63 protein-coding genes (2 of these 63 only partly in view) are annotated in these 54,323 nt (G+C 58.6%); 39 read left to right on the top strand and 24 right to left on the bottom strand.

The window, feature by feature from the left end; genetic code table 11:
* From ACR0MV_RS14170 to smpB, 8 genes are all read left to right on the top strand, one after another.
* On the top strand, positions 1-303 hold the end of the coding sequence (locus ACR0MV_RS14170) for an esterase-like activity of phytase family protein (RefSeq protein ID WP_480702509.1). Its footprint begins 582 nt before the window's first position; 303 of the gene's 885 nt are visible here — the last part of the coding sequence; the start codon falls outside the window, past its left edge; its stop codon occupies positions 301-303.
* Between the two features lie 91 nt (positions 304-394).
* Entirely contained in the window at positions 395-1,039 is a 645-nt protein-coding gene (locus tag ACR0MV_RS14165; protein ID WP_170425923.1) for a queuosine precursor transporter, read from the top strand.
* Between the two features lie 262 nt (positions 1,040-1,301).
* Positions 1,302-1,721: an alternative ribosome rescue aminoacyl-tRNA hydrolase ArfB gene (gene arfB, locus ACR0MV_RS14160; RefSeq protein WP_480702508.1), complete on the top strand. Its 420-nt coding sequence runs from the start codon at positions 1,302-1,304 to the stop codon at positions 1,719-1,721.
* Positions 1,722-1,781: 60 nt separating this feature from the next.
* Positions 1,782-2,528 (top strand): SDR family oxidoreductase, encoded by a 747-nt coding sequence (locus ACR0MV_RS14155; protein ID WP_480702507.1) that lies wholly within the window; start codon positions 1,782-1,784, stop codon positions 2,526-2,528.
* 81 nt (positions 2,529-2,609) lie between these two features.
* Complete coding sequence (locus ACR0MV_RS14150) at positions 2,610-3,626, top strand: P1 family peptidase (RefSeq protein WP_170425917.1); 1,017 nt, start codon at positions 2,610-2,612, stop codon at positions 3,624-3,626.
* 111 nt (positions 3,627-3,737) lie between these two features.
* The gene (locus ACR0MV_RS14145; protein ID WP_170425915.1) at positions 3,738-4,151 is read left to right on the top strand and encodes a c-type cytochrome; all 414 of its coding nucleotides are present in this window, start codon (positions 3,738-3,740) and stop codon (positions 4,149-4,151) included.
* A gap of 208 nt (positions 4,152-4,359) precedes the next feature.
* Positions 4,360-4,902 carry an isopentenyl-diphosphate Delta-isomerase gene (gene idi / locus ACR0MV_RS14140; RefSeq protein ID WP_170425913.1) on the top strand — a complete coding sequence of 181 codons (543 nt, stop codon included), beginning with the start codon at positions 4,360-4,362 and terminating at the stop codon, positions 4,900-4,902.
* 46 nt (positions 4,903-4,948) lie between these two features.
* The gene (gene smpB, locus ACR0MV_RS14135) at positions 4,949-5,431 is read left to right on the top strand and encodes an SsrA-binding protein SmpB (RefSeq protein ID WP_170382128.1); all 483 of its coding nucleotides are present in this window, start codon (positions 4,949-4,951) and stop codon (positions 5,429-5,431) included.
* A gap of 13 nt (positions 5,432-5,444) precedes the next feature.
* On the opposite strand, the gene glpK is transcribed toward smpB, so the two are convergent.
* The 3 genes from glpK to panB form a co-directional block, all read right to left on the bottom strand.
* On the bottom strand, positions 5,445-6,923 hold the full coding sequence (gene glpK, locus ACR0MV_RS14130) for a glycerol kinase GlpK (RefSeq protein WP_480702506.1): 1,479 nt from the start codon (positions 6,921-6,923) through the stop codon (positions 5,445-5,447).
* A 67-nt stretch (positions 6,924-6,990) separates the two neighbouring features.
* Positions 6,991-7,833: a pantoate--beta-alanine ligase gene (gene panC, locus ACR0MV_RS14125; protein WP_480702505.1), complete on the bottom strand. Its 843-nt coding sequence runs from the start codon at positions 7,831-7,833 to the stop codon at positions 6,991-6,993.
* Positions 7,830-8,669, bottom strand: coding sequence for a 3-methyl-2-oxobutanoate hydroxymethyltransferase (gene panB / locus ACR0MV_RS14120; RefSeq protein WP_170425907.1), 840 nt, complete (start codon positions 8,667-8,669; stop codon positions 7,830-7,832). Before panB ends, panC begins: the two co-directional genes overlap by 4 nt.
* A 170-nt stretch (positions 8,670-8,839) precedes the next feature.
* Here panB and ACR0MV_RS14115 point away from each other — a divergent pair, with 170 nt between their 5' ends.
* The 6 genes from ACR0MV_RS14115 (at position 8,840) to ACR0MV_RS14090 (ending at position 16,340) form a co-directional block, all read left to right on the top strand.
* Positions 8,840-10,327 (top strand): ABC transporter substrate-binding protein, encoded by a 1,488-nt coding sequence (locus ACR0MV_RS14115; protein WP_480702504.1) that lies wholly within the window; start codon positions 8,840-8,842, stop codon positions 10,325-10,327.
* Positions 10,328-10,389: 62 nt separating this feature from the next.
* Positions 10,390-11,460, top strand: coding sequence for a ligand-gated ion channel (locus ACR0MV_RS14110; RefSeq protein WP_480702503.1), 1,071 nt, complete (start codon positions 10,390-10,392; stop codon positions 11,458-11,460).
* Positions 11,461-11,500: 40 nt separating this feature from the next.
* On the top strand, positions 11,501-12,448 hold the full coding sequence (locus ACR0MV_RS14105; protein WP_480702502.1) for an ABC transporter permease: 948 nt from the start codon (positions 11,501-11,503) through the stop codon (positions 12,446-12,448).
* On the top strand, positions 12,445-13,260 hold the full coding sequence (locus ACR0MV_RS14100) for an ABC transporter permease (RefSeq protein ID WP_480702501.1): 816 nt from the start codon (positions 12,445-12,447) through the stop codon (positions 13,258-13,260). The genes ACR0MV_RS14105 and ACR0MV_RS14100 overlap by 4 nt, the downstream gene beginning before the upstream one ends.
* A complete protein-coding gene (locus ACR0MV_RS14095) occupies positions 13,257-14,855 on the top strand; it encodes an ABC transporter ATP-binding protein (protein WP_480702500.1) in 1,599 nt (532 codons plus the stop codon). Before ACR0MV_RS14100 ends, ACR0MV_RS14095 begins: the two co-directional genes overlap by 4 nt.
* A gap of 33 nt (positions 14,856-14,888) precedes the next feature.
* Complete coding sequence (locus ACR0MV_RS14090) at positions 14,889-16,340, top strand: aldehyde dehydrogenase family protein (RefSeq protein WP_480702499.1); 1,452 nt, start codon at positions 14,889-14,891, stop codon at positions 16,338-16,340.
* A 3-nt stretch (positions 16,341-16,343) separates the two neighbouring features.
* Here ACR0MV_RS14090 and pncB read toward each other — a convergent pair whose 3' ends face one another.
* Complete coding sequence (pncB, locus tag ACR0MV_RS14085; RefSeq protein WP_480702498.1) at positions 16,344-17,636, bottom strand: nicotinate phosphoribosyltransferase; 1,293 nt, start codon at positions 17,634-17,636, stop codon at positions 16,344-16,346.
* A 165-nt stretch (positions 17,637-17,801) separates the two neighbouring features.
* Between pncB and ACR0MV_RS14080 the strand changes: the two genes are divergently transcribed.
* A complete protein-coding gene (locus tag ACR0MV_RS14080; RefSeq protein ID WP_170425893.1) occupies positions 17,802-18,335 on the top strand; it encodes a hypothetical protein in 534 nt (177 codons plus the stop codon).
* Here ACR0MV_RS14080 and pncA read toward each other — a convergent pair.
* The gene (gene pncA, locus ACR0MV_RS14075; protein ID WP_480702497.1) at positions 18,332-18,925 is read right to left on the bottom strand and encodes a bifunctional nicotinamidase/pyrazinamidase; all 594 of its coding nucleotides are present in this window, start codon (positions 18,923-18,925) and stop codon (positions 18,332-18,334) included. The genes ACR0MV_RS14080 and pncA overlap by 4 nt on opposite strands.
* A 98-nt stretch (positions 18,926-19,023) precedes the next feature.
* Here pncA and trhO point away from each other — a divergent pair, with 98 nt between their 5' ends.
* Entirely contained in the window at positions 19,024-19,929 is a 906-nt protein-coding gene (trhO, locus tag ACR0MV_RS14070; RefSeq protein WP_480702496.1) for an oxygen-dependent tRNA uridine(34) hydroxylase TrhO, read from the top strand.
* 76 nt (positions 19,930-20,005) lie between these two features.
* Positions 20,006-20,506: a potassium channel family protein gene (locus ACR0MV_RS14065; RefSeq protein WP_170425886.1), complete on the top strand. Its 501-nt coding sequence runs from the start codon at positions 20,006-20,008 to the stop codon at positions 20,504-20,506.
* Positions 20,507-20,520: 14 nt separating this feature from the next.
* Here ACR0MV_RS14065 and ACR0MV_RS14060 read toward each other — a convergent pair whose 3' ends face one another.
* Positions 20,521-20,850 (bottom strand): hypothetical protein, encoded by a 330-nt coding sequence (locus tag ACR0MV_RS14060; protein WP_170425884.1) that lies wholly within the window; start codon positions 20,848-20,850, stop codon positions 20,521-20,523.
* 164 nt (positions 20,851-21,014) lie between these two features.
* On the opposite strand from ACR0MV_RS14060, the gene betB reads away from it, so the two are divergent.
* From betB to ACR0MV_RS14045, 3 genes are all read left to right on the top strand, one after another.
* Positions 21,015-22,469 (top strand): betaine-aldehyde dehydrogenase, encoded by a 1,455-nt coding sequence (betB, locus tag ACR0MV_RS14055; RefSeq protein WP_480702495.1) that lies wholly within the window; start codon positions 21,015-21,017, stop codon positions 22,467-22,469.
* A 129-nt stretch (positions 22,470-22,598) separates the two neighbouring features.
* A complete protein-coding gene (locus ACR0MV_RS14050; protein WP_170425880.1) occupies positions 22,599-25,043 on the top strand; it encodes a GcvT family protein in 2,445 nt (814 codons plus the stop codon).
* Positions 25,040-26,383, top strand: coding sequence for an MmgE/PrpD family protein (locus ACR0MV_RS14045; protein ID WP_170425879.1), 1,344 nt, complete (start codon positions 25,040-25,042; stop codon positions 26,381-26,383). The genes ACR0MV_RS14050 and ACR0MV_RS14045 overlap by 4 nt, the downstream gene beginning before the upstream one ends.
* A 34-nt stretch (positions 26,384-26,417) precedes the next feature.
* On the opposite strand, the gene ACR0MV_RS14040 is transcribed toward ACR0MV_RS14045, so the two are convergent.
* Genes ACR0MV_RS14040 through ACR0MV_RS14020 form a run of 5 tightly spaced genes read right to left on the bottom strand, consistent with a single transcriptional unit; the run spans position 26,418 to position 30,991 of the window.
* Positions 26,418-28,550 carry a tetratricopeptide repeat protein gene (locus tag ACR0MV_RS14040; protein ID WP_170425877.1) on the bottom strand — a complete coding sequence of 711 codons (2,133 nt, stop codon included), beginning with the start codon at positions 28,548-28,550 and terminating at the stop codon, positions 26,418-26,420.
* Positions 28,547-29,416, bottom strand: a complete 870-nt coding sequence (motA, locus tag ACR0MV_RS14035) for a flagellar motor stator protein MotA (protein ID WP_170425875.1) — start codon at positions 29,414-29,416, stop codon at positions 28,547-28,549. The genes ACR0MV_RS14040 and motA overlap by 4 nt, the downstream gene beginning before the upstream one ends.
* Before the next feature lie 46 nt (positions 29,417-29,462).
* Positions 29,463-30,023, bottom strand: coding sequence for a MotE family protein (locus ACR0MV_RS14030; protein WP_480702494.1), 561 nt, complete (start codon positions 30,021-30,023; stop codon positions 29,463-29,465).
* The gene (locus ACR0MV_RS14025; RefSeq protein WP_480702493.1) at positions 30,020-30,484 is read right to left on the bottom strand and encodes a hypothetical protein; all 465 of its coding nucleotides are present in this window, start codon (positions 30,482-30,484) and stop codon (positions 30,020-30,022) included. Before ACR0MV_RS14025 ends, ACR0MV_RS14030 begins: the two co-directional genes overlap by 4 nt.
* 9 nt (positions 30,485-30,493) lie before the next feature.
* A complete protein-coding gene (locus ACR0MV_RS14020; RefSeq protein WP_480702492.1) occupies positions 30,494-30,991 on the bottom strand; it encodes a flagellar basal body-associated FliL family protein in 498 nt (165 codons plus the stop codon).
* Between the two features lie 119 nt (positions 30,992-31,110).
* Between ACR0MV_RS14020 and fliF the strand changes: the two genes are divergently transcribed.
* The 4 genes from fliF to fliP are packed head-to-tail and all read left to right on the top strand — an operon-like array spanning position 31,111 to position 34,307.
* Positions 31,111-32,700: a flagellar basal-body MS-ring/collar protein FliF gene (fliF, locus tag ACR0MV_RS14015; RefSeq protein WP_480702491.1), complete on the top strand. Its 1,590-nt coding sequence runs from the start codon at positions 31,111-31,113 to the stop codon at positions 32,698-32,700.
* The gene (locus tag ACR0MV_RS14010) at positions 32,700-33,296 is read left to right on the top strand and encodes a FliH/SctL family protein (protein ID WP_480702490.1); all 597 of its coding nucleotides are present in this window, start codon (positions 32,700-32,702) and stop codon (positions 33,294-33,296) included. The genes fliF and ACR0MV_RS14010 overlap by 1 nt, the downstream gene beginning before the upstream one ends.
* The gene (locus tag ACR0MV_RS14005) at positions 33,289-33,576 is read left to right on the top strand and encodes a FliM/FliN family flagellar motor switch protein (protein WP_170425863.1); all 288 of its coding nucleotides are present in this window, start codon (positions 33,289-33,291) and stop codon (positions 33,574-33,576) included. The genes ACR0MV_RS14010 and ACR0MV_RS14005 overlap by 8 nt, the downstream gene beginning before the upstream one ends.
* Entirely contained in the window at positions 33,576-34,307 is a 732-nt protein-coding gene (fliP, locus tag ACR0MV_RS14000) for a flagellar type III secretion system pore protein FliP (RefSeq protein ID WP_170425861.1), read from the top strand. Before ACR0MV_RS14005 ends, fliP begins: the two co-directional genes overlap by 1 nt.
* 3 nt (positions 34,308-34,310) lie before the next feature.
* Here fliP and ACR0MV_RS13995 read toward each other — a convergent pair whose 3' ends face one another.
* Genes ACR0MV_RS13995 through ACR0MV_RS13985 form a run of 3 tightly spaced genes read right to left on the bottom strand, consistent with a single transcriptional unit; the run spans position 34,311 to position 36,673 of the window.
* Positions 34,311-35,753: a sensor histidine kinase gene (locus tag ACR0MV_RS13995; protein ID WP_170425859.1), complete on the bottom strand. Its 1,443-nt coding sequence runs from the start codon at positions 35,751-35,753 to the stop codon at positions 34,311-34,313.
* Positions 35,750-36,481, bottom strand: a complete 732-nt coding sequence (locus ACR0MV_RS13990; protein WP_170425857.1) for a response regulator transcription factor — start codon at positions 36,479-36,481, stop codon at positions 35,750-35,752. Before ACR0MV_RS13990 ends, ACR0MV_RS13995 begins: the two co-directional genes overlap by 4 nt.
* 36 nt (positions 36,482-36,517) lie before the next feature.
* A complete protein-coding gene (locus tag ACR0MV_RS13985; RefSeq protein WP_170425854.1) occupies positions 36,518-36,673 on the bottom strand; it encodes a hypothetical protein in 156 nt (51 codons plus the stop codon).
* A gap of 25 nt (positions 36,674-36,698) precedes the next feature.
* Here ACR0MV_RS13985 and ACR0MV_RS13980 point away from each other — a divergent pair, with 25 nt between their 5' ends.
* From ACR0MV_RS13980 to ACR0MV_RS13965, 4 genes are read left to right on the top strand one after another with little or no spacing between them, the layout of a single operon-like run.
* Complete coding sequence (locus tag ACR0MV_RS13980; protein WP_170425853.1) at positions 36,699-37,943, top strand: ABC transporter substrate-binding protein; 1,245 nt, start codon at positions 36,699-36,701, stop codon at positions 37,941-37,943.
* Positions 37,944-38,000: 57 nt separating this feature from the next.
* Positions 38,001-38,873, top strand: coding sequence for a carbohydrate ABC transporter permease (locus ACR0MV_RS13975; protein WP_170425851.1), 873 nt, complete (start codon positions 38,001-38,003; stop codon positions 38,871-38,873).
* Complete coding sequence (locus tag ACR0MV_RS13970) at positions 38,866-39,765, top strand: carbohydrate ABC transporter permease (RefSeq protein WP_170425849.1); 900 nt, start codon at positions 38,866-38,868, stop codon at positions 39,763-39,765. The genes ACR0MV_RS13975 and ACR0MV_RS13970 overlap by 8 nt, the downstream gene beginning before the upstream one ends.
* A gap of 3 nt (positions 39,766-39,768) precedes the next feature.
* Positions 39,769-40,866 (top strand): ABC transporter ATP-binding protein, encoded by a 1,098-nt coding sequence (locus tag ACR0MV_RS13965; RefSeq protein ID WP_170425847.1) that lies wholly within the window; start codon positions 39,769-39,771, stop codon positions 40,864-40,866.
* 54 nt (positions 40,867-40,920) lie between these two features.
* On the opposite strand, the gene ACR0MV_RS13960 is transcribed toward ACR0MV_RS13965, so the two are convergent.
* Together ACR0MV_RS13960 and ACR0MV_RS13955 are read right to left on the bottom strand one after the other, a co-directional pair.
* Positions 40,921-41,535, bottom strand: coding sequence for an MlaC/ttg2D family ABC transporter substrate-binding protein (locus ACR0MV_RS13960; RefSeq protein WP_170425845.1), 615 nt, complete (start codon positions 41,533-41,535; stop codon positions 40,921-40,923).
* Positions 41,525-42,307 carry an MlaA family lipoprotein gene (locus ACR0MV_RS13955; RefSeq protein ID WP_170426447.1) on the bottom strand — a complete coding sequence of 261 codons (783 nt, stop codon included), beginning with the start codon at positions 42,305-42,307 and terminating at the stop codon, positions 41,525-41,527. The genes ACR0MV_RS13960 and ACR0MV_RS13955 overlap by 11 nt, the downstream gene beginning before the upstream one ends.
* 337 nt (positions 42,308-42,644) lie before the next feature.
* Here ACR0MV_RS13955 and ACR0MV_RS13950 point away from each other — a divergent pair, with 337 nt between their 5' ends.
* Genes ACR0MV_RS13950 through ACR0MV_RS13935 form a run of 4 tightly spaced genes read left to right on the top strand, consistent with a single transcriptional unit; the run spans position 42,645 to position 45,387 of the window.
* The gene (locus ACR0MV_RS13950; protein ID WP_170425843.1) at positions 42,645-43,100 is read left to right on the top strand and encodes a RidA family protein; all 456 of its coding nucleotides are present in this window, start codon (positions 42,645-42,647) and stop codon (positions 43,098-43,100) included.
* Positions 43,097-43,864 (top strand): glycerophosphodiester phosphodiesterase family protein, encoded by a 768-nt coding sequence (locus tag ACR0MV_RS13945; RefSeq protein ID WP_170425841.1) that lies wholly within the window; start codon positions 43,097-43,099, stop codon positions 43,862-43,864. Before ACR0MV_RS13950 ends, ACR0MV_RS13945 begins: the two co-directional genes overlap by 4 nt.
* Positions 43,865-43,909: 45 nt before the next feature.
* Positions 43,910-45,097 (top strand): GNAT family N-acetyltransferase, encoded by a 1,188-nt coding sequence (locus tag ACR0MV_RS13940; protein WP_480702489.1) that lies wholly within the window; start codon positions 43,910-43,912, stop codon positions 45,095-45,097.
* Positions 45,094-45,387, top strand: coding sequence for a 4a-hydroxytetrahydrobiopterin dehydratase (locus ACR0MV_RS13935; RefSeq protein ID WP_170425837.1), 294 nt, complete (start codon positions 45,094-45,096; stop codon positions 45,385-45,387). Before ACR0MV_RS13940 ends, ACR0MV_RS13935 begins: the two co-directional genes overlap by 4 nt.
* Here the strand turns inward: ACR0MV_RS13935 and ACR0MV_RS13930 are convergent.
* The 4 genes from ACR0MV_RS13930 to ACR0MV_RS13915 all read right to left on the bottom strand — a co-directional run bounded on the left by ACR0MV_RS13930 (position 45,384) and on the right by ACR0MV_RS13915 (position 46,919).
* A complete protein-coding gene (locus ACR0MV_RS13930) occupies positions 45,384-45,692 on the bottom strand; it encodes a hypothetical protein (RefSeq protein WP_480702488.1) in 309 nt (102 codons plus the stop codon). The genes ACR0MV_RS13935 and ACR0MV_RS13930 overlap by 4 nt on opposite strands.
* A 33-nt stretch (positions 45,693-45,725) precedes the next feature.
* Positions 45,726-46,073, bottom strand: a complete 348-nt coding sequence (locus ACR0MV_RS13925) for an EF-hand domain-containing protein (RefSeq protein ID WP_170467301.1) — start codon at positions 46,071-46,073, stop codon at positions 45,726-45,728.
* A gap of 12 nt (positions 46,074-46,085) precedes the next feature.
* Positions 46,086-46,331 (bottom strand): glycine zipper 2TM domain-containing protein, encoded by a 246-nt coding sequence (locus ACR0MV_RS13920; RefSeq protein ID WP_480702487.1) that lies wholly within the window; start codon positions 46,329-46,331, stop codon positions 46,086-46,088.
* A 102-nt stretch (positions 46,332-46,433) separates the two neighbouring features.
* Positions 46,434-46,919, bottom strand: a complete 486-nt coding sequence (locus ACR0MV_RS13915; protein WP_480702486.1) for a redoxin family protein — start codon at positions 46,917-46,919, stop codon at positions 46,434-46,436.
* Between the two features lie 99 nt (positions 46,920-47,018).
* On the opposite strand from ACR0MV_RS13915, the gene ACR0MV_RS13910 reads away from it, so the two are divergent.
* From ACR0MV_RS13910 to ACR0MV_RS13890, 5 genes are all read left to right on the top strand, one after another.
* Positions 47,019-48,230 (top strand): NAD(P)/FAD-dependent oxidoreductase, encoded by a 1,212-nt coding sequence (locus tag ACR0MV_RS13910; protein WP_480702485.1) that lies wholly within the window; start codon positions 47,019-47,021, stop codon positions 48,228-48,230.
* Positions 48,227-48,784, top strand: a complete 558-nt coding sequence (gene rsmD / locus ACR0MV_RS13905; protein WP_480702484.1) for a 16S rRNA (guanine(966)-N(2))-methyltransferase RsmD — start codon at positions 48,227-48,229, stop codon at positions 48,782-48,784. The genes ACR0MV_RS13910 and rsmD overlap by 4 nt, the downstream gene beginning before the upstream one ends.
* 54 nt (positions 48,785-48,838) lie before the next feature.
* The gene (locus ACR0MV_RS13900; RefSeq protein WP_480702483.1) at positions 48,839-49,156 is read left to right on the top strand and encodes a hypothetical protein; all 318 of its coding nucleotides are present in this window, start codon (positions 48,839-48,841) and stop codon (positions 49,154-49,156) included.
* A 121-nt stretch (positions 49,157-49,277) separates the two neighbouring features.
* A complete protein-coding gene (locus tag ACR0MV_RS13895; protein ID WP_480702482.1) occupies positions 49,278-49,913 on the top strand; it encodes an HAD family hydrolase in 636 nt (211 codons plus the stop codon).
* A 35-nt stretch (positions 49,914-49,948) separates the two neighbouring features.
* Positions 49,949-50,116, top strand: a complete 168-nt coding sequence (locus tag ACR0MV_RS13890) for a hypothetical protein (RefSeq protein ID WP_480702481.1) — start codon at positions 49,949-49,951, stop codon at positions 50,114-50,116.
* Here the strand turns inward: ACR0MV_RS13890 and map are convergent.
* The 4 genes from map to ACR0MV_RS13870 form a co-directional block, all read right to left on the bottom strand.
* Positions 50,104-50,916, bottom strand: coding sequence for a type I methionyl aminopeptidase (gene map / locus ACR0MV_RS13885; RefSeq protein ID WP_480702480.1), 813 nt, complete (start codon positions 50,914-50,916; stop codon positions 50,104-50,106). The genes ACR0MV_RS13890 and map overlap by 13 nt on opposite strands.
* A 203-nt stretch (positions 50,917-51,119) precedes the next feature.
* Entirely contained in the window at positions 51,120-51,590 is a 471-nt protein-coding gene (locus ACR0MV_RS13880; protein ID WP_480702479.1) for an ester cyclase, read from the bottom strand.
* Entirely contained in the window at positions 51,559-52,269 is a 711-nt protein-coding gene (gene sfsA / locus ACR0MV_RS13875; protein ID WP_480702478.1) for a DNA/RNA nuclease SfsA, read from the bottom strand. Before sfsA ends, ACR0MV_RS13880 begins: the two co-directional genes overlap by 32 nt.
* 39 nt (positions 52,270-52,308) lie before the next feature.
* Positions 52,309-53,064, bottom strand: a complete 756-nt coding sequence (locus ACR0MV_RS13870) for an SDR family NAD(P)-dependent oxidoreductase (RefSeq protein WP_480702477.1) — start codon at positions 53,062-53,064, stop codon at positions 52,309-52,311.
* A gap of 99 nt (positions 53,065-53,163) precedes the next feature.
* Between ACR0MV_RS13870 and ACR0MV_RS13865 the strand changes: the two genes are divergently transcribed.
* Both ACR0MV_RS13865 and ACR0MV_RS13860 read left to right on the top strand, forming a co-directional pair.
* The gene (locus tag ACR0MV_RS13865; protein ID WP_170467282.1) at positions 53,164-53,727 is read left to right on the top strand and encodes a TetR/AcrR family transcriptional regulator; all 564 of its coding nucleotides are present in this window, start codon (positions 53,164-53,166) and stop codon (positions 53,725-53,727) included.
* Between the two features lie 70 nt (positions 53,728-53,797).
* A protein-coding gene (locus ACR0MV_RS13860; RefSeq protein WP_480702476.1) for a competence/damage-inducible protein A crosses the window boundary here: on the top strand, positions 53,798-54,323 show its 5' portion. It continues 197 nt past the right edge of the window; only the first 526 of its 723 coding nucleotides appear in the window; the start codon lies at positions 53,798-53,800; the stop codon falls past the right edge of the window.

The raw sequence follows: 54,323 nt of genomic DNA, 5'->3' as shown, positions 1-54,323 counted from the left end.
CCGCAACAGGGCGAGTTTCTGCCGGTCAGCGCAGATTTCGGGCCCGATGGCAGGTTGTACGTTCTGGAACGTGACGTGGGTTGGACCGGGTTCCGCTCTCGCCTGCGGCGGTGGCAGATCATTGATGATGTTCCGCAGGAAGAAGAGACCCTGTTCCAGACTGGCACAGGTGCGCATGACAATCTCGAAGGTTTGTCCGTCTGGCGCGACGATCAGGGCAGGTTGCGCGCGACCATGGTGTCCGATGACAACTTTCTGGCCCTTCAACGGACCGAGTTGGTCGAATATCTGCTGCCCGATTGACAGCGGTCAGCCAAAGGTCTAAACGCACGGCTTGCCTTGGGATGACCCCTTGGCCAAGTCGCCGCTACCTTGTCAAAACGGGCATCTGAAAATGCAACGCAGCTTTATTCCCGGCATCCTTGCCATGGCCGCCATTGTTGTGGCCTCAAACATTCTGGTTCAGTTCCTGGTCTTTGACGGGCTCCTGACCTGGGGTGCATTCACCTATCCGCTGGCCTTCCTGGTCACCGACATCATGAACCGCGTCTATGGCGTTGGTCCGGCCCGCAAGGTCGTGTTCGCCGGATTTATCACCGGTATCATCTGTTCGCTGATCGGCACACAGATTATGCTGCAGGGCGACGGCTTTACCTATGCCGCTGTTCCGCTGCGGGTCGCGGTTGCCTCGGGCACCGCGTTTCTGATTGCGCAGCTGACCGATGTCACAGTGTTCAATGCAATGCGCGGTGGCCGTTGGTGGCGCGCGCCTCTGGTTTCGACGCTGGTCGGATCGGCCCTGGACACCACGCTGTTCTTCACCATCGCCTTTTCGGCGTCGATTACCATCTTCGGCGCGGACGCAGACGCAGCCATAAGCTGGGCGTGGGAGCCTGTGCCCTTCATGCTATCCGGCCCCGAAACCCCTTTGTGGGTGAGCCTCGCCTTTGCCGATTGGCTGGTGAAACTGTCGCTGGCCCTGATCGCGCTGATCCCGTTCAAGGTTATCGTTGCGCGGTTGACCGCTCAGCCTGTGTAAAAAAGTGCTTTGAGAATGGCGCATCTTGTGTCAGGCTCAAAGTTAACCGCAACAGATAGAAAAGGAGGTGATCCAGTGTCGAGAAAGAGATTGGAGAGAGGTGTTGGAACAACCGGGGGGAAAGCCTGCTAAGGCAGCCCTTGGCGGAGCGGTCGCTCCGGCTGGTCGATTGATCTAACCGACCCAACCTCCTGTACTTTCGAAGGGCTGTCCCACCGGGGCGGCCCTTTTTGTTTGCGGATCAGGCCTGTAAGGTCGCGCCATGTTGCGTATCACCGACGATATCATCCTGCAGGACTGGGAAATGACAGAAAGCTTCGTGCGGTCATCCGGTCCGGGCGGGCAGAACGTGAACAAGGTCTCGACCGCGGTCGAGCTTCGGTTCGAGGCTGCGCGCTCTCCCTCCTTGCCCGATCCGGTCAAAGCGCGCCTGAAGCGGTTGGCCGGGCGGCGCTGGACCAAAGAGGGCGCGATCATCATCCAGTGCGATGAAACCCGCAGTCAGGCCCGCAACCGTGATATTGCCCGTGACCGTCTGGCCGAGCTGATCCGGCGCGCCCTGGTCAAACCCAAGCGCCGTATCGCCACCAAACCCACCTATGGTTCGGTCAAGCGGCGGTTGGCGGCCAAAAAGGCCAGGGCGGATGTCAAAGCGTTGCGTGGTAAAGTGTCCGAAGATTGATCTGGCATCTTCGCGGCGCATCGCTACTCTGATTTTGCACAGCTGCAAAAGGACAAAGCCATGAGGTTAGAGGGAAAAACCGCAATCGTGACGGGCGGCGCTTCGGGCTTTGGTGCCGGAATCGCACGCAAGTTCCTGTCCGAAGGCGCCCGCGTGATGATTGCCGATATCAACGGGGATGCGGCCGAGGTTCAGGCCAATCAGTTGGGCCCCAACGCCTTTGCCCAACAAGTCGATCTGGCTGACGGCGCATCTGTGCAGGCGATGGCGGATACCGCGTTCGACCGTTTTGACCAGCTTGATATCCTGGTCAACAACGCAGGCGTCACGCATCTGCCAACCCCGCTTGAGGATGTCAGCGAAGAGGATTTTGACCGCGTCTACAACGTGAACATGAAATCTGTCTACCTGACGGCGCGCGCTTTCGTACCGCACATGAAATCGCGTGGCACCGGCGCAATCCTGAATGTCGCATCGACGGCCGGATTGTCGCCTCGTCCGAACCTGAACTGGTACAATGCCTCCAAGGGTTGGATGATCACGGCAACCAAGACCATGGCGGTCGAACTGGCCCCATCGGGCATCCGGGTGAACGCCATTTGCCCTGTGGCGGGCGAAACGCCGCTGCTCGAATCCTTCATGGGCGAAGACACACCAGAGGTTCGCGCCAAGTTCCTCTCGACCATTCCACTGGGTCGCTTCTCCACCCCGGAAGACATGGCAAACGCCGCCTGCTTCTTGTGCTCGGAAGAGGCCAGCATGATCACCGGTGCCGCGTTGGAGGTCGACGGTGGCCGCTGTATCTGATCCGCTCTTCATCTGGCCAAAAATACCTCCGCCGGAGGCAGCGCGCCTGCGCGCTTTGCGGCCCCAACGTCAAAGACTGCGATGACCCCAGGACCTCGAAATCTGATCACCGATATCCCCGGCCTGCTGGTCGGGAACGCACAGGATGAAACTCTGAAATCCGGCACCACGGTGTTGACGGCGGCTAACCCGTTCACAGCTTCGGTCCACGTGATGGGCGGGGCCCCCGGAACGCGCGAAACGGACCTGCTGGCCCCCGATAAGTCGGTGTCGCGTGTTGATGCGATCGTGCTTTCTGGTGGTTCGGCCTTTGGGCTGGACGCCTGTTCCGGTGTGTCCGACGCTTTGCGCGCGGATAGGCGCGGGTTTCAGGTCGGCAGTGCCGTGGTCCCGATTGTTCCCGGCGCGATCCTGTTTGATTTGCTCAATGGCGGCGCGAAAGACTGGGATCAAAACCCCTATCGTGCGTTGGGGCAACTCGCGTTCCAGAATGTCTCGAACCAGTTTGATCTGGGTACCGCCGGGGCTGGTACTGGCGCGCTGGCCGCGATGCACAAGGGTGGGCTGGGATCGGCGTCGCTGGTGTTGGACAGCGGTATCACCGTCGGCGCACTGGTCGCTGCAAACCCGATGGGCAGCGTCACCACCCCCGGAGACCGGCATTTCTGGGCTGCGCCCTTTGAAATCGAGGGCGAATTTGGCGGTTTAGGGCCTGATTCCAGCTCAGGCCTCGGGCGTAGCGTGGTCAGCCGCAAGGCCAGCGCAATGCGCCCGGCTCAGCCCGACAAGGCCAATACAACAATCGCAATCGTAGCCACTGACGCGGCGCTGTCCAAGCCGCAATGCCAGCGGCTTGCGGTGGCGGCCCATGACGGGATCGCGCGCGCCATCGTGCCTGCGCACACACCGGGGGATGGCGATCTTGTGTTTGGTGTCAGCGCAGGAAATCGACCGCTTAAGACCGAGGCCGATCTGGGCCTGCTGGGCCACGCGGCCTCTCTGTGCCTAGCGCGGGCCATTGCGCGGGCGATCTACCTGGCCACCCCGGCACCGGGTGATCTTTTGCCTTGTTGGTCCGATGGACATGACTTTCGTTAAGGACGCTTTTCTGGATCAGTGGCAGATTGCCACCGCGCGGCAATCTGCGCGTTGACTCTTTTGTGCGCCGACGGTCCATTCGGTGCAGCCAATTCGTATCGGAGCAAAGCTATGAATCGCATCCTCGCGACTGCCATCGTCGGCCTTCTGGCCCTTCCCGCACATGCTGAAGGTGACGCCGAAGCCGGGAAAAAGACCTTCAACAAGTGCAAGTCGTGCCACATGATCGCCGACCCCGAGGGCGAAGTGATCGTCAAGGGCGGCAAGACCGGCCCGAACCTGTATGGAATCGCTGGCCGCACCGCAGGCACCGTCGAAGGCTTCAAATACGGTGACAGCATCGTCGCCGCGGGCGAGAACGGTCTGGTCTGGGACGAAGAAACCTTCGTCTCCTACGCACAGGATCCAAAAGCGTTCCTGAAAGACTATCTGGGTGAGACCTCGGCCAAGTCCAAGATGACCTTCAAGCTGAAGAAGGGCGCCGAAGACGTCTATGCCTATATCGTTAGCGTGTCGGGCGAGTAAAACCGCAAACACTGTTTGATTTGAGGATGAAAAAGGCCGCAGCCCCTGCGGCCTTTCGTGCGATTGATAACCAAACAGATCAGCGCCACCTTGGAGGCGCGTTGTTTTGCTTGTATTGCATGCAGGGCTTCGCACAGCCAAGCCGACCCGGCCTCAGCCAGTTTTGAACCTTCGGCCCTAGAGCTAGATCGGCAGCAGGAGACAACAGATGGGAATCATGATCCCGGCCTGGGTTGATGGCGAATTGACCCCCGTGGACAAGCTGGAAGCGCATGAAAAGGGCCTACGGCACAAGGCGGTGTCGGTCTTTGTCGTGCGCGGCACCGAGATTTTGCTGCAGCGTCGGGCCTTGGGCAAATATCATACCCCCGGTCTTTGGGCGAACACCTGTTGCACGCATCCCGACTGGGGGGAAACGCCTTCGGAATGCGCCGTGCGCCGTCTGCAGGAAGAGCTGGGCATCACTGGCCTCTACCCGGAATACCGCCACCGGCTGGAATATCACGCCGATGTCGGCAACAACATGATCGAGCATGAGGTGGTCGACATCTTTCTCGCCCATGTCCGTGGGCCGCTAAAGATCGAGCCTAACCCGGAAGAAGTCATGGATATTCGCTGGACCGACTATCACGATCTTCTGGCCGAAGTTCAGCGATACCCCGAACGGTTTACACCTTGGCTCAAGATTTATCTGCACAATCATGCCGACACGATTTTCGGCCCCGATTTGATTATCTCGGCTACGTCCTGACGGCTGGCCTTGCAAGGGCCGCCCAAGCCGCCTAAATCAACGCGTCATGGCCAAGCAAAAGCAGAAAACAGACCCGAATTACAAAGTCATCGCCGAAAACCGGCGTGCGCGCTTCGATTACGCGATCGAAGAGGATATCGAGTGCGGCATCGTGCTGGAAGGGTCCGAGGTCAAATCCCTGCGTGCAGGTGGATCGAACATCGCAGAAAGCTATGCCTCGGTCGATGACGGAGAACTGTGGCTGATCAACAGCTACATCGCGCCCTACGAGCAGGCGAAGGTCTTCAAACACGAAGAGCGCCGCCGCCGTAAGTTGCTGGTGTCGCGAAAGGAACTGTCGAACCTTTGGAACGCGACCCAGCGCAAGGGCATGACGCTGGTGCCGCTGGTTTTGTATTTCAACCACAAGGGCCGGGCGAAACTGAAGATCGGCATCGCGAAGGGTAAAAAGCTGCACGACAAGCGCGAAACCCAGGCCAAGCGGGACTGGTCACGCCAAAAGCAGCGGTTGATGAAGGATCACAGCTGATCCTTCATTGCTCTTAGAACGCCATTGCTGCCGAAACGGCGCGTTTCCAGCGGTCATAGGCGGCGTCGCGCTCCTCAGCGGACAATTCCGGTACGAAGCGGCGATCCAGCGCCCAGGTTTCTGAAAATCCCTGCTGGTCAGGGTAAATCCCGGCCCGCATCCCGGCCAACCAAGCCGCGCCCAAGGCCGTCGTCTCTTGCATCACTGGGCGGTCGACCTCGGCCCCCAGATAGTCTGACAAGCCTTGCATCGCCCAATCCGACGCGCTGGCACCGCCATCAACGCGCAAGGTAACGTCGGTATCCGCACCCCAGTCACCCTGCATTGCGTGCCACAGGTCGCGAGTCTGATAGGCGATACTTTCCAGAGTGGCCTTGGCGAACTCGGCTCGCCCAGAATTTCGGGTCAGCCCGAACACCGCGCCCCGGCAGTCAGGCTTCCAATACGGCGCGCCGAGGCCGGTGAACGCGGGCACCAGAACCACGTGTTGGTTTGGATCGGCCTGCTGGGCCAACTCACCGCTTTCGGGGGCAGTTTCGATGATTTGCAGGGCATCACGTAGCCATTGCACTGCGGCACCGGCCACAAAGATCGATCCTTCCAGCGCATAGGTTCGCTTGCCGTCCAACTGATAGGCAATGGTCGTCAGCAGGCGGTTTTTTGATGCGACAGGCGCGTCGCCTGTGTTCAGCAGCGCAAAGCAACCGGTGCCATAGGTGGATTTCATCATGCCGGGTTGGAAACAGGCCTGGCCAATGGTGGCGGCCTGCTGGTCCCCGGCGACGCCCAGAATTGGGATGTTTCCCCCTAATAGGGTCGTTTCTCCGAAGTCCGAGGCGCAATCATGGACCTCGGACAACATGTTCGTTGGTACATCCAGAAGATCGCAGATCTCGGCGCTCCATTCACCCTTGTGGATGTCGAACAGAAGGGTGCGTGCGGCGTTGGTGGCGTCGGTGGCGTGGCTGCGCCCTTCGGTCAGGCGCCAGATCAGGAAACTATCGATAGTTCCGAACATCAGCTCGCCGGCCTCGGCGTGTTCACGTGCGCCGGAAACCGTATCCAGAAGCCATTTGACCTTGGTGCCTGAGAAATACGGGTCCAGCAGCAGCCCGGTCTGGCCGATCACATCATCTTCGCACCCAGCTTGTTTATAGCGGGCGCAGATCTCGGCGGTGCGGCGATCCTGCCAGACAATCGCGTTATGGATTGGCTTGCCGGTGTTCCGGTCCCAGACCACGGTCGTTTCGCGCTGGTTGGTGATGCCGATCCCCGCGATTTGATCGGGGGTGACGCCGGTGCTCTCCATCACCTCGCGGCAGACGCGCAGAACACTGTCCCAGATTTCCTCAGCATCGTGTTCCACCCAGCCTTCCTGTGGGAAATGCTGCGTGAATTCGTGCTGCGCGGTGCCAACGCGCTGCATGTTGGCGTCAAAAAGAATGGCCCGCGATGAAGTGGTGCCCTGATCAATGGCAAGAATATAGGTCACGCCTCGTGCCCCTCCCTTTATGTTTTGCGGGACTTTAGCGCAAACACTGACAAACGTGCCAGAGCGTTCAGACAGGAATATTGTCGATCAACCGAACACCATCTGCCCAGGCTGCAGCAAACAGGCGGGCGGGACGGCTGGCATGGGTCAAAGGTTCCAGCGTATCGGCGCTGCGCAGTTGGATGTATTCGACCTGCGTGAAGCCTGCGGCGAGCAGATCGGTTTCTGCCTGTTTCACCAAGGGGCCGAATTCTGCGCCGTTCTGCAGGGCGCTGGCCAGGTCGTTCATGATCCGATTCTTGTTGGCAGCCACCTCAAGCCCCTCGGGCGTCAGACGCAGGTTGCGGGATGACATGGCCAGACCCGAGGACTCGCGCACCGTGGGGCATCCAATAACTTCGGTCGGAATGTCCAGATCGCGGGCCATGCGGGTCACGATCATCAGTTGCTGATAGTCTTTTTCCCCGAAATAGGCTCGATCCGCCTGCGTTTGAAGGAACAGCTTGGCCACGACTGTAGCGACGCCGTCGAAATGGCCGGGACGGAATTCACCCTCCATCACGTCGGTCAGGCCAGCGACGGAAACGGTGGTGGCAAAACCCTGCGGGTAAATCTCTTCGGGTTCCGGCACGTAGATCGCGTTGACGCCATAGGGGACCAACTTCTGGGAATCTTCGTTTTCGGTGCGCGGGTACTTGGCCAGATCTTCGGGATTATTGAACTGTTTGGGGTTCACGAAGATCGTCACGATCACGCGGTCGCAACCCGCCTTCGCAGCCTCGACCAAAGACAGGTGCCCCTGATGCAATGCACCCATAGTGGGGACAACGCCAATCACCTCGCCATTCCGCTTCCAGTCCGAGGTCAGGGCACGCAGGTCGGCCAGACGGCGCAGGATTGGGGCGGTCATGTCTTGGGTCCTTTGGCCGGGGCCTGATCGGCAAAGACGTGTTCGTCCGCCGGAAAGGTTCTTGCGCGCACTTCGGCGGCGTATTCGGCGATGGCGGCTTCGGCCAATGGGCCAAGCTCGGCATAGCGTTTGACGAATTTGGGTTTGAAGGCGGTAAAAAAGCCGACCATGTCGTCCACGACCAGAATTTGACCGTCGCATCCTGCCGAAGCCCCGATCCCGATGGTGGGTATGGCAACCTCAGCCGTAATCTGATCGGCCAGCCCTTGCGGGACTTTTTCCAGCACGACCGAGAATGCGCCGGCCTCAGCCACCGCGCGGGCATCGGTAAGAACGACCTCGGCCTGTTCGTCGCGGCCCTGAACCTTGTATCCGCCCAACGTGTTGATCGACTGAGGGGTCAGACCGATATGCGCCATTACCGGAATGCCGCGCTTGACCAGAAAGCGGATGGTTTCGGCCATTTCCACGCCGCCCTCAAGCTTGACCGCGCCGGCACCGGTTTCCGACATCAGCCGAGCGGCATTGCGGAAGGCCTCAGACGGCGAATGCTCATAGCTGGCAAAGGGCATGTCGATGACCATCATCGCTTTGCTCAGACCGCGGGCGACGGCCTGACCATGCATCACCATCATCTCCATCGTCACGCCCAGCGTCGATTCCAAGCCGTGCAGCACCATCCCGACGCTGTCACCCACCAGAACGAAATCGCAATGGTCATCCATCAACCGCGCCATAGGCGTTGTATAGGCGGTCAGGCTGACCAGAGGCGCGCCGCCTTTTCGGGCGCGAATATCCTGGGCGTTCGGGGCTTTTTTGCGGGCGGTGGCGCTCATTCTCGCTCCTCCGGTTGTCATGTTGCAGCGCGGCATAGCAGATCGCCACGGGCCATAGAAACCCCGATTGCGCGAACATTTCCTTGAATGACCTAAGGTTTAAAGGGAAGCTAGGCGCAGAAAGACCCAAAAAATCACCGGGTTCCTTAATTCAGTGGGGAGATATTTTGATGACAAAGCAGGTATTTCGATCCTTTGCTTCGGTGCTGGCGGTCAGTGCCAGCCTGTTTGCAACGCAGGCTTTGGCCAAATCTGACATCACCATCGCGATGCAGCTTGAGCCGCCGCATCTGGATCCGACCAGCGCCGCAGCGCAGGCTATCGATTCGGTGGTCTATACCAATATCTTCGAAGGACTGACCCGGTTTATGGGTGATGGTTCGGTTGTGCCCGGTTTGGCCGAAAGTTGGGAAATCTCGGATGACGGAACCGTCTATACCTTCAAGCTGCACGATGGTGTGACTTTCCACGACGGCACAACGATGGATGCCGAGGACGTCAAATTCAGCCTGGACCGCGCGCGATCCGATGACAGCGCAAATGCGCAGAAGGCTCTGTTTGCCGGGATCGAAACTGTCGATGTGGTCGATCCACTGACCGTCAAAGTGACGCTGTCTGAACCAAACGGTAATTTCCTGTTCAACCTCGCTTGGGGCGACTCGGTGATTGTTGCGCCGGAAAGCATCGAGAACATCAAAACCAACCCTGTCGGGACAGGGGCTTTCACCTTTGGCGAGTGGGTGCAGGGCGACAGCATCACGCTGAACCGCAACCAGGACTATTGGGGCGATCAGCCTGCGTTAGAGACTGCAACGTTCAAATTCATCTCGGACCCGACGGCCGCGTTTGCTGCCATGATGGCCGAGGATATCGACGTGTTTGACAACTTCCCGGCGCCCGAAAACCTGCCCCAGTTCGAGGCGGATCCCCGCTTTCAGGTTCTGGTAGGTTCGACGGAAGGTGAGACCATTTTGTCGACCAACAACAAACAGCCCCCCTTCGATGACATTCAGGTGCGCGAGGCACTGGCCCATGCCATCGACCGCCAGGCGATCATTGATGGCGCGATGTTCGGCTATGGTACGCCAATCGGGACGCATTTTGCGCCACACCATCCGGCCTATGTCGATTTGACCGGAAACTCGACCTATGACCCGAAGAAGGCGGCCCAGTTGCTGGCGGATGCGGGTTATGCGGACGGGTTTGACACTACGCTGCACTTGCCGCCGCCATCCTATGCACGGCGCGGCGGAGAGATTGTCGCCGCCCAGCTGGCCGAGGTCGGGATCAACGCAGAAATTATCAATGTGGAATGGGCCCAGTGGCTTGAGTCGGTGTTCAAGGGCAAGGATTTCGGTCTGACCATCGTTAGCCATACCGAACCGATGGATATCGGCATCTATGCGCGGCCCGACTACTATTTCCAGTATGACAGCACCGACTTTCAGGCGCTGATGGATACGTTGAATTCGACCACCGACCCGGAAGAGCGCACGCGTCTGTTGGGTGAGGCACAGCGCCTGATCTCAAGCGATTTCGTTAATGGGTACCTGTTCCAGCTTGCCAAACTGGGTGTCGCCAAGGCCGGTGTTCAGGGTCTTTGGACAAATGCACCTACGGCGGCCATCGACCTGACCCAGATCAGCTGGTCTGAATGATCCGGGGCAGGGGTCCGCTGGTTTGGGCCCCTGTTTCCAAGTGTTTGTGAATGTGTTTTGTGATGTCGTTGTTTCGCGCCCTAATCCTAATCAGTGTAACCGTTGTTTCGACCATAGCGACGGTGACAGGTGTTGGGGCGCAAAACACGTTGGATGGCCGGTTGGACGCGCTGGTTGGTACTCCGGAAAACCCGCTGGATGTTGGCATCGGAATCCAGATTGATCAGATCACCAGCGTTGACCAGAAGGCTGAAAACTACGGCGCCGTAGTTGTTCTGCGTGTTGAGTGGACCGACCCGGCACTGGCCTTTGATCCTCAGGACCTGGGGCGTGACTTTAGGGTCTTTTATCCCCCTGATCTGGCGGATCATGCAGCCAAAATAGGAACGATTGTCCCGGCCTTTGTCATCCACAACCAGCAGACCAACAAATGGATTCATGAGTCCGCGGCTGCGTTGCGCCACGATGGGCGTGTTCGCTATGTCGAGAAATCGTCGCTGACTTTGCAGGCCCCTCATTTCGATTTCCGAAAATACCCGTTCGACACGCAGGAGTTCCATTTCGAGGTTGTCTCGGTTTTTCCGTCGGACTTTGTGTCCTATTATCCATTGGAGGAATCCTCGGGCCTTGGGGATATGCTGGGCGAGGAAGAGTGGATTCTCGATAACCCGCGACTGGAAAGATCGCGGGTCATCGGGTTGTCCGGTCAGCAAAGCGATCAGGTTTCGCTGATCTTCGAAGGTCACAGGCACCTGACCTATTACGTCATCCGCGTGTTCCTTCCGATGCTGGTGCTGATCACGGTGGGTTGGGCGCTGTTTTTCCTCGACGAGTATCGGAGGCGGATCGAGATTGCGGGCGGCAACCTGCTGGTCTTCGTCGCCTTTAACTGGGCCATCTCTGCCGATCTGCCAAAGCTTGGTTACCTGACCTTTCTGGATTTCGTGCTGCAGTGCATGTTCCTGATGACCGGAGCACTGATTGTTTTCAACGTCGCGCTACGCAAGCTTAAGGTCTCAGGTCGCGAGGATGGGGCCCGCATGCTGGATAACTACGCGATCAAGTGGATCTATCCTTTAGGTTACGCTGCAATCGTGGGTTACGCGATATTTGCTTATCTTCTGACCCCATAGGTGCTGGACCCGCGGCATAGGTGACCCTAACGTGGCCCCAATGCTTCGCTATGCTCTCAAACGTCTGATATCGCTGATGATCAGCCTGGCTGTTGCCTCGGTTGTCATCTTCGCGGTGATCGAGGTCGCGCCGGGTGATCCGGCGTCCTTTATGTTGGGCGTCAACGCGCAAGAAGATACGCTGGCTGCCTTGCGGGCTGAGTTGGGTTTGGATGGCTCAAAACTGCGGCGATACTTCAACTGGGTTGGCGGTATGTTGGTGGGGGATTTCGGCACGTCCTACACTTATCGCACACCCGTTTCGCAGATGATTGCAGATCGGCTGTGGGTCTCACTGCCGCTGGCGCTGTATGCGCTGACCCTTTCGACGGTGATCGCATTTCCGGTCGGCATCTACGCTGCCGCGCGCCGGGGCAAGCCGGGTGATCTGACGGTCATGGGGGCGACGCAGCTGGGCATCGCGGTGCCCAATTTCTGGTTCGCCATGATGCTGGTCCTGATCTTTGCGATCAACCTGCGCTGGTTCAATGCCGGAGGGTTCGCGGGCTGGGACAATGGCTTTTGGACAGGGATTCACTCTCTGACACTGCCCGCCATCGCATTAGCCTTGCCACAAGCGGCCATTCTGGCGCGGGTTATGCGGTCATCCTTGTTGGATATCCTCGGCGAGGATTTCATGCGCACCGCCCGCGCCAAAGGCCTGTCACGACGTCAGGCGTTGTGGCGGCACGGGGTGCGCAATGCTCTGATCCCGGTGTTGACCATCATCGGGCTGCAGTTTTCATTCCTGCTGGCCGGATCGATCATCATCGAGCAGGTTTTCTACCTGCCGGGCCTTGGGCGGTTGGTGTTTCAGGCCATTTCTGCGCGCGATCTGATCGTTGTTGAATCGGTTGTGATGTTGCTGGTGTTCGCAGTCATCACCGTGAATTTTCTGGTCGATCTGGCTTATGCCGCAGTGGATCCGCGTCTGAGGAGCCGCACATGAGCCGCAACCTGATCCTTGGCGCGTGCCTGTCCTCGCTGGTTCTTTTGGCGGCTGTGGTGTCCTTTGTCTGGACGCCATACGATTACGCGGCGCTGAACATTCCTGACAAGCTCCAGCCGCCAAATGCCAAGCATTGGTTCGGCACGGACCATTTCGGGCGCGACATGTTCTCGATGATCATGGTTGGCGCACGAACCTCCATCGCGGTGGCACTGGTGGCCGTTGGCATCGGCATGGCGCTGGGCGTGCCATTGGGTCTGGCAGCGGCCGCGCGCAAAGGCTCCTGGCTGGACGAGGTGATCATGCGCGGCAATGATCTGGTCTTTGCCTTCCCCTCGCTTGTCATCGCCATCCTGATCACCGCCGTATTCGGTGCAGGCGCAATTAACGCCATCATTGCCATCGGGATTTTCAACATCCCCGTCTTCGCCCGCATCACGCGCGGCGCGGCGCTGTCGCTGTGGGAGAGGGAGTTCATCCTTGCCGCCCGTGTTTCAGGCAAAGGGGCCGCTCGGATTTCGGTCGAGCACATCCTGCCCAACGTTGCGAACCTGTTGATCGTGCAGGGCACCATCCAGTTCAGCCTGGGCATTTTGGCCGAAGCGGGCCTGTCCTATGTCGGCCTTGGCGCGCAACCACCCACGCCCAGCTGGGGCCGGATGCTGGCCGACGCGCAAACAATGGTCAGTTTTGCCCCGCATTTGGCTCTGATTCCAGGTCTGGCCATCATTGTCACGGTGCTGGGCTTGAACCTTCTGGGCGACGGATTGCGCGACTGGTTGGACCCAAGGATCAGGGTGGCCCGCGCATGAGCTTGTTGCAGATCGAAAACCTGTCATTGTCCATTCACGGCTCGGATATTCTGAAACAGGTCAACCTGTCCATCGCGCCCGGTGAGATTGTGGCCGTGACCGGTGAGAGCGGATCGGGCAAGTCGATGACCGCTCTGGCGGTGATGCAGTTGCTGCCGAACGGCGTGCAGACAGATGGTGCTATTCGGCTGAACGAAACGGACCTGTTGGGCCAAACCGAGGATCAGATGTGCGCCATGCGCGGGGCCGCGATCGGGATGGTGTTCCAGGAACCGATGACCGCACTGAACCCGGTTAAGACCATAGGCGATCAGGTGATGGAGACCATTCTGATCCACAAGGCAATGCCGCGCCCGCAGGCCCGTACGCGCGCCGAAGAGGTTCTGACCCGTGTCGGTCTTCCACCGGACCGGTTCCCATTGTCCCGCTTTCCGCATGAACTGTCAGGGGGGCAGCGCCAGCGCGTTGTGATCGCTATGGCGATTGCCTTGCGTCCCAAACTGCTGATCGCGGATGAACCGACCACGGCGCTGGATGTCACCACGCAGGCGCAGATTCTTGATCTTCTGAAAGGGCTGGTCACCGAATCTGGCATGGGGCTGCTGATGATCACCCACGACCTTGCCGTGGTGGCGGATATGGCCGACCGGATCGTCGTCATGCGTCACGGCGAAGTGGTTGAATCCGGGGCAACCAACCACCTTTTGCGCCACATGCAGCACCCCTATACCCGCATGCTGTTCGAAGCCTCGGGCCATCAGGTAACGCTGCCCGTCCCCGGGCAACCGAAACCTTTGCTCGAGGTGACAAATGTGGTTCGCGACTATCGATTGCCGCGCAAGGGCCTGTTTGACACACCGGGCCATCATCGTGCAGTCGATGACGTGAGCTTTACGCTCAATCGCGGGGAACGGTTGGGGTTGGTTGGTGAGTCTGGTTGTGGAAAATCGACCCTAACACGGGCAATTTTGGGCCTCGAAGAGGTGCAGGGCGGCGATATTCGCCTGGATGGTCAACCTGTATTCTCGGGCCACAAAGCTAATCTTGCCGTGCGGCGCAAGATGCAGGTGGTGTTTCAGGACCCCTATGGCAGTTTCAATCCACGTCACCGCGTTGCACGCCTGATCAGCGAGCCCTTTCACCTGCTGGAAACGCCTCCCACCGGTTCGGAACGGCAGGACAGGATTGCCGAGATGCTGACAGCCGTGGGTCTCAGCCCCGATGACATGGGGAAATACATCCACGAGTTTTCGGGCGGGCAAAGACAGCGCATTGCCATTGCGCGCGCCTTGATCATCCGGCCCGAGTTGATCCTGTTTGACGAAGCGGTCTCGGCCCTCGACGTCTCGGTCCGGGCGCAGATTCTGGATCTGCTGGTCGAGCTGTGCGCGGCCTATGACCTGACCTATCTGTTCATCAGTCACGACCTGAGTGTCGTGCGCACCATCACCGACCGCGTTATGGTAATGCGGGCCGGGCGGATCGTGGAAGAGGGGCGCACGGATGCCGTCTTCTCCGCCCCGCAACATCAATACACCAAAGACCTGATCAACGCTGCGCCGACATTGCCGGATATCGGTAAAGTTGTCGCATAATGCCCTTTGTTAGAGCCAAAACAGGAGTGTCATATGCCCAGCCCCCTATGGTTTGATCCCAACCTTTGTCTGATTGGCGGCAGCTGGGTTGCGCCTGCTCAAAAAAAGACATTGCCTTTGATCAACCCCTCGGACGGGTCCGAGATTTGCCAGATTGCCCGCGGCGATGCGCAGGATGTGGACGCCGCAGTTCATGCGGCTCAAGCCGCGCTGGACGGAGATTGGGGCCGTAAAACTGCGTTGGAGCGCGGGCGAGTCCTTACCCGGTTGGGGCACCTGGTTCTGGAACGCGTTGATGACCTTGCCCAGCTTGAGGCAATGGACGTGGGCAAACCCCTGACGCAAGCGCGGGCGGATGCTGTGGCTCTGGCGCGGTATTGTGAGTTTTACGGCGGTGCAGCGGACAAGGTTATGGGTGAGACGATCCCGTATCTGGACGGCTACACTGTTTACACGCTGCGCGAGCCGCATGGTGTCACGGGCCATATCGTGCCGTGGAACTATCCCATGCAGATCATTGGCCGTTCGGTTGGCGCTGCATTGGCGATGGGCAATGCCTGCGTTCTGAAACCCGCGGAAGAGGCCTGTCTTACAGCGCTCGCCTTTGCCCATTTGGCGCAAAAGGCCGGATTGCCCGCAGGGGCGCTGAACGTGGTACCCGGATTGGGGGCCGAGGCCGGAGCCGCGTTGTCGGATCATTCGGGCGTGCACCATATCTCGTTCACCGGGTCAGTCGCGACCGGAGCCTTGGTACAACAGGCGGCCGGGCGGAACGTAGTGCCTGTGACGCTGGAGCTGGGGGGAAAGTCACCGCAGCTGGTTTTTGACGATGCCGATCTGGACGCAGCCCTGCCGTTTCTGGTGAACGCTGGGATTCAGAATGCCGGGCAGACGTGTTCCGCCTCATCCCGCATTCTGGTGCAACGCGGTCTGTATGATCAGGTCAAACAGCGCATGGCTGCAGCCTATGACGAGCTGACTGTTGGTCCGGCGCAGGATGACCTCCGCGTCGGTCCTTTGATTTCAGCCCGGCAAAAGGACATCGTCTCAGGTTTTCTGTCCAAGGGTGGCGATTTAACGGTCGCCGGGCAAGGGCACATCGTGGACGGCGCCCCGTCTGAGGGGGCTTACGTTCTGCCGACGTTGTTTGCAGATGTCCCTCCAGATCACGTTCTGGCCAGGGATGAAATCTTTGGGCCAGTTCAGGTTCTGATCCCATTCGATACCGAAGAAGACGCAGTGAAGATCGCCAACAGCACCGATTATGGTCTGGTCGCCAGCATCTGGACCGGCGATGGGGCACGACAGATGCGACTAGCAAAGCGACTCCGCTCAGGGCAGGTGTTCATCAACAATTACGGCGCTGGTGGCGGAGTTGAACTGCCCTTTGGCGGCGTCGGTAAGTCCGGCCACGGCCGCGAGAAGGGATTCGAGGCGCTTTACGGCTTTTCACAACTCAAAACCGTCGCAGCTTTCCATGGTTAGGGTCTAAACGATGACCTCGATGGCTTCTTGCGCGCCGACACCAAAGACGCGTTTGTAACGCTCGATCTCATCTTTGGGGCCCATCGCCTTTTCCGGGTTGTCCGACAGTTTCACAGTCGGATGTCCGTTGGCGGATACTGCTTTGCAGACCAGCGAGAAGGGTGCCAGCGCGTCATTCGGCACAAGTCCGCGGAAATCGTTGGTCAGTAGTGTTCCCCAGCCAAATGAAACCTTGGTCCGGTGGGCAAACTGTGTGTGTAGTTCGCGGATCTTGTCGACGTCCAGCCCATCCGAGAAAATCACGCGCTTTTCCATCGGGTCTTCGCCACGTGACTGCCACCATTTGATTGCGGTTTCCGCACCCGCCGCCGGATCGCCGCTGTCGATGCGGATACCGGTCCACCCGGCCAACCAGTCGGGCGCACGATCCAGAAAGCCCTGCGTGCCATAGGTGTCGGGCAGGATGATGCGCAAGTTACCGTCATGTTCCTCGTGCCAGTCGCTGAGCACGTCATAGGGGGCCTGCGCCAGTTCCACGTCGTCCTTGGCCAGGGCGCTATAGACCATGGGTAATTCATGCGCGTTGGTGCCAATTGCCTCGACCTCGCGTCGCATCGCGATCAGGCAGTTCGAGGTGCCGCTGAACGCGGGGCCAAGTCCTTCGATCATGGCTTGCACGCACCAATCCTGCCACAGGAATGAATGCCGTCGCCGGGTGCCGAAATCCGCGATCCCCAACCCGTCGATTTTGCGCAGTTGTTCGATTTTCTCCCAGACACGGGTCATGGCGCGGGCATACAGAACCTGCAGCTCGAACCGGCGCATATCGTTCAGGACAGCACGCGAGCGTAGTTCCATCAGGACCGCCAGAGCAGGAATTTCCCACAGCATGACCTCATGCCATTTGCCTTCGAACGTCAGTTCGTACTGATCGCCCTTGCGTTCAAGGTGATACGGCGGCAAGCGCAGGTTTTCGAACCATTCCATGAAATCCGAGCGGAACATCTGGCGTTTGCCATAGAACGTATTGCCCCGCAGCCACGTACTTTCCCCTCGGCTCAGGCTGAGCGATCGGATATGATCCAACTGCTCGCGCAGCTCACCTTCGTCGATAAGTTTGGCCAAAGGGATGTGATTCGACCGGTTGATCAGGGAAAAAGTGACATCCGTTTGGGGCTTATTTCGAAACACTGACTGGCACATCAGCAGTTTGTAGAAATCTGTGTCGATCAAAGACCGTACAATCGGGTCGATCTTCCATTTATGATTGTACACACGCGTCGCAATATCGACCATGGGGAACTCCTGCGATTTCCGTTGTTAGATCAATCGGTGCGTGGAATGGCAAGAGTCGCTAGAATGATAACAATGACAAGGTCAGGTCACATTGCGAGCATATTGTGTGATCTTTTCACCGTTTAGTGAAAAGAAAGGGATGGTTGAACGAGGTTAACTTAGTGAATGGTTCTTGAGTACGATTTTGACATCGTTTTTGTTGAGCAAGTGAAAGATGATCCTGATGCGGCGCAGGCAGATGCGGCGAGCGCAGAAACTGTGCGCGCTCAGTTTCGCGACGTCAAAACTGCCGATGCACTCAGGGCGACTTCTCCAAAAATCCGCAAGATTTTCCAGGATGCCGGATTCGATCTGGACGCAACCGAAAGCGAGCTGGTGCATGGCTTTTATCCGCCTCGGGATGAACCCGAACGCGAGCGTATCCTGCGCGCCCTGTTCGACAACATCCGTAAGATGGGCATCAAAGGCGAATACTGCGGCGAGTTTGATTTCCACCGTTTTCTGGCAGAGGTCAAAACCGCAAGGCCACGCAATGGTCAGCCGCGCAAGGTGGTCGATTGGACACCGAACCCGCGATACAAATCGCCTGCGACACCGGAACGCCGCACCTTGCCGGGACGTATTGGCGTGGCGCTGGGATTGGCGGTAATCTTGTTTGCTGTTCTCAGATACCTCGCTGAAACCGGCAGTACGCCTTAAACCAGTTTCACACCGGCAGACCGCATCGCCTCTTCGGCCGCGGCCAGTGACCCGTCCAGGTCGATGGCCCGACACGCGTCCATGCGAACGGTCACATCAAATCCCAGACGCGCCGCATCCACAGCCGAGAAATGAACGCAGAAATCCGTGGCCAATCCCACAAGGGTCAGCTTGTTGATGCCGCGGGACTTCAGGTAGCCTTCCAAGCCCGTTGGTGTCTTTTGGTCGTTCTCAAAAAACGCCGAGTAGCTGTCGATACCGGGCCTGAACCCTTTGCGAATGACCAGATCAGCGTGCGTTTTCAAATCCGGGTGAAAGCTCGCGCCCTCGGTGCCTTGTACACAATGATCAGGCCACAAGACCTGCGGTCCATAATGCATATCGGTCATGTCGTATGGGTTTTTACCGTCATGTTCGCTTGCAAACGAGGAATGACCTGCCGGGTGCCAATCCTGGGTCAGGATCACCGCGTCATAGTCCTCCATCATGGCGTTGATCGGGGCTACGATTTCGTTGCCTCCGGGCACGGCCAGGGCACCTCCGGGGCAGAAATCGTTCTGAACATCGACTACAATCAGGGCATGGGTCATCGCGGGCCTCCTCAAAGTACCCTATCGGTAGGCGGCTGAAGGGGGGGGCGTCAATCCGGTCCCTTGCGACTCTGTCCCAGCAGGTTTAGACCGCGCGCATGTATACGATCGCTGCTCTCTATCACTTCACCCGTTTTCCGGATCACGCTGCCTTGCGCGACCCGCTGTTGAATCTTTGCCGTGCGCAATCGGTCAAAGGCACGTTGCTACTGGCGCAAGAAGGTATCAATGGCACCATCGCTGGCCCTCGTGCCGGGATCGACGCGGTTCTGGCGCATATCAAGGCACTGCCCGGCTGTGCCGATCTTGAGTGGAAAGAGGCGACTGCGGATCATCCGCCTTTTGGCAAGATGAAGGTGCGCCTGAAAAAAGAGATCGTGACCATGGGTCAGCCCGACATCGACCCGCGCGCCCGCGTGGGCAATTATGTCGAGCCTGAGGACTGGAATGATCTGATCCGCTCGGACGATGTTGTGGTGATCGACACACGCAATGACTATGAGGTGGCGATTGGTACGTTTGAGGGCGCAGTAGACCCTGAAACGGCCAGTTTCCGCGAATTCCCGGCCTGGTGGGAAGAGAACAAGGACCGTTTTCACAACAAGCGGGTCGCCATGTTCTGCACCGGCGGCATCCGATGCGAGAAATCGACGAACTTCCTGCTGGGGCAGGGGGTAGAGGATGTGTACCACCTGAAAGGCGGCATCCTGCGGTACCTTGAGGAAATGCCCGCCGAAGAAAGCACATGGCAGGGCGAGTGCTTTGTGTTCGACAACCGTGTTTCAGTCGGGCACGGGCTGGTCGAGGGGCCGCATAACCTGTGCCACGGGTGCCGCCGCCCGATCCTGCCCGAGGATATGAAGCGCCCGGAATACGAGTATGGCGTGTGCTGCCATCACTGCATCAACGAAACCTCTGAGGCGGACAAGATGCGCTTCCGCGAGCGTCATAAGCAGATCCTGCTGTCGCGCAAACGTGGCGAAGAGCATTTGGGCGCCGACTGACCAGGCGCGCAATTCCGGTTGCGAGACCGCGCGGAAAGCCGGATGATCCGGAGCAATTCAGCGGATCGGAGGCGCAATGTCCCGCAAACCCACAACTCTGGCGGAATGGAAATCGACCATTCTGTCTGCCGCCGGAATGGTGCTGGCCAGCTTTCTGGCTTGGTTTGGCCTGTCACGGCTGAGTGAGGCCACAGCTGGTGACACAATCGGTACCTTCGCGTCAGTTGTTCTGTTCATCTGGATCGTGTCGCAATCCTGGTTCTATATGACCCAGGTCACCTCTCCGCGCAGATTGCTGCTCCTGATGGGGGTGTCATTCATTCAGGTCGTGCCGTTCCTGTTTGCGGCCGTTTATGGAGCGTTCGGCTATCACGACAACTGCGTCATCGGGGCCAATGGACCGGGCGACATCCTGTACTTCTCATATGTCACGTTCACCACGGTTGGATATGGCGACATGTCCCCAACAGGGTTGTGCCGCGGTCTTGCGGTATCCGAAGCTGTGACCGGCTATATCTTATTGGGTTTGTTCGTGGCTGCGGCCGTCGCCTTATATGCGCGCAACCACGAGAAATAGGCTCTGGTAAAGGGCTATTTGTTGTGGTCGATCCACAGCGACATCGCCTGCTTGTCCCGAAAACACTCGGACGGGATCGGGCGGCGCTTGGTGCGGGATATCCGCTCGGCAAATGCGACTTGCTTGCCCGTTGGATAATTTGCGAAGGGGGACGGATCGACCGGCTTGTGCGCGGAAATCCAGGCAGACATTGAACGGCGATCGCGCTGGGCCTCAACCGGTATTTCCAAGGCTGACTGCTGCGCAATGGCGCGGGCATAACGCATTTGCCGGTCAGTGACGGGCAGCAGGTGATAGTCGTTCGACGGGCCATTCAGCGCCGCATCTCGGGCTTGGTAAGACATCGGAATGCTCCTCTGACTATGAAGAACATAGATGGAACATTAACTATTTTTTTCAAGTGGAGGCCTCCTCACATCAGCGGGAGTCCGCCGTGATGCGGTTTTATTGACTGGTCAATCAATAAAAGATAAGCGGATGGGAAAAGACTTCTGAGAAGGAAACCGGCATGAAGTTCCAGCCCAAGGCCAGCCATTTCATCAATGGTGCATATGTCGAAGACACCAATGGTGCCCCCATAGACGTGATCTATCCCGCCACGGGTGAAGTTATCGCGCGGTTGCATTCCGCCACGTCCGACATCGTGAATCAGGCTCTAACTAGCACCAAAATGGCACAGACAGAGTGGGCTGCGCTGACAGGGACCGAGCGTGGCCGTATCCTCCGCAGGGCCGCAGACATCATGCGCGAACGTAACCGCGAGTTGTCGATCCTGGAAACACATGACACCGGTAAACCCTTGCAGGAAACTCTTGTGGCGGACGCCACTTCGGGTGCGGATGCGCTGGAGTATTTCGGTGGGCTGGCCGCATCGCTGACGGGGGAACACATCCCGCTGGGTGGTGGAGACTTTGTATATACCATCCGCGAGGCGCTGGGTGTCTGTGTGGGCATCGGCGCATGGAACTATCCGACCCAGATCGCGTGCTGGAAAGGCGCTCCCGCCTTGGCTTGCGGCAATACGATGGTCTTTAAACCGTCCGAAACCACGCCGCTGTCGGCCTTGCAGGTGGCTGAGATCCTGATCGAGGCGGGTGCGCCCAAGGGCGTTTATAACGTGGTCCAAGGCTATGGCGATGTCGGAGCATCGCTTGTGACCGATCCTCGCGTGGACAAGGTGTCCTTGACCGGATCGGTGCCGACCGGCCGCAAGGTCTATGCCGCCGCCGCCGATGGCATGAAGCACGTGACAATGGAGTTGGGCGGAAAATCCCCGATGATCGTCTTTGATGACGCAGACATCGAAAACGCCGTATCGGGCGCGATTCTGGGCAATTTCTATTCCTCGGGTCAGGTCTGTTCGAACGGAACCCGCGTTTTTGTGCAAAAAGGGATCAAAGAGGCCTTCCTCAAGCGTCTTTCCGAACGGCTGGGAAACGCAATAATTGGTGACCCTTTGGACGAAAACGTCAATTTTGGACCGATGGTCAGTGAAAATCAGCTGGATATTGCGCTGAGCTACGTCGAAAAGGGCAAGGAGGAAGGTGCGCGACTGGTCTATGGTGGCAATCGGATCGAAGCCGACGGCTTTTACATGCAGCCCACGGTCTTTGCAGATGTGACCGACGATATGTCCATCGCCCGCGAAGAGATCTTTGGTCCGGTCATGTCTGTCCTCGATTTCGACACTGAACAAGAGGTTTTGGCCCGTGCCAACGATACCGAGTTCGGGTTGGCTGCTGGTGTCTTTACCAACGACCTGACCCGCGCCCACCGCATTGTCGCCGGATTCGAGGCGGGTACTTGCTACATCAACACCTACAACCTGGCCCCGGTCGAAGCGCCGTTTGGTGGATCCAAGATGTCGGGCGTCGGGCGCGAGAACTCGAAACTGGCAATCAATCACTTCAGTGAAATGAAGACGGTCTACGTCTCGATGAACGATGTCGAGGCGCCCTACTGATCAAAACCGGCTATCTTGGTTCTGTTCCCGACATTTCGCGTCGGGAACAGAGCATAAGCTGCCCGCGACCTGTGGCTGACTCCTGTCAAAGGGTGCCGATTGCGGTGCCGTCGGCAGGAGATCACGCTCATGAAAACGCACGCACAGGCCGTAGTGATTGGCGGAGGCTTGGCAGGTTGTTCGATACTTTACCATCTGGCCAAGCTGGGCTGGCGGGATGTTGTCCTGCTGGAACGGGATGAGCTGACGTCAGGTTCGACTTGGCACGCAGCAGCCAATATTCACGGCCTTCACGACAACAACAACATCACCCGCATCCAGCATTATACGATGAACCTGTATAAAGAGTTGGAGCAGGAAACCGGCCAAAGCTGTGGCGTATTTCAGCCCGGTTCGCTGTATCTGGCCCAAACCGAAGAGCGCGAGCATCAGCTGCGTCTTCAGGAAGCCAAGGCGCGGTTTTATGGGCTGAACTTCCACGAAGTCAGCCGCGAGCAAGCAAAAGAGCTGCACCCTCTGGCGCAGTTCGACGATATCCGCTGCATCATGTACGAACCCGACGGCGGCAACGTCGATCCCTCAGGCGTGCCGCATGCCTACGCCGCGGGGGCGCGGGCCATGGGCGCGACGATTGAGCGGTTTTGCCCCGTATTAGGGACTGATCAGCAGCCGGACGGGTCGTGGATCGTGCGCACTGAAAAGGGCGACATCCATACACAGTGGGTCGTGAACGCCGCTGGGCTTTGGGGCCGCGAAGTGGCGGCGTTGGCGGGTCTGACACTGCCCCTGCAGCCTACCGAGCATCAGTACTTCGTCACCGAATCCATAGATGAAGTTGCCAATCTGGGCCGCCGTCTGCCCTCAATCGCGGATCGGGATGGCGAATACTACTTCCGACAGGAAGGCAACGGGTTGCTGATCGGGGCCTATGAGAAGGATATGAAGTTCTGGGCCGAAGACGGCACGCCGCTGGATTTTGCTCATGATCTGTTCCCCGACGATCTGGACCGGATCATGGAAAACGTAATCCGCGCCACCGAACGTGTGCCGGTTGCAGCCACCGCTGGGGTCAAACGGGTGATCAACGGGCCGATGATCTGGTCGCCCGATTCCAGCGCGCTTTGGGGTCCGGTGCCCGAGCTGAAGAACTATTTTCTCTGTGGGGGCCTGATTCCCGGCTTCTCGCAATCGGGTGGTCTTGGTCTGCTGGCGGCGCAATGGATGATCGAGGGCGAGCCGCAATACGACATGTTCGCCTGGGATCTGGCCCGGTTTGGCGACTGGGCGGACAAGGCGTTCACCAAGGCGCGGGTCGAGGATCAGTATACCCACCGATTTGCCATCCATTTCCCCAACGAAGAACGCAGCGCAGGCCGTCCGGCCCGCGTGCGCCCCGCGTACCAGATGCAAAAGGACATGGGCTGCGTCTTCGGCTTGAACTGCGGTTGGGAACACCCGCTGTGGTTTGCTGATCAGCCGGGTACGGAAGAGACAATCGGCTTCACTCGCCAGAACTGGTGGGAGCCCGTGGGCCGTGAGGTGAAGATGCTGCGCGAAAGCGTAGGCGTGATCGATATCTCGAACTTTGCCAACTACGTCATCAAGGGGCTGGGTGCACATGATTGGCTGGACCAGTTGGTCGCCAACCGCGTACCGACCGAGGTCGGACGGTCCTGCCTGACCCCGCTGATTTCGGTTCGTGGCGGTGTCGCTGGCGATTTCACCATCACCAAGGTGGCCGAAGACGAATACATGATGATCGGCTCTGGCATGGCCGAGCGCTATCATCAGCGGTTCTTCAACATGATCGATCTGCCCGAAAACACGACGTTCGAAGTGGCAACAGACCGCATCGCCGGATTCAACGTGGCTGGCCCCAAGGCGCGCGATCTGTTGCAGCGCCTGACCAATTCGGATCTGTCGAACGAAGCGTTCCGCTTTATGCGCTCTCAGACAATTGAAGTCGCAGGTGTGACCTGCCTGGCCATCCGCGTCAGCTTTACCGGCGATCTGGGTTGGGAACTGCACTGCGCTGAAGAGGATCAAATCAGACTCTATACAGCACTTTTGGACGCCGCGGGCGCATTGGACGGCGGCCCGGTGGGTGGTCGCGCCCTTGGTTCTCTGCGCATCGAAAAAGGGTATGGTTCATGGGGCCGCGAGTATTCGCAGGAATATTGGCCACAGGAAGTCGGACTGGCGGGGCTGATCAAGCTGGACAAGGATTTCCTGCACAAGGACGCTTATCTGAAGGTCAAGGACAACCCCACGCGCGAGGTTTTGTCGATCTTTGAGGTCGAGGTGACGGATGCCGACGCAACGGGAGGCGAACCGATCTTTACCCCCGATGGCACGCCGGTGGGTCGCGTGACGTCAGGCGCCTATGGCTATTCGGTCGGCAAGTCGCTTGCTATCGGCTATGCCAACCCGGCTGTTGCTCGGCCCGGGGATACAGTCGAAATTTTCATCCTCGGCAGACCGCACAAAGCCCAAATTTTGTTCGAGCCACCTTTTGACCCATCAGGACATCGGCTGCGCGATGTTCAGCCGAAGGTAATGGAACCAGCAAAATGAGCGGAACTTTCGAGCGCGTCGCTGAGTTCGCTCTGAACTGTCCTGCGGACATGATGCCAGACAGCGCCAAAGAAGCTGCAGCCCTGATGATGCTGGACACAATGGGCATCCTCATCGCCTCCGGCCCGATGGAAGCCGGCGTGATTGCTCGCGATACGGCGGCCCTGCTTTACGCCAGTTCTGACGCAGGTCACAGCGTTCCGATGATGTTCGATGGCCGGCCTGTCAGTATGGCAGGGGCGGCCTATGCGGCCGCGACCCAGACCGACAATCTGGATGGACATGACGGTTACAACCCCACCAAGGGTCATATCGGCGTTGTTGTGCTGCCGGCACTGATCGCGCTGGGCGCGCACTGCCCAGAGGTATCTGGCCCTGAGGCTCTGGCGGCCGTGATTACCGGTTATGAGGTCGCGGGACGCGCGGGCATGTCGCTGCATGCGTCGGTCAGCGATTATCACACGTCCGGAGCGTGGAATGCACTGGGCGTGGTGGCCTTGGCCGCGCGTTTGCGTGGGCATTCGGCGGAGCAATTTCGCCAAGCGTTGGGGATCGCCGAATATCACGGCCCACGCAGCCAAATGATGCGCGAAATCGCGAACCCGACCATGTTGCATGACGGATCAGGCTGGGGCGCTATGGTCGGTATCTCCTCGGCGATTTTGGCCGAACGTGGGTTCACCGGAGCACCAGCAATCACCATTGAAGCTGACGATGTCGCCGTGTTCTGGGCCGATCTTGGCCAATTCTGGCAGGTCGAGCATCAATATGTGAAACCCTACCCAATATGCCGTTGGGCGCATGCGGCAATCGACGGTGTGCGTGCGGTGATGATCGAGCATGACCTGACCCATGAACAGATCAAATCCCTACATATCAACAGCTTTCACGAAGCCGCCTGTCTTTACGGCGGGATGCCTGAAACGACATCTCAGGCACAGTATTCGCTGCCTTTTGCGGTGGCGGTTCAAGCGATCTACGGCCGGATCGGAGTTGAACATATCTCGGGCGTCGGGCTGTCGGATCCAACTGTGGCAGCTATGCTGCCTCGCATTCACGTTCGCGAAGATGCGCGTCACAGTACCCGTTTCCCTAAGGGGCGATGGGCCGAGGTCACATTGGAAACGACCGATGGGCGCAACTTGACCTCCGGCGACATTCACGCGCGCGGCGGACCCGAAGGCCCGTTCAGCAAAGAGGACGTGATTGCAAAATATACCGACTTTGCTGTGCCTGTTATCGGACAGGAGCGTGCGGATGCGATCCGGGATGCCATCTTGGGTTGGACCAAACCCGGTTCCAAGATCTCTGACGCGTTGCCTTTGGTGTTCGATCCGTAAACGCCGAGCAAGGGCGCAGGGACTATCGGGCCAGTCATGGGGTGACCTTCGCCAGTAGATCCAAAATTCGTTCCCGCGTTTGTGCGCTGTCCTCCAACAAGCTCTGCGCGTCGGCCAGTGGCTTTTCGGGTATGCGATTGGGTGGCGCGGAAAGGACCTGCGTCGTTTGGTGAATGGCGGAGAACTTTGATCCACTCTCCTCATCCAACCTGTCTGGGCGATCTGCCAGCCAAACATACCGGTCGGCTTCTTCGACTTGTCCAATCTCGCGGAACAAATCGGCTGTTGCTCCGTAGTCTTCTGTCATCTGCATCGCTTGTCCCCTTAGCGATTGCGCGGCGTCTGAAGGGTCATCTGAAAGTTCCAGAATTGCCTGATGCGGTCGACGCTGCAGCAGGGCGGCCTGCGCTCTAACTCTTGCCCGACCGGAGCGCCGCGCCTTGTCCTGCGGTCGGCTGGCCAGTTCCAACGCGGCATTGGCAAAGCCGAGCGCGACAAGTCTTTCGGCTACGGCCAGCGCGGTATCCGTTGATAGCGCTTGTTGCTGCCTTGGCGTCAGGGTCACAACACGACGCAGGAACGTCGCGTCGTCGGCCCGCTCGGTCAGAATTAGGGCGACACGGTCCAGTGCTCCAAATCCTGCGGCGTCCTGCGCCTGTAACAGATCCATTGCCTGGTCAAACTCATTGCTCAGGCTCAGGGCGACAATCTGTGTTTGCAACATTTGGGCACCGATGTCAGTTCGGCGAAATTCGACGACATAGGACGCTGCAAGGTCAAGCTCCTTTGGCGAAACGGATCCACGGTCGAGCCAGCGCTTCTCGATAAGCCGGGCCAGTGCCAATGGCGCTTTGAGCTCGGCGCCCGAGGTTTCGATAACCTTACTCAACAATGCTTCGGACTTGGGGCCATCGCCTTCGGCGGCTGCGACCTTGGCCTCGGCTTGGGTCGTGCCAGCGCTGGCGTCGGTTTCAACACGATCGACCGAACGTAGCACGCGCCGCGCGGCCTCCAGCTTACCCGCATCCGCCAAAATCTCGGCCAGAGTTGGCCCAATATGGCGACGCAAATGATCCGGCAGCCGCACAAAAGACTGCTCGATCGCTTGCAACTTGGCGTCTTCCGCCAACATGCCTTCGATCAACACCGCCCATATCGCCGCATCGCTTTCGCAGCGTTGAAGGCCCGCGAACGGGTTCGGTCCTGACATAGAAGTACCGTCCAGATAGCGCGAGATGGCGGCGATCCGATCCGCATCCGGGGTCTGTTTCTCCAGCAGGTCCAGCGCCTGCAGCGCCTCTGCTCCAAAACCGGAATAGGCATACAATTTCGCCAGTTTGAGAACTTGCTTTGTGTCGATGCGATCAAATTCCTGAAATAGAGAACTGCGCAGTGACGCAACTTGTTCCGGGAATGGGGCGGCTCCGGCCCAAGTCGCAAACCCAAGATCGGCGGTTGAGATGCAGGGCGGTCGCTTTTCAAGCTGCGGTAGAGAGGGACCCAAAAGTTCGTTCAGGCCGTCCAGCACAGAAGTCACATTGATGTTGGCATTCAGGTCTGACGGGATGACTGGCCCACTGCGAGGCGTGCTTGACCTTGGTCCGACCGGTGCTAGATGCAAATCCACTATTTCCCGATCCGCACCCCGCAACAGAAGGTTGGACAGCTGATCCTCATAGCGCCGTGTACTGAGGTTCAGCAATGGCAACTCCAGCTGTTGCAAATTTTTCACCAGCAGCGGGTTTTTCTCCTTCTGGACTTTCGGCAAGGCGGGCGGCGGAATATCTGCGCTGAGCGGAGGGAGCGCTTTGCCGGGCGCAATATCCACCACGATCATCGTCTCTTTGTACAAAAAGGCTGAGGCAACGCAGTCGCACCCGAACTGCATCTCAAGAGTGGCGCCGGGTTCCGATTGCGAAATCGTCGCCAGCCGAGCCTGCGTCAAACGTTGAAACACGGATGCAGTATCAAAACTGACCTCATCCAGTTCAACGCTAAGGCGTGCACCGTTCTTTTTGCGCGAAAGAACCCATTCTGTGCCTGACGGGATTTGAAAGACCAGCCGGGTGTAGCCGTCATGTTCACCCGAGCGCACTGTCACATCCCGCGCCTGCGCAAGCGACGCCGCCACGCTGAGCGCTCCTGCAAGTAAGATGGCGCGTATCATGCGGCCGCCTGCTTGAGTTCTTTCAGCGCCTCTTCAAGCTCGGAGAAACCGGGTCGGTTATGTGTTGGCGTGTTCTGGCGGCCAACTTCGATACACATGGCGGCGTTGTGGTTGTGCAAATTGGCGACCAGGACCTCTTTGATCAATTGGTAGAAATGGTTGTCTTCCTCAACCACAACTTTCAGCTTGCCCGCGAAGGGACCAACCAGACCGTAGGCCAGGAAAACGCCTAGGAACGTCCCGACCAAAGCACCGCCGATCAGTTTGCCCAGCACTTCCGGCGGCTGGTCAATAGACCCCATCGTCTTGATGACACCCAGAACTGCGGCCACGATGCCAAGCGCAGGCAGACCGTCTGCTACGGTTTGCAGCGCGTGACTGGAATGCATCGCGTGATGAAAGTTGGCCTCCATCCGCTTTTCCAGAACTTCTTCCACCTGATGCGGGTCGTCGTAATTCATCGACGCGGACCGCATCGTGTCGCAAATCAGATCGACCGCTTCTTTATCGGCCTGAATCTTTGGGTAGGCTGCGAATAGGGACGAGTTCTGGGGGTCCTCGATATGCTGTTCCACCTCAACCGGATTGGCCTTGGCGATGCGAATAAGCGAAAACAGCAGGCATAGAAGGTCGCGGTAGTCTTCCGGTTTCCATTTCGGGCCTTTGAAGACCTTGCCCATATCCTTGAGCGTGTGTTTGACCGCGCTCATGTCATTGCTGATCAGAAACGCACCAACAGCGGCCCCGCCAATCATCATCATCTCGAACGGGAGCGATTTCAAAATGATCGTCATCTTGCCGCCAGCGGCCAGATAGCCGCCAAACACCATGGCAAAAATGACGACGATTCCGATAATTCCGATCATGAGCGGTCTCCTGCAATGTCAGATGCGGGGATGAAAAACATGCGTGTCATTCTTGGGGAGCCGCAGCGTTGCGGCCTGCCATGATGACGCTGATGGTATAGGCAGCTTCGGGGCTGAGCCCGGCCAGGACACCAGCAGCTGCATCGGGCGGCATGCGGGACAGAAAGCCGGCCGCAAATCCGGGGTCCATGGTTTCAAAAAGGGCAGCAGCGTCTTTTGGCTTCATGCTCTGATACACGTCGGTCAGGCGCGTCAGATCGGTTTCAGCGGCCTTTTCTGCAAAGGCTAGTGTTTGCCGTAAGGACTCTTCCGCCTCTTGCAGCGCGGCCAATCGTGTTTCGATGGCCTGATCCGCAATATCCAGCGCCTTTTCCTTGTCCACCAAAGCTGCTTCTCGCTTTTTGAGGGCGTCTTCGCGGCGCAGCAACTCTGTAAGCAGTTCCTGTGCACCGGGCAGCTGGGGTTGGCTACTGGCGGGTTCTGCGGTTTTGGCCAAAGCCGGTCCGGCCTCGAACCCGACTCGGATCGCCGCTGAACCGATCATCAGCATCGCGATCACCGCAAGAACGCCGCTTTTGGGGCGATTGTCCGCTGACTTTCGCGTCATGCCGAGGCCTCGCTGCGGTTGTGGCGCAGGAACATCAAACCACCGGGTTTCTTTGACTGCGGTTCGGCTGCAGGTTCATCTTCCACCTTGGGCTCGGCGCTGGTCTGGGGGAGATCTTCTGCAACCTCGGGTGTCGGCTCTGGTTCTGCCGAAACCTCGGCGACTGCTTCGTCTTGCGGCACGACGTCGTGCATGGAAGCCATCATGAGCTCAAGCCGCTGAGCCACGGATTCAGCGCGTTCCGTCAGCGCATCCAGCGTTGCGCCGGACTGGTCCGAGGCGTCCCGAGCGGCATCAAGCGACTTCTTCAACTCCTCGGCCTGAGAAGACAGAACCGCCACCGCGCCGCCCACGCCTTTTTCAAGGTCGGTAAAGCGTTTCAACCGCCGCGACAGAACGAAACAATAAAGACCCGCACCCAAGGCACCGGCGACCAGAAAAATATCTGCAATCAGCTCCAATTTAGCCTCCTAATTCAGCACGAATTCCATGACGAGAATGTCGCGCACGCGTCCTTCGCCGACGACGATTTCGATACGCCGCAGCAGGTGCCCGCGGATGCGGACAAGCGCGAGAGAATCCTCAAGATCCGATACCTCGATCGCGCGCAAATAGCCGTTCAGCACATCCATGATTCGCGGTTTCATCTTTTCCACGTCCGCCTGGTATTGCGCGTTCACTTCGAGTTGGGCGTGGAACTTCAGATGCCGCGAATCCCCCGTGTCGACAGAAACAATCACAGGGGCGAGATCGACAAAGCCGACCTTTGGGAGCGCTTTGGCGGGTTTGTCACTGCCCTTGTCTTCGGCCTCTTGCGCGGTGGGTTTGCCGCCAATCGGCAACAGGCCTGACGTGGTCAGGAAATACCCGCCCGCCGCACCGGCAATCGCCAGAATCACCCCTATGATCAATCCCTTTTTCCCGGATTCTTCCGGGACTTCTGCCTGTTCTGCAGTCGCGTCGGTCATGACGTCCTCATTCCTACAATCTGCATTCGTCATAACCCGACAGGAACTAACCGATTGTTAAGGGCAATCGTCCAAACAAGGGATGCGCCGGGCAGAATGTCGGCGAGTCGGAGGTGAGCGTGCAGCAGATCGGAACTGTCTGGGCAAATTTGGACAGGCGTAAACAAATCATCGTCGCCGGTGCAGGAGTGCTGGTTTTCCTGGGGATACTCGCGATGTCACGGCTGGTGACCGCGCCGTCTATGACCCTGCTTTATGCTGGGCTGGAAAGCGGTGCGGCGGGTGACATCGTTCGCTCGCTGGATCAGCGCGGCGTGCAGTACGAGATTCGCGGCGGCTCGATCTATGTACCCGGCGCGCAGCGGGATGAGCTGCGTATGACTCTGGCCAGCGAAGGCCTGCCCGCCAATGGAAACAGAGGGTATGAACTGCTGGACTCACTTAGCGGTTTCGGTACCACGTCACAGATGTTCGACGCCGCGTATTGGCGGGCCAAAGAAGGTGAGCTGGCCCGGACCATTGTCGGCAGCCCTCATGTCAGCCAGGCCCGTGTGCATATTGCCAACGGATCGTCGAATCCGTTCCAACGCAGCGTGGCTCCAACCGCCTCGGTTTATCTGGTCGCGTCCGGCGCGGACGTCACGTCAGATCAGGCCAAGGCGATCCGGTTCCTGGTTTCATCGGCTGTCAGCGGCCTGTCGCCCGAAAACGTCACCGTAATCGATTCGAATGGCGCGGTGATCGGGGCGCAGGACAATCCAGTGGCCGCAGATGCCGCAGATGATAAATCCCGCCAATTGCGGGAACGGGTTCTACGTTTGGTCGAAGCACGTGTGGGCACCGGAAATGCAGTGGTCGAAGTGAGCGTCGATACGGTCACAAAGACCGAATCGATCCGCGAACGGCGCTTTGATCCCAATAGCCGCGTTGCCATCAGCACCGACGTTGAAGAGCGTTCTGACAGCGCGCGAAACCAGTCGGGGGATGTCACCGTCGCGTCGAACCTGCCGGACGGCGATGGCGCTGGCGGAGACGAGTCCAATTCGAATGCGACGCAGACGCGCGAGCGGATCAACTATGAGGTCTCGGAAACTGAACTTGAAGTTCATAATGTCCCTGGTGCGATCAAACGACTGACCGTTGCAGTGTTGGTGAACGGAACCCGGTCGGTCGGGGCGGATGGAGTGGAAACCTTTGCCCCGATGCCCCAGGCGGAACTGGATGCTTTGCAAGAACTGGTCGCTTCTGCCGTTGGATTCGATGCAGAGCGCGGCGACGTGATCACGCTGAAATCGTTGGACCTGCCAGCGGTCGAGCCTCAGGGGACTCTGGCGACGACGTCGCAGTGGCAGAAGATGCATTTCCATGCGATGTCGCTGATCCAGATGGCGGTTCTGGCGCTTGTATCTCTGGTGCTTGGCCTGTTTGTCATTCGCCCCATACTGACCCAATCGGCGACGGCCCCGGCCCTGTTGGCAGCGGGTGGAACCACCGAACCAGACGCCATCCTGACCGGAGAGATCGCAACCGAAGATAGCGGGCAGTTTGCTGCCTTACCCGGAAAGGCACCCGCCGGGAACGTACCTGCCTTGGCGACGGACGCTGGGGCGGACCCGGTGGATCGGCTGCGCGCGATGATAGGCGACAAGCAGGAGGAAACGGTCGAGATTCTGCGCAGCTGGTTGGAAGAAGGTGAGGAGCGTGTGTGATGTCGATTGCCCATCTTCTTGAGGATTTCACCCTGCAGGCCAATGGTGGTCAGTTGCATGTTCTGGACGAAGATGCTCTGGAAGAACAGCGGCTGGCTTCCTTCGAACAGGGCTATAGCGCAGGCTGGGAGGATGCGACCCAAGCCCAAGAGAGCAGCAGGGGGCAGATCTCGGCCGATCTGGCCAAGTCGCTTGAGGATTTTTCTTTCACATATCACGAGGCTGTTCACCGGATGGCCCAGTCCCTTGAACCCATGTTTCAGAGCCTAACAAAAGTGGTTTTGCCCGAAACGCTGGATCGAGGGTTCGCAGCCCGGTTGACTGAACAGCTTACTGACATGGCTCGCACTCAGATCGGGCAGCCGATGCAGGTTTTCGTACCCGAAGGGTGCGCGGCTGAGGTGGAGGGGATGATCCCCGAGGCGATCTCTGCGCCGGTACAGGTTGTCGAAGACCCCTCGCTCGACCCTGGGCAAGCGCGACTGAAGGTGGGGATTTCCCAGCGCGAAGTGGATTGCAGCGGGTTGCTGGCTGCGGTCGATCAAGCCTTTCAGGCGTATGTATTTCAAGCAAAAGAGGCAGTAAGCCATGAGTGACCCGCAGACCCCGAAAACCGAAAAATCCAACCCGTTTGAGGCCGTTCCGATCGAAGTCACCGTGTCGGTGGGCCGTGCGCGCCCGCTGATCCGCGATCTGCTGAACATGGGCGAAAACGCGGTTCTGACGCTGGATAAACGGATCGAAGACCCGGTTGACCTGTATGTCGGCGACCAGCTGGTTGCGCGCGGCCTGCTGGAAGAGATGGAGGGCGAGCAGGCGGGTCAACTGGCTGTGCGCCTGACCGAAATCGCGGACCTTCAAAACGGGATCGGCTGATGCTCCGGCTACTGTTGCTGGTGGTCGCGCTTGTGGCGTTGACTCCGTCGCTGGCCACGGCACAAGAGTTATCGGTCTCGCTGGGCGAGGGCGGTTCGATCTCGGCGCGTACCATTCAGCTGATCCTGTTGATTACGGTGCTGAGCCTCGCGCCGGGGCTCGCGATCATGATCACCTGCTTTCCGTTTTTGATCACCGTTTTGGCGATCCTGCGGCAGGGGATTGGCTTGCAGCAGTCTCCGCCAAACATGCTTATCGTCAGCTTGGCTTTGTTCCTGACCTATTTCATCATGGACCCGGTCTTTACCGAGGCCTGGACAGCCGGCATTCGACCAATGGTCAATGAAACGATGGAGGTTGAGCCCGCGCTGGAACGCGCCTTGCAGCCATTCAGAGCCTTTATGGCGGCGCGACTGGACGCAGATACGTTTCACACCATGGCCGCCTTGCGTCCCGAAGGGGGTGCTATTCCTCTGTCGCCGAATGCGCCGCTGTCAATCTTGATGCCGTCCTTCATGCTGTCGGAAATTGCCCGCGCCTTTCAGATCGGATTTTTAGTGTTCTTGCCCTTTCTGATCATCGACCTTGTGGTCGCCGCGGTCTTGATGTCGATGGGTATGATGATGGTGCCGCCTGCCACAGTCTCTCTGCCGTTCAAGCTGGCATTTTTCGTCATTGCCGATGGTTGGTCTTTGATCGCCAGCGCTTTGGTTCGCAGCTACACGACCTAGGTTTTATTGCCGGGCGATCTGTAGGCGGGCGCGCAGGCCGCGCTCGCCTGCTTCGAACCGCATGGCGCCGCCATGTTGTTCGGCCACAGTTGCGGCGATGGTCAGACCCAGGCCAAAGCCGTCCGATGATCCGGTGTTGGATCCCCGCCGAAATGGGGCCATCAGGTTCTCAATATCCGAGACGGAGAGGTCGGTGCCCTTGTCCTCGACAGTGATGGTGGCTGTGGTCGCATCGGTTTCCAACTGGACCTCAGCGTGCCGCCCATATTTCAAGGCATTGTCGATCAGGTTCGTCAGAGCACGCCGGAGAGAGATCGGCCGTCCCATGACCAGCACACGGCGGGTTTCGGTCAATTGCCCAACGCCGCGTTTGGACATGAAAACCGAGGTTGCCCCTTCGACCGCGACCGGATCGGTCTGCTTCAGGGTGACGGGTAGGTCCATGTCCTGATAGTCGGCGACCAGAGACTCGACGAGAGAGGTCAGGGAAATCTGTTGTGGTTCCTCGACATTCAGTTCAGACCGCGTGTAGGTCAGGACGCCTTCGATCATGCCGGTCATCTGATCCACGTCGGCCTCAAGCTTTTCGCGCAGTTCGTCATCAGCTATCAGTGCGGCCCGCAGGCGCACGCGGGTGGCGGGTGTGCCCAGATCGTGGCTGACGCCAGACAAGACGGTTGCCCGCTTTTCCAACTGAGCGCGCTCGGCCTCGAGATGAGCATTTACTGCCGATACGATATCGCGCAATTCATCCGGGCCATCAGCCTCATAGCTTTCTGGTCCGCCCAAACGCTGCCGCTGGCGTAGGGCATGCGCGAACCGGGTGAAGGTGTCCGACACATTGCTGACCGAGGACAGAATGACCGCAAGCGCAACGATCCCCAACAGAATGGCGGGCAGGCGTAGGTCCATAGGTGCGGACTGACAGCCCCAAATTCGCGTTCCATCAACCTGATACCAGGCCTCCCGACCAAATTTCGCAATCAGGATCGGCTCGCTGCAATAGGTTGCCAGCAATCGGGTCAGGTTACCCATCTTCTCGGGGCCGGTTTGATCAATACCGGAGACGATGTCCGATACCGGATAAATCAAACGGTCGGACAGGATCGCGACGGTCAGTTCGCGCCCGCTAAGCGGCGAGGAACTGTCCGTCAGGATCGACAGGTTTGTAACAAATCGGCGGTCAGAGAAGCCGGGCAAGCGCTGAAACTCGCCATTTTCGGCCAGCGCTGCGTCCTGCGGTGACAAGGGGGTAATTGAAAGCCCCTCGGACGGGGCCATGCCAGTGCGCAGTTCTTCGTACACCGTGAAACCGGCAACGAAGGATTGCAGCAGGTAATCATTCCAAGCACGCGCGGATGCGAACCACAGCCCAGCCGAAACAAGCCCTGCGGCAAAAGCCGACAGCGCCCACAGCCATCCCAGATTGCGCAGTCGCAGGGTCATTCTTCGACCGAGATGTCGGCAGCAAAGATGTAGCCGACCCCACGTTCCGTGCGCAGCATTTGCGGATCTTTTGGGTTGGCCTCGATCTTGGACCGCAGGCGGCCGACCAGCATGTCGATGGCGCGCCCCTGAGCTTCGGACTTGTCGCTGTCGCCGGTCACATCCAGCGCCGCGACGATCTCATCCCGGGTCAGCGGGATATGCGGGTTGGCCAGTAACACCTTGAGCAGGGCGGTTTCCCTTTGGGACAGCGACACCAGATAGCCTTCGGGAGAATGCAGGTCGTCGCGCTTGCCGTCATAGATCCAACCGTCAAAACGGAAGGTTCGGGTTCGGCGGCGATAGGCCAGCGACGACGACCGCCGCGCGCGCTGCATGACCGCGCGAATACGGGCCAGCATCAGTTGCGGGTTGAACGGCTTGGCGATGTAGTCGTCGGCACCCACCTCGTATCCGGCCATGCGCTGATGGTCTGCGGACAGGGCTGAGACAAGTATGATCGGCACATCCTGTTCCCGCCGCAAACGGGCGCAAATGTCGATGCCGTTTTCATCCCCCAGCATGACGTCCAACAGGATCAGGTCGATCCGACCGTTGGACAGATGCGCGCGGATTTCTCGCTCAGTGCTGGCGGGCAGGGCGATGAACCCGTTCTTTTGCATCAGTTGAGTCATCATCGACCGCATGTCCGGGTCGTCATCCACCACCAGAAGCCGCGGAATGCTCACTCTGTCTGTCCTCCCGATAATATTCCTCCGACGTCGTCAATTGTAACGAACGGAAACGGATTCAATGTCAACGTAACACGCTGTAACAAAAGTGGTGAAAAATTGGGCTTCGTCTGCATCTTGGCGCGGATTACGCGTTGTCAGATGGCGTTTGGCCCCCAGTAATAGCGCAATCGCTGCTTCGGCAGCCATTGAGTTCTCAGGGAGGAGACAAGACATGAATCGTTTTGCATTTGCCACTGTATCGACGCTGGCCGTTGCGGCCGCATCGTCCGTTGTGGCCGAGCCTCAGGCCGAGGTTCTGCACTGGTGGACCTCAGGCGGTGAGGCCAAGTCGGTCGCTGTTCTGCAGGAAGAGTTCGCTTCGAACGGTGGCACATGGACCGATATGCCGGTTGCAGGCGGCGGTGGTGACGCGGCGATGACCGCGCTGCGGGCTCGCGTTCTGGCCGGCAACGCGCCGACTGCTGTTCAGCTGAAAGGCCCCGCCATTCAGGAATGGTACGAGGAAGGCGTTCTGGCCGACATCTCATCCGTTGCCGATGCCGAAGGTTGGGCTGAGGTGCTGCCTGCTTCGATCGCAGATCACATGAAGTGCGAAGGCACGTGGTGCGCCGCGCCGGTGAACGTACACCGTGTGGACTGGATCTGGGCCAACGCAGACGTTCTGGCGGCTAATGGTATCGAAATGCCGACCACTTGGGACGAGTTCAACGCCGCAGCGGATAAACTGCAAGCCGCTGGTGTGATCCCGCTGGCCCATGGGGGTCAGGCATGGCAGGACGCGACCGTTTTTGAAACCGTGGTTCTGGGCATTGGCGGGCCCGAGTTCTTCCAGAAAGCGCTGGTTGATCTGGACCCCGAAGCGTTGACTTCGGACACGATGGTTCAGGTGTTCGACCAGATGCGCACCCTGCGTGGTTATGTGGATGAGAACTTCTCGGGCCGTGACTGGAACCTGGCGACTGCGATGGTCATGAACGGCGAAGCGGCGTTCCAGATCATGGGCGACTGGGCCAAGGGTGAATTCCTGGCGGCTGGCAAGAAGCCCGGCGAAGATTTCCTGTGCGCCTCAACGCCCGGTGACGGTTACCTGTACAACGTCGACAGCTTTGCCATGTTCGACGTGGAAGGTGACGACAAGAAAGCCGGTCAGGACCTGCTGGCCAAGCTGATCGTCGCGCCGAACTTCCAGAAGGTGTTCAACCTGAACAAAGGCTCGATCCCCGCGCGGACCGACGTGGCGCTGGATGACTTCGACATCTGTGCCAACCTGTCGGCCGAAGACATGGGCGCGACTTCGGATGCAGGTTCGCTGCTGCCGTCCTATGCCCATGGCATGGCGCTGCGCGGGTCGCAGTCCGGTGCGATCACAGACGTTGTGACTGCGCATTTCAACTCGGATATGTCCTCGGCTGACGCGGTTCAGCAATTGGCGGACGCGGTAGCAAACAGCTACTGATCCAACACGCTCTGCCCCCTATAATGCGGGGCAGAGCACCTTTCCCCGGAGGCTAAAATGTCCGAATGGCTGGAAAACCACCTGCCCAAGGTGGTACTGGCACCGTCGTTCATCGCCGTATTGATCTTTGTCTACGGCTTTATCGGATGGACTGCATGGGTGTCGCTGACCCGATCGAAATTACTGCCGAAATACGAGATCAAGGGCTTCATCCAGTATGAACGCCTGTTCGACTCACCCCGCTGGGACACGGCAATCAACAACCTGTATATCTTTGGCGCGCTGTTCATCGTGATCGCGATGGTGCTGGGCCTTTTGCTGGCCATCCTGCTGGATCAGAAGATCCGTGCCGAAGGCGCGATCCGCACCATCTACCTGTACCCTATGGCGCTGTCGATGATCGTCACGGGCACCGCGTGGAAGTGGATTTTGAACCCCGGTCTGGGGATCGAGTCCATGGTGCAGGGCTGGGGCTTTCCGAATTTCGAGTTCGACTGGCTGGTGAACCCCGACTACGCCATCTACACCATCGTGATGGCTGCGATCTGGCAGAGCTCGGGCTTCGTCATGGCGTTGTTCCTCGCCGGTTTGCGGTCCGTGGACGGAGAGATCATCAAGGCCGCGCAGGTCGATGGTATCCCCACATGGCGCATTTACACGGCGATCATCATCCCGTCGATGGCCCCGATCTTCCTGTCCGCCTTCATCGTGCTGGCCCACCTTGCAATCAAGAGCTTTGACCTTGTCATTGCCCTGACAGGTGGTGGTCCGGGTTACGCAACCGATCTGCCCGCCACGTATATGTACGCCATGGCGTTTTCGCGCGGCGATATTGGTCAGGCGGCGTCGTCCGCGATGATCATGATGCTGGTCGTCTTTGCCATCGTGGTTCCTTACCTTTACTCAGAACTGAGGGCGAAAAATGACTGATATTTCGATGCCTCAAACCCAAACCCGCGCCCAAAGTGGCACTGGTAAGATTGCCCTGCGTTGGCTGCTGTATGTCCTGTTGGGCCTGTTCGCGCTGTATTACCTGATGCCGCTGTTTGTGATGGTCACTACATCGCTGAAAAGCCTTGAGGAGATTCGCACCGGATCCCTGATCTCGCTGCCACGCGAAGTCAGCTTCGATGCGTGGAAAACTGCATGGTCCGGGGCGTGCACCGGTATCCAGTGTGAAGGCCTGAGGCCCTATTTCTGGAACTCGGTCCTGATCGCAGTGCCTGCGGTGGCGATTTCAACTCTGCTGGGCGCGCTGAATGGCTATGTCGTGGCGCAGTGGCGGTTTAAAGGCGCGAATATCATCTTCTCGCTGATGCTGTTTGGCTGCTTTATCCCGTTCCAAGTCGTCTTGCTGCCGATGGCGCGGCTGCTGGGCATGATGGGGATCGCCGGAACCATACCGGGCCTGATCTTCGTTCATGTGATCTACGGGCTGGGCTTCACCACGCTGTTCTTCCGCAACTACTATGTCACTATCCCGTCCGAGCTGACCAAGGCTGCGCGCGTCGATGGGGCCGGGTTCTTGCGGATTTTCTGGTCGATCTTCCTGCCGCTGTCGCTGCCCATCGTTGTGGTGACCGTGATCTGGCAGTTCACGCAGATCTGGAATGACTTCCTGTTCGGCGTGTCGTTCAGCCAGGCGGGCACACAGCCCGTGACCGTGGCGCTCAACAACATCGTAAACTCCACCACCGGCGTCAAAGAGTACAACGTCGACATGGCTGCCGCGATCATCGCGGGGCTGCCGACGCTGCTCGTCTATGTCGTTGCCGGTAAGTATTTCATCCGCGGCCTGACCGCCGGTTCCGTGAAGGGATAACCCATGGCTCCCATCTTAGATATCAACAATCTGTACAAGAATTACGGCGCGACCGAGATTCTGAAGGACATCAACATCTCGATCGAACCGGGCGATTTCCTGGTGCTGGTCGGCCCCTCGGGCTGCGGTAAGTCCACCTTGCTCAACTGCATCGCGGGGCTTGAGGAAATCACCGGCGGGACGCTGTCCATCGGCGGCAACGACATGACCCATGTCAGCCCCAAGGACCGCGACATCGCGATGGTGTTCCAGTCTTATGCTCTGTACCCGACCATGACCGTGGCCAAGAACATCACCTTTGGCATGAAGGTGCGCGGGGTGGATCAGGCGACACAGGATGCCAAGCTGAAAGAGGTCGCCTCGCTGCTGCAGATCGAACCTCTGCTGAACCGCCGCCCCAGCCAATTGTCGGGCGGTCAGCGTCAACGTGTGGCGATGGGCAGGGCGCTGGTGCGCGATCCCAAGCTGTTCCTGTTCGATGAGCCGCTTTCGAACCTCGACGCCAAGCTGCGGGTTGAGATGCGCACCGAGATCAAAAAGCTGCACCAGACGCTGGATGCCTCGATCGTCTATGTGACCCATGACCAGATCGAAGCGATGACCTTGGCCACCAAGATCGTGGTTCTCAAGGGCGGTGTGGTGCAGCAGATCGGCACCCCGGCCGAGATCTACAACAACCCGGCTAACCTGTTTGTGGCCGATTTCATGGGCTCGCCCGCGATGAACCTGATCCCGGCGCAAGCGACCAGGAACGGCTCTGGGACCCAGATCGCCATCGCGCGCGATAAAGGCGAAACGCTGGTGTTGAACGATGCACGCGATCTGTCGCTGCCGCAGGATGTCATTCTGGGCCTGCGTCCCGAAGATATTGCCGAGGCCGGGTTCCGCGCTGGCGACGGTGTGCAGGAAGCGGCATGCATGGTCGACATGGTCGAGCCTGCCGGCGCAGACACCTATGTGGTCTCGGAACTGGGCGGCAAACAGGTCACCGCGCGCTTGCATGCGGAAACCAGCGCGCAGGCAGGCAAGATGCTCAACCTTGCTTTCGACATGAGCAAAGTGTCGTACTTTGCAAAGGAAACAGGTGAACGCCTGAACTAAACGCAAAAGCGCCGCGCGAAGCCAATCGCGCGGCGCTTTTTCATATGAATCAGATCAGCTGACCTTGTTCTGGTTCATGTCCTTGATCAGGCGGTTCAGATCACCGCCACGGGCGTCCAACATCGCTCCGACTTCGGTCCGTTCGGTCAGCAGCATGTTCACCCCTTCGATAAACATGTTGAAGAACTTGTCGCGGCCCGACTTGTCCGACACCAGGAATGTGACCTCAAACGGGGACGAGCCCTGCAGCTTGACCGAGGTGCGCACCTCGTATCCTGCCTTGATCTTGCGGGCGTTGCGGACGGTAACCTGTCCACCGATGAATTCACGGAAGCGGCGGCCATATTTGTTCGAGATATAACCCTGAAATGCCCGGGTGAATTGCTTTAGCTGTGACGGGCTGGCCGAACGGGCATCCGCCCCCAGCACATAACGTGCCATGATCGGCACATCGGCATATTGGACAAAAATCTTCTCGAAATCGCGGATCATCGCTTTTTCGGATTTGCCCGATGCGATCACACGGTTGATGTCATCCACGACGCTGACAACCAGAGCCTTGGCGCTGGCTTCGGTCTGGGCAAAGGCGGAAAGGGGAAGGGCAGTCAGCGCCAGACCGGTCAGGCCGGTGGCCATAAAACTGCGACGGTTCATAAGGTTACTCGGCATAGGGGTCCTCATAGGGGTCCTCGTATGGGTCTAGGTAGGGGTCCCTGACAGGGTCGGTCCCCGTGTCTGCATATGGGTCGTCATATAAACCCAGATAGGCTTCTTCATCGTCTCTCGCCAGTTCAAAGCGGCGATTTTGTATGTAAATGGTGCGCGCTTGGGCGTAACTGTCGGCACTTTCATAAAGGATCGAGTCAACGGTGTCCGAGAACCGCCCGCGGTCTCCCATGCGGCGGACGACTTCGGCATAGACGCCGATATTGTCGACCGGGCGGACCGGCGTAAAGTTGATCGGGTTCGAGAACAGGTTGACCACAACCCCAATCGCATCGCGCTGAGTTGAGGGACCGTAAAAGGGCAGCTCGACATAAGCGCCTTCGCCGACGCCCCAGACATGCAGGGTTTCACCGAAATCCGTGTCGACAGGCGGCAGGTCCAGTTCGTCTGCGGGGGCCGATAGCCCCAAGCCGCCAACGGTCGAATTGATTACGAACCGCAACAACGCATTGCCCGATTGCTTGATATTGCCCTGCAGCAGATAATCCAGCGCCTGGCCGGGCATCGTCAGGTTTTCAGCAAAGTTGTTAAAGCTGGTTACCATCGGATCAGGCACGATCTTTACGTACCCTTTCGAGGCCGGGCGGAACAGAAAGCGGTCGACGCCCAGATTGAACTTGTGAACACCGCGGTTGTTCCGTTCGTAGGGGTCAAAGACCTGACTCTGCGGTGCGCCTTCGGGTGGGCGCGTGGCGCAGGCGCTCAGAACCGTCATCAGGGACAGGGCGACCAGGGGAATAAGGCTGATTCTGCTCAACACGGGTTCTGCTACTCCAAACCATTTAGGCCATTTAAACCCAAACACTTAATCAATACTGCCTGTCGCCGCTGCACGCAGCGCAATTCAATGTCACATAGTTGTTTCACAGCCATAAGGAAACAAATAGCGTTTAACCCGCCCGATGGTCGAAGGTAAAGTGACACAAGTTCAACAGTTCGGAATAAGAAAAGTTACGCCCACAAGCGGCGCGAGCCGCCTGTCCGTTTTGTCACTTTTCCATTGCCGACTTCCCGGTTAGCTTCGCCCCGACTCGAATTTGGGAGGAAACCTCATGAGCATCGCCGCGAAACTGGAAAGCCTGGGCGTCACGCTGCCGGATGCACCTGCACCGGCCGCAAACTATGTGCCGTTCGTGCGTGTGGGAAACATCGTGTACGTCTCGGGCCAGATCTCGAAAGCGGATGAGCTGATCACCGGCAAGCTGGGCGACGACATGGATGTCGACGCAGGTGCCGCCGCAGCCAAGGTCTGTGCGATCAACCTGTTGGCGCAGGTCAAAGCCGCCTGTGGTGGTGACATCGAAAAGCTGGTGCGCGTTGTCAAACTGACCGGTTTTGTGAACTCGACCGCCGATTTCACCAACCAGCCACAAGTGATCAACGGGGCCTCGGATTTCCTGGTCGAAGCGCTGGGCGATGCGGGTCGCCATTCGCGTTCGGCGGTGAGCGCTGCTGCGCTGCCACTGGGCGTAGCGGTTGAAATCGAAGGCATCTTCGAAGTTCAATGACCCCAAAACTGCCCGAAGCCTTCCTGACTGTGCCTGTGGCGCATCGTGCGCTGCATGACAAACAGGACAACCGCCCGGAAAACAGCCGGGCGGCCATACGTGCCGCTGTTCAGGCAGGCTACGCGATCGAGATTGATTTGCAGCTGACCGCCGACAATCGGGCGATGGTGTTTCATGACTATGACATGGCCCGCCTGACGGGGCAGTCTGGTCCAATCCAGCAGATCACTGCGGATCAGGCCTCGGGCACCAAGTTGCTGCACGCAGACGACGGCATCCCGACCTTTGACGAGGTGCTGGAGATTGTATCCGGCAAGGTGCCTCTGCTGATCGAGTTCAAGGATCAGGACGGGGCCATGGGCGCCTCGGTTGGCGCATTGGAGCGCGACGCGGTGCGGGCGTTGCAAGGTTATGACGGGCCGGTGGCGTTGATGTCGTTCAACCCCAACTCGGTCGCTGAACTGGCGCGGTTGGCCCCGCATCTGCCGCGTGGCATCGTGACGGGGTCGTACCAGCCCAAGGAAGAACTGTTGCCGCACGCCGTCTGTGACCACCTGCGCGGGATTCCCGATTTCGACCGGGTTGGTGCCAGTTTCATCAGCCATGAAGTGGCCGATCTGGACCGTCCTCGCGTGGCCGAGCTGAAGGCGCGCGGTGTACCGATCCTGTGCTGGACGGTGCGATCGCCTGAACAAGAGGCAAAGGCCCGCGAAGTTGCCGACAATGTGACCTTCGAAGGGTATCTGGCCGCACATCCGGGTTGAACCCGGCCCACGTCGTCACAGATAAAGACCAGACGCGGAGGGCACATGGATCAGGCACAGATTGAGGTTCAGGTACTGGGCTCGCTGTCTCAGATATCTGCGGCAGAGTGGGACAGTTGCGCCTGTCCAGAGGCCGCTGATGGTGGCCGCCCGCTTGATCCATTTACCACCCATCGGTTTCTGATCGCGCTGGAACACAGTGGCTCGGTAGGACGTGGAACCGGGTGGCAGCCGCAATACCTGACGGCCTATCTTGACGGAATGCTTATCGCCGCAGCGCCGATGTACGCCAAGTCTCATAGCCAGGGTGAGTACATCTTTGATCACAATTGGGCGCATGCCTATGAGAATGCGGGTGGGCGCTATTATCCCAAACTGCAGATTGCTGTGCCTTTCACGCCTGCGACGGGCAGGCGTTTTTTGGTGCGCCCGGGATACGAGGCGATAGGGATGTCGGCACTGGTGCAAGGCGCGGTGCAACTGGCGGCGGACAATCAGGTCTCATCCATTCACGCGACCTTCTGCACCGAGGACGAAGCGCTGGCAGGTGAGCAGATGGGCCTGATGACGCGCCACTCGCAGCAGTTTCACTGGCTGAACGATGACTACGCTGGCTTTGACGGGTTTCTTGCGGCGCTGTCTTCTCGTAAGCGCAAGAATATCCGCAAAGAGCGCGCGCAGGCCTGCGGCTTTGGCGGCGAGATCCGGACATTGACCGGCGATGATCTGCGCCCGGAACACTGGGATGCTTTCTGGCAATTCTATCAGGAAACCGGGTCGCGCAAGTGGGGCATGCCCTATTTGACCCGCCAGTTCTTTGATATTGCACATGAAACCATGGCGGATGACATGGCGTTGGTTTTGGCGGAACGGGACGGGCGCCCGATTGCCGGGGCGCTGAACTTTATTGGTCGCGAGACGCTTTTTGGGCGCTATTGGGGCTGCACCGAGCATCACGCCTGTCTGCATTTCGAACTGTGCTATTATAGGGCAATAGACTTTGCCATTGCCGAGGGTCTGGCGCGGGTCGAAGCCGGAGCGCAGGGCGAACACAAGCTGGCGCGCGGTTATCTGCCCACGCGCACGCACAGTCTGCATTGGGTCAACGATCCGGGCTTTGCTGATGCGATCAGAAAATATCTGGACGCCGAGGCCCGCGCAGTGGGAGAAGAGATCGAGATTCTGACGGATTATGGCCCGTTCAGAAAGTCGAACCCGGAGGAACAGCAATGACGGAATTATTGTCGACCGAGACACGCGGCCCTCTTCTGGACCCGCTGTTCGAAAACGGCTGGACCATGGTCAAGGACCGGGACGCGATCACTAAAACCTTTATATTCGAGGACTTTGTCCACGCTTTCGGCTGGATGACCCAAGTGGCAATTTTTGCCGAGAAATGGAACCACCACCCCGAATGGTCGAACGTCTACCGCACGGTCGAAGTAGTTCTTTCCACCCATGACGTGGGCGGTTTGTCTTCATTGGACGCGAAACTGGCCCGCAAGATGGACAGCCTCGTTTAGCGGTCTCCTCTTGAACCCATTCCGCCTGCCAGGGAAGCAACTTCGCCCAGACGCCGGAACTCGGCCGGTGTGACGGTGCCGTCGCTGACGTTTATGTTGCCCGGAATGCCGGTTGTGCGGTTCCCGACCGAGCGCACGCTGCGGGCGGTCGGGTTGATGTCCAGGCAGCGGGTATCGTAGCAGGTCAGACCCGATGTATTGATCTGAATTCGCGTCTGACCGTCCGGTCCGGTGACTACAGGAGATTGCGGCGCGTCGCAGGCGGCAAGGACTCCCAGAATGCCAATGGTAATCCACTTATTCATTCAATGCTCCTATCGATCCGCCCGGCGGTGCGATCAATCCAAAAGACCGTTCCCGTCCTGATCAGCGGCTGAAAAATCATCATTCATTTGCGCGTCATACTCTGCGCGAGAGATAACGCTGTCGTTGTTTCGGTCAACGTTCTGAAATTGCTTTATGTCCAAAAACGGCTTGGCTTCTGCCATGCCTAGGGTGCCGTTCTTGTCTTCGTCCATGGCCTGAAAGGCATAGTCCGAAAAGGCGTTGAATTCATCCTTGGACAGAAAGCCGTCATTGTTAGCGTCTATCGCGTTGAGTTCCCGTTCATGCAATTCCGCCACGGATTCTGCCAATACAGCGCTGGCCAGCAATACGAATGCGGCCGTCAAAATTCCTGATTTCATGGTCGCTCTCCTTCAGCACGCGTAACGCTGGCCTGCGGCACCGCCCGCCACGGCCCCGCCAGCGGTCAGGATGTCCCGGCCGGACCCACCACCGAATTGGTTGCCGATCACGCCGCCGATCAACGCTCCGCCCAACGTGCCGCTGAGGCAGGCAATCTCGTGCTGTCGTGCAGCCTGTTGCTGAGGTGTCGGGGCCGGGCCGCAGGCCGCAATTGCGCCAGAAGTGCCCAAAAGGATGGAGATGACTTTGAGTTTCATCAAAAAACTCCCTGATTGAATGGGGGAAGTATCGACCCATCAGAGAGTTGCATCAAGTGAAATAGGGTTAACGTGGCCCCGGCGTACCGGGGCCCGGTCAGATCAGATGCTTTCCAGCAGACCTTCGCCCGCAGAAATTTCGCAGGCACCTGGGTTTTCTTCCAGGTTCAGCGCTACGACCTTGCCGTCCTCAACCAACATCGCATAGCGCTTGGACCGCGCGATCAGCCCGACAGGGGGGGCGTCAAAGTCCATACCGATGGCTTTGGTGAACTCGGATGCGGCGTCGGCCAGCATGGTCAGGCCAGCCTCTTTCGCGCCGGTGGCTTCGCCCCATGCGCCCATCACAAAGGGGTCGTTGACCGAAACGCAGATGATCTCATCGACGCCCTTGGCTGTGAACTGGTCCTTGGTGCGCATAAAGCTGGGCACATGCGCGGAATGGCAAGTGGGCGTGAACGCGCCGGGTACGGCGAAGATCACGACCTTGCGGCCTTTGGTCTTGTCTGAAATCCGAACCTCTTCGGGTCCTTCTGCCCCCATTTGGGTCAACGTTGCGTCGGGAAGCATATCACCGGTTGAAATCATCTTGATCCTCCTGTCGATTGGATTTGCAGAGTCGGCCTCAGCCGCAATATAGGTGAGCCGAAAAATGAAACCATGGGAAATTCACAGGGCGGGACGAAGATGAGCCATATTGTTGTGATCGGAGCTGGGCAAGCGGGATCATCCCTTGTTGCGCGACTGCGTAAAGACGGGTTCGAAGGCGACATCACGCTGATTGGGGCCGAGTCTCATTTGCCCTATCAGCGCCCACCGCTGTCTAAGGCTTACCTGCTGGGCGAGATGGAGCTTGAACGCCTGTTCCTGCGCCCTGAAAGCTTTTACGCCGAGAACAACATCACCCTGCGTCTGGGACAGCGCGTAACTGCGATCGACCCCAAGGCCAAGACTGTGACCGTGGGCGATGAGGTGGTTTCTTATGATGAGCTGGCTCTGACCACCGGGTCCGATCCACGGTACCTGCCTGCGGCGATTGGTGGTGACCTCGAAGGTGTCCATGTCGTGCGCGACCTGACCCATATCGACGAGATGGAGCCCCGCGTGAAAGACGGCGCCCGCGCTCTGATCGTGGGTGGCGGCTATATCGGGCTTGAGGCTGCGGCGGTCTGCGCCAAGCGCGGTGTAAAAGTGACCCTCGTCGAGATGGCTGACCGCATCCTGCAGCGTGTCGCCGCGCCCGAGACCAGCGACTACTTCCGTGCTTTGCACACCGAATACGGTGCCGATATTCGCGAAGGGGTCGGCCTGGATCGTCTGGTCGGTGAGAACGGCAAGGTCACCGGTGCGGTTCTGACAGATGGAACGGAGCTTGAGGTCGATTTTGTCGTCGTTGGCGTGGGCATTGCCCCCTCGACCCAACTGGCGGAAATGGCCGGGCTTGAGTTGGAGAATGGTATCAAAACCGACGCCCATGGTCGCACGTCTGACCCTTCGATCTGGGCGGCGGGCGATTGCGCCTCTTTTCCGCATAATGGCGGCCGTATCCGGCTGGAGAGTGTTCCGAACGCCATCGATCAGGCCGAGATCGTGGCACAGAACATGCTGGGTGCTGCCAAAGACTATGTGGCAACGCCGTGGTTCTGGTCGGACCAGTATGACGTCAAACTGCAGATTGCGGGTCTGAACACCGGTTATGACCGCGTGGTAACCCGCAAGGGTGAAGGCCAGACGGTGTCCTTTTGGTACTACAAAGGGGATCAATTGATCGCCGTCGACGCGATGAACGATCCGCGCGCTTACATGGTCGGCAAGCGCTTGATCGACGCGGGTAAAACTGCTGATCCGGCGGTTGTGGCGAACCCTGATGCGGATCTTAAACCGCTGCTCAAAGCGTGAGGATCATCGCCGGTGAGTTCCGGGGCCGGGCTTTGGCCTCGGTCGGCAAAGGCGATGCCGGGGCGCATTTGCGCCCCACCACGGACCGGGTGCGCGAAAGCCTGTTCAACGTCCTGAACCATCAGATCGACTTTGAAGGTCTACGTGTCTTGGATTTGTTTGCCGGCACTGGTGCTTTGGGGCTCGAAGCGCTGTCACGCGGCGCGGAGCAGGTCACTTTTGTCGATGACGGGCGCGTGGCGCAGGGCTTGATCCGCAAAAACATCGACCTGACCCGCAGCGCCGACCGCACAAACCTGATCCGCCGTGATGCCATGCGGCTGGGCGAGAATGGCGGCGATCCTTTTGAGCTAGTTTTCCTCGATCCACCATATGGAAAATCCATGGGTCAAAAGGCCCTGACCAAAGCAGTCGAAGGCGGCTGGATCGCGGATGATGCGCTCATCGTGTGGGAAGAAAATACCCCGATGGCAGCGCCGGACGGTTTCACATTGGAAGACAGCCGGAAGTATGGCGACACGCATATCTCGTTGATGCGAAAGATCGTCGTTTAAGCTGACGCAGGCGCCTGAACCACTTCGACCACCCGCAAATATTAGGCGGAGGCGTTGGCTGTTGTTATGGCCCAGCAGGGGCACGAGGGCAAAACTTATGAACTGGGTGGGGAGGCGTTCACCCTGTCGGAAATGGCTGCTGAAGTATCCACACAAATCGGCAGGGACATCCCCTATACTTCAGTGCCTAAAGCGACCTGTTCCGAAATTCTCACCTCGGTCGATCTTCCGGAATTCGTAGCCGCCTTTATCGCTGATGCTGAAGCGGGCGCAGCCCAAGGTTGGTTGCAGGATGAAAGCAACGCCTTGGAGACCCTGATCGGTCGAGCGCCCACCTCAATGAAAGACGCCGTCGCTGCGGCGTTGGCGTAACGGGGTCGCCGTGGCCGCTGATCAGGCGGTTACGGCCTCTCCGTGCACGGCTCACTATGCCTGATTGCAGTCATCACCCGCGTCGGTTACGCCCGGTCGAAAGCATATCCGAGAGGTTCCTATGCACGATCTGGTGATTTTCGATTGCGATGGCGTTCTGGTCGACAGCGAGCCGCTGTCTAATCAGGTGCTGGTCGACAACCTGGGCCGCTACGGATTGGACCTGACGCTTGAAGACAGCGTCGGGTTCTTTCTTGGGGGCACCATGGTTGGGGTGCGCGACAAGGCGCGCGCGCTGGGGGCAAATCTGCCGGATGACTGGGTGGATGAGGTCTATGCCGAAACCTACGAGCGTCTGCGGGGCGGTGTTGACCTGATGCCGGGCGTCGCGGATCTGCTGAGCACGCTGGATGAAAAGGGCATAGCCTATTGCGTCGCATCCAACGGCAGTCCGGACAAGATGCAGATCACGCTGGGACAGAACGGATTGTGGGACCGCCTGAGTAAGGTGGCGTTTTCTGCCCATGTGCTGGGCACCGCAAAACCGGACCCGACCATGTTTCTGACCGCGGCCAAACGGTTCAATGCCAATGCACCCGTGGTGATCGAAGACAGTCAGAACGGTGTGACGGCGGCGATACGCGCAGACATGCGTTGTCTGGCCTACGCGCCGCAGGGAAATGCCGAGACGCTGGTCGACCTGGGGGCAGAGGTATTCACTGATATGGCCGATGTCCCATCACTTTTGGGAATCTGACGCGACCGTGTTACGCTCGGGTCATGGATCGCGCTGTGACCCCGCCTCTCTGGGCTGTTTCCAAGGATACCGACTCTGCCACTGGGCCAGAGCCCAAACCGATGCGCGCACCCGTTTTCATCCACGACGCGGTTACGCCGTGGGGGTCAGAGACACTGCTGCTGAAACTGCTACGGGATCAGGCCGAAGGTCAAGACGAATAGGTCGGGTGGAACTTGTCGCCCGGTGACAGGGTGAAGATCTCGACCCCATCTGCCGTCACACCCACCGAGTGTTCGAACTGTGCCGACAGCGACTTGTCGCGCGTTACTGCGGTCCAGTCATCAGCCAGCGTTTTGGTTTCGGGGCGGCCCAGATTCACCATCGGCTCAATGGTGAAGAACATGCCCTCTTCCAGCACAGCACCCGTGCCCGGACGGCCATAGTGCAGGACGTTTGGGGGCGCGTGGAACACCCGACCCAGACCGTGGCCGCAGAAATCGCGCACAACGCTCATCCGGTGCGCTTCGACATAGGCCTGAATCGCGTGGCCAATATCGCCGAAGGTGTTGCCCGGCTTTACCGCTTCGATACCCTTGAACAGCGCGTCATGTGTGACCTGAATCAGACGCTCGGCCTTGCGGGGCAGTTTGCCTGCCACATACATGCGCGAAGTATCGCCGAACCAGCCGTCGACGATCACGGTGACGTCGATGTTCAGGATGTCGCCATCCTTCAACCGCTTGTCGCCGGGAATGCCGTGGCAAACCACGTGATTCACGCTGATACAGCTTGCGTGCTGGTACCCTTTGTAACCAATCGTCGCCGATGTTGCGCCCGCGTCCTCAACCATTTGTGTGATCAGCCCGTCGATCGCGCCAGTGGTCTGGCCCGGAAAGACATGTTCAGCAATGTCGTCGAGTATCCGCGCGGCCAAGGCCCCTGCCGCATGCATGTCGGCAAAGTCACCCTGTTCGTAAATGCGGATGCCATCCTTGGTCAGGCGGCCACGATGTTCTTTCATCGACGCTAAGCTCCAAATATTGCGCGCAGCGCTCCTTTTACGCTGCTTGTGCAGAAAGTTCCAGAGGGCGCGCATTTGAGGCTGTCAGATGGCGCGTAAATCTGAAAATTCAAGTAGCAACGGACGCGAGTTTGACCGCTTGTGATAGCCCCAGTGCGCCCTCGAGCGGATACAAGAAGCGCCGGTGCTGCGGCCGCAGAAACCTAAAAATGGCCACTTATGGCCGCGCCCAGCTGCTGTTTGACCGAATCCACGTCCCCAAGCACCCAGAGCTCGGACAGCTTTCCTTCCGCGACCGTAAAAAACGCAGCACCGGCCCATTCGATATCTCTGCCGGTCGGGGCAACGCCAAAAAACTCTGCCCTGTGCTTGCCGCGGAATGTCATGCGCGCGGCGACCCGGTTCTTTGTCTGAACCATGTCTTCAATGGTGCACGTGTAGTTTCCCAATGCGGCATGTACCGCGTCGACATATTCCAGAAATCCCTTAATGCCGCGTTTTTCCGGCCCCAGAGAGCCTCGGAATCTAAAATCAGCATCAATGATCTCATGCGCCACGCGATAATCGCGCTTGTTCCAGACATCGGCATAAAAGCTTTGGACAAGGTCTGTTGGAGTTTTCGTCACGTTCAGCTCTTTCGCGTTACCTGCAGCCAAATGGTGGTCTGTCGACATCCAGTGTAATCCCATCCGGTGAGATCTGGGTGGCGTAAATTAACCGTTCGACACCCTTTTCCTGCGCAACCTCGAATGCGGCGGCGTAGTTTGGGTCGATATCGGCAGCCAAGGCAAAGCGGTCGCAGTCGGTGCGTTGTACCAAATACAACATGATTGCTCGATGGCCATGTTCCGCCATGGCGGCCAACTCACCCAGATGTTTGGTGCCGCGTGCGGTGACGCTGTCGGGGAATTCGGCCAGACCGGGTTCGCGAGAGAGAGTAACGCTTTTGACCTCGACATAAGCATCGGGCAGGCCGGGTTGGGTCAGCAAAAAGTCGATACGGCTGTTTTCACCGTATTTCACCTCGGGGCGGACGGTTTGATAGGCGGCCAGTTCGGGGATTTCGCCCGCCTCAAGCGCCGCGCGCAATGCTTTGTTCGGGACTGAGGTGTCGACGCCGGTGAAATGCCCGTTTTCATGATCGACCAGTCGCCACCCGTATTTGAGTTTTTTCTTGGGGTCGTCATTCGGCTCCAACCAGATCCTTTCCCCCGGTTCGGCCAGTCCCATCATTGATCCCGGATTGGCGCAGTGGGCGGTAACCTCACGGCCATCTTCCAACTGGCAATCGGCGAGAAAGCGTTTGTAACGGCGGATCAGGCGGGCGGGGATCAACGGGGTGGCAAATTTCATGCCATCCGGCTTAGCGTGCCCCCGCCCGCAAGGGAAGTGTCAGACGAGACCTGCCATAACACCGCCGTCGACATCCCAAATGGCGCCGGTTACCCACGCGGTGTCATCGGACAGAAGATGCGTGACCGTGCTTGCCACATCCTCGGGCCGCCCGACGCGGCCGATCGGGTGAAACGCGTCGAAAGCGTCGGTCAGGGTCGACTCGATCTGGTCCGGCGCGATGAAGGCACCGTAGATGGGGGTTACGACGACGGCGGGCGAGACGGCATTCACACGGATGCCATGCTCCGCCAGTTCCATCGCAAGGTGTTGTGTCAGCGAATGAAGCGCGGCTTTGGCCATCGAGTAGGCCGAAGATGGGGTGGCCCGGACGGCTTGTTTTGCCCACATAGAGCCTATGTTCACGATGCTACCACCCCCGTGCATCTTCATGTTTTCAGCGACAGCCTGCGTAATGAAGAAGGTGGCGCGGTTCAGGTCCATGTAGCTGTCGAAGTCCTCGCCAGAGTGTTCCAAAAACGGTTTTGGCGCGAACGTTCCGGCTGCGTTCACAAGACCCTGGATGCTGCGTGTCTCGGCTTTGATCCGTGCGACTAGCACGTCGACCTCTGTCGAGTTTCGCAGGTTTACCTGGTGTGTCTCTGCGGCGTCACCGAATTCTGCCTTCACGGCGTCCAGCTTGCTGGCGGACGATCCGACCAGTGTAACGTGGCCCCCCTGAGCTACAATTTTCCGTGCGGTGGCCAAGCCCATTCCGCTGGTTCCGCCGATGATAAGAGTTGTTGATTGTGTCATGATCAGATTCCCTATCTATTGATAGGTAGATATATTGGACTGGCAAAACCAAATACAAGCCCTATCTATTGATAGGTAAAAAACTAGGTTCGACTGCAGATGCCCAAGACCGAAAAAACCCTGTCCGATACAGCCAACCGCATTCTGGACGTGGCCGAGAAAATGGCGCGGCAAGGCGGGTATTATGCCTTTAGTTTCCGCGATATCGCGGCGGAAATCGGGATCAAATCGGCCAGTATCCACTATCATTTTCCGACCAAAGAGGACTTGGGCGAGGCGCTGGTCGGTCGCTACACTGATCAATTTCTGGGTGCGTTGGGCCGCTTGGACGAGTCCACGCCGTCCGAGCTGTTGGTGCAGTATGTGGCCGCCTATCGGCAAGCGTTGATCGAACAGGACCTTATGTGCTTGTGCGGAATGTTCGGTGCCGAAATCGCCAGACTGCCAGATCCGGTCGCCAATCGCACGCGCGAGTTCTTTGAGCGCAATCTCGTGTGGCTTGAAACGGTGTTTCGCGCAGCGGGAACGCCGAATCCGGAGACTCGTGCCGCAGATATGATTGCCCGGATGGAAGGTGCAATGATCCTTGCGCGGTCAATGCACGATATGGATCTGTTCGAGCGCATTACAGCGGATTTGCCGGCCGAAGTGCTGCGGGATTGACACACGGCCCTTGCTCGACCCGGTAGGAACGATATCTTGCGCCCAAAGTGTCAGTAGGAAAGGACAGGACATGGCGAACCCAACCGCAGCAATGCTTGTGATCGGGGATGAAATCCTGTCGGGGCGCACACGGGATGCAAACATGCATTACCTTGCGCAGGAACTGACGAAACAGGGCATCGACCTCAAAGAAGTCCGTATGGTCAGTGATGAAGCGGCGGCCATTGAAGAAGCCGTGCGCACCCTGTCCGAAGGTTTCGATCACGTGTTTACAAGTGGCGGTATTGGCCCGACGCATGATGATATCACCGCCGACTGCATTGCGCGGGCCTTTGGTGCCTTGATCGACGTGCGGGACGATGCGCGGGCGCTGTTGGAACGGCACTATGAGAATTCGGGGCTGGAACTGAACGAAGCGCGTCTGCGCATGGCACGTATCCCCGATGGAGCAACGTTGATCGACAATCCGGTATCGACGGCGCCGGGGTTCACGTTGGGCAATGTGCATGTGATGGCGGGGATTCCGACGATCTTTCAGGCTATGGTTGCCAGTGTTCTGCCCAAACTGACGGGCGGTGACCCACTGTTGTCGCAAA

Source organism: Ruegeria sp. BC3 (genome assembly GCF_056539265.1).
The sequence above is the reverse complement of the archived record's forward strand: the minus strand, read 5'-3'. Positions and strand labels throughout refer to the sequence as shown.

Coding starts and splice junctions, on each gene's coding strand:
- ACR0MV_RS13865 (WP_170467282.1), top strand. CDS start 53,164: ATGCCCAAGACCGAAAAAACCCTGTCCGATACAGCCAACCGCATTCTG.
- motA (WP_170425875.1), bottom strand. CDS start 29,416: ATGATCGGAATTATCGGAATCGTCGTCATTTTTGCCATGGTGTTTGGC.
- ACR0MV_RS14030 (WP_480702494.1), bottom strand. CDS start 30,023: ATGACGCGAAAGTCAGCGGACAATCGCCCCAAAAGCGGCGTTCTTGCG.
- ACR0MV_RS13945 (WP_170425841.1), top strand. CDS start 43,097: ATGACCCCAAAACTGCCCGAAGCCTTCCTGACTGTGCCTGTGGCGCAT.
- sfsA (WP_480702478.1), bottom strand. CDS start 52,269: ATGAAATTTGCCACCCCGTTGATCCCCGCCCGCCTGATCCGCCGTTAC.
- betB (WP_480702495.1), top strand. CDS start 21,015: ATGAAGTTCCAGCCCAAGGCCAGCCATTTCATCAATGGTGCATATGTC.
- ACR0MV_RS13970 (WP_170425849.1), top strand. CDS start 38,866: ATGACTGATATTTCGATGCCTCAAACCCAAACCCGCGCCCAAAGTGGC.
- ACR0MV_RS14040 (WP_170425877.1), bottom strand. CDS start 28,550: ATGATACGCGCCATCTTACTTGCAGGAGCGCTCAGCGTGGCGGCGTCG.
- fliP (WP_170425861.1), top strand. CDS start 33,576: ATGCTCCGGCTACTGTTGCTGGTGGTCGCGCTTGTGGCGTTGACTCCG.
- pncB (WP_480702498.1), bottom strand. CDS start 17,636: ATGGTCGATATTGCGACGCGTGTGTACAATCATAAATGGAAGATCGAC.
- ACR0MV_RS14105 (WP_480702502.1), top strand. CDS start 11,501: ATGCTTCGCTATGCTCTCAAACGTCTGATATCGCTGATGATCAGCCTG.
- panC (WP_480702505.1), bottom strand. CDS start 7,833: ATGACCGCCCCAATCCTGCGCCGTCTGGCCGACCTGCGTGCCCTGACC.
- ACR0MV_RS13870 (WP_480702477.1), bottom strand. CDS start 53,064: ATGACACAATCAACAACTCTTATCATCGGCGGAACCAGCGGAATGGGC.
- ACR0MV_RS13965 (WP_170425847.1), top strand. CDS start 39,769: ATGGCTCCCATCTTAGATATCAACAATCTGTACAAGAATTACGGCGCG.
- map (WP_480702480.1), bottom strand. CDS start 50,916: ATGAAAGAACATCGTGGCCGCCTGACCAAGGATGGCATCCGCATTTAC.
- idi (WP_170425913.1), top strand. CDS start 4,360: ATGGGAATCATGATCCCGGCCTGGGTTGATGGCGAATTGACCCCCGTG.
- ACR0MV_RS13955 (WP_170426447.1), bottom strand. CDS start 42,307: ATGACGGTTCTGAGCGCCTGCGCCACGCGCCCACCCGAAGGCGCACCG.
- ACR0MV_RS13950 (WP_170425843.1), top strand. CDS start 42,645: ATGAGCATCGCCGCGAAACTGGAAAGCCTGGGCGTCACGCTGCCGGAT.
- smpB (WP_170382128.1), top strand. CDS start 4,949: ATGGCCAAGCAAAAGCAGAAAACAGACCCGAATTACAAAGTCATCGCC.
- trhO (WP_480702496.1), top strand. CDS start 19,024: ATGTATACGATCGCTGCTCTCTATCACTTCACCCGTTTTCCGGATCAC.
- ACR0MV_RS14050 (WP_170425880.1), top strand. CDS start 22,599: ATGAAAACGCACGCACAGGCCGTAGTGATTGGCGGAGGCTTGGCAGGT.
- ACR0MV_RS13915 (WP_480702486.1), bottom strand. CDS start 46,919: ATGATTTCAACCGGTGATATGCTTCCCGACGCAACGTTGACCCAAATG.
- ACR0MV_RS13880 (WP_480702479.1), bottom strand. CDS start 51,590: ATGTCGACAGACCACCATTTGGCTGCAGGTAACGCGAAAGAGCTGAAC.
- ACR0MV_RS14080 (WP_170425893.1), top strand. CDS start 17,802: ATGGTTCTTGAGTACGATTTTGACATCGTTTTTGTTGAGCAAGTGAAA.
- ACR0MV_RS14060 (WP_170425884.1), bottom strand. CDS start 20,850: ATGTCTTACCAAGCCCGAGATGCGGCGCTGAATGGCCCGTCGAACGAC.
- ACR0MV_RS13895 (WP_480702482.1), top strand. CDS start 49,278: ATGCACGATCTGGTGATTTTCGATTGCGATGGCGTTCTGGTCGACAGC.
- panB (WP_170425907.1), bottom strand. CDS start 8,669: ATGAGCGCCACCGCCCGCAAAAAAGCCCCGAACGCCCAGGATATTCGC.
- ACR0MV_RS14115 (WP_480702504.1), top strand. CDS start 8,840: ATGACAAAGCAGGTATTTCGATCCTTTGCTTCGGTGCTGGCGGTCAGT.
- ACR0MV_RS13930 (WP_480702488.1), bottom strand. CDS start 45,692: ATGAATAAGTGGATTACCATTGGCATTCTGGGAGTCCTTGCCGCCTGC.
- ACR0MV_RS13980 (WP_170425853.1), top strand. CDS start 36,699: ATGAATCGTTTTGCATTTGCCACTGTATCGACGCTGGCCGTTGCGGCC.
- ACR0MV_RS13975 (WP_170425851.1), top strand. CDS start 38,001: ATGTCCGAATGGCTGGAAAACCACCTGCCCAAGGTGGTACTGGCACCG.
- ACR0MV_RS14045 (WP_170425879.1), top strand. CDS start 25,040: ATGAGCGGAACTTTCGAGCGCGTCGCTGAGTTCGCTCTGAACTGTCCT.
- ACR0MV_RS13935 (WP_170425837.1), top strand. CDS start 45,094: ATGACGGAATTATTGTCGACCGAGACACGCGGCCCTCTTCTGGACCCG.
- ACR0MV_RS13940 (WP_480702489.1), top strand. CDS start 43,910: ATGGATCAGGCACAGATTGAGGTTCAGGTACTGGGCTCGCTGTCTCAG.
- ACR0MV_RS13925 (WP_170467301.1), bottom strand. CDS start 46,073: ATGAAATCAGGAATTTTGACGGCCGCATTCGTATTGCTGGCCAGCGCT.
- ACR0MV_RS13920 (WP_480702487.1), bottom strand. CDS start 46,331: ATGAAACTCAAAGTCATCTCCATCCTTTTGGGCACTTCTGGCGCAATT.
- ACR0MV_RS14100 (WP_480702501.1), top strand. CDS start 12,445: ATGAGCCGCAACCTGATCCTTGGCGCGTGCCTGTCCTCGCTGGTTCTT.
- ACR0MV_RS14020 (WP_480702492.1), bottom strand. CDS start 30,991: ATGACCGACGCGACTGCAGAACAGGCAGAAGTCCCGGAAGAATCCGGG.
- ACR0MV_RS14150 (WP_170425917.1), top strand. CDS start 2,610: ATGACCCCAGGACCTCGAAATCTGATCACCGATATCCCCGGCCTGCTG.
- ACR0MV_RS13960 (WP_170425845.1), bottom strand. CDS start 41,535: ATGCCGAGTAACCTTATGAACCGTCGCAGTTTTATGGCCACCGGCCTG.
- ACR0MV_RS14090 (WP_480702499.1), top strand. CDS start 14,889: ATGCCCAGCCCCCTATGGTTTGATCCCAACCTTTGTCTGATTGGCGGC.
- ACR0MV_RS13910 (WP_480702485.1), top strand. CDS start 47,019: ATGAGCCATATTGTTGTGATCGGAGCTGGGCAAGCGGGATCATCCCTT.
- ACR0MV_RS14065 (WP_170425886.1), top strand. CDS start 20,006: ATGTCCCGCAAACCCACAACTCTGGCGGAATGGAAATCGACCATTCTG.
- pncA (WP_480702497.1), bottom strand. CDS start 18,925: ATGACCCATGCCCTGATTGTAGTCGATGTTCAGAACGATTTCTGCCCC.
- ACR0MV_RS14155 (WP_480702507.1), top strand. CDS start 1,782: ATGAGGTTAGAGGGAAAAACCGCAATCGTGACGGGCGGCGCTTCGGGC.
- ACR0MV_RS14010 (WP_480702490.1), top strand. CDS start 32,700: ATGTCGATTGCCCATCTTCTTGAGGATTTCACCCTGCAGGCCAATGGT.
- ACR0MV_RS14095 (WP_480702500.1), top strand. CDS start 13,257: ATGAGCTTGTTGCAGATCGAAAACCTGTCATTGTCCATTCACGGCTCG.
- ACR0MV_RS14005 (WP_170425863.1), top strand. CDS start 33,289: ATGAGTGACCCGCAGACCCCGAAAACCGAAAAATCCAACCCGTTTGAG.
- arfB (WP_480702508.1), top strand. CDS start 1,302: ATGTTGCGTATCACCGACGATATCATCCTGCAGGACTGGGAAATGACA.
- ACR0MV_RS14165 (WP_170425923.1), top strand. CDS start 395: ATGCAACGCAGCTTTATTCCCGGCATCCTTGCCATGGCCGCCATTGTT.
- ACR0MV_RS13995 (WP_170425859.1), bottom strand. CDS start 35,753: ATGACCCTGCGACTGCGCAATCTGGGATGGCTGTGGGCGCTGTCGGCT.
- ACR0MV_RS13985 (WP_170425854.1), bottom strand. CDS start 36,673: ATGGCTGCCGAAGCAGCGATTGCGCTATTACTGGGGGCCAAACGCCAT.
- ACR0MV_RS14110 (WP_480702503.1), top strand. CDS start 10,390: ATGTCGTTGTTTCGCGCCCTAATCCTAATCAGTGTAACCGTTGTTTCG.
- ACR0MV_RS14145 (WP_170425915.1), top strand. CDS start 3,738: ATGAATCGCATCCTCGCGACTGCCATCGTCGGCCTTCTGGCCCTTCCC.